General features: G+C 66.7%; 48 protein-coding genes, 1 pseudogene and 2 riboswitches (1 of these 51 running past the window's edge). Of the genes and pseudogenes, 35 read left to right on the top strand and 14 right to left on the bottom strand.

The window, feature by feature from the left end; translation table 11 throughout:
• From C8J47_RS06810 to C8J47_RS06795, 4 genes and pseudogenes are all read left to right on the top strand, one after another.
• Positions 1–1,307: the 3' portion of a TonB-dependent receptor gene (locus tag C8J47_RS06810; protein WP_121885016.1), read on the top strand. It extends 1,576 nt beyond the left edge of the window; the window shows 1,307 of its 2,883 coding nt (coding positions 1,577–2,883); its start codon lies beyond the left edge, outside the window; its stop codon occupies positions 1,305–1,307.
• Positions 1,308–1,397: 90 nt separating this feature from the next.
• A pseudogene (locus tag C8J47_RS06805) lies at positions 1,398–3,215 on the top strand (alpha-amylase family glycosyl hydrolase).
• Positions 3,215–4,849 carry an alpha-glucosidase family protein gene (locus C8J47_RS06800; protein ID WP_121885015.1) on the top strand — a complete coding sequence of 545 codons (1,635 nt, stop codon included), beginning with the start codon at positions 3,215–3,217 and terminating at the stop codon, positions 4,847–4,849. Before C8J47_RS06805 ends, C8J47_RS06800 begins: the two are co-directional and overlap by 1 nt.
• A 2-nt stretch (positions 4,850–4,851) precedes the next feature.
• Positions 4,852–6,930 (top strand): glycoside hydrolase family 97 protein, encoded by a 2,079-nt coding sequence (locus C8J47_RS06795; RefSeq protein ID WP_121885014.1) that lies wholly within the window; start codon positions 4,852–4,854, stop codon positions 6,928–6,930.
• A gap of 49 nt (positions 6,931–6,979) precedes the next feature.
• On the opposite strand, the gene C8J47_RS06790 is transcribed toward C8J47_RS06795, so the two are convergent.
• Positions 6,980–7,606, bottom strand: coding sequence for a glutathione S-transferase family protein (locus tag C8J47_RS06790; RefSeq protein ID WP_121885013.1), 627 nt, complete (start codon positions 7,604–7,606; stop codon positions 6,980–6,982).
• 103 nt (positions 7,607–7,709) lie between these two features.
• On the opposite strand from C8J47_RS06790, the gene C8J47_RS06785 reads away from it, so the two are divergent.
• Entirely contained in the window at positions 7,710–9,125 is a 1,416-nt protein-coding gene (locus C8J47_RS06785) for a dihydrolipoyl dehydrogenase (protein WP_121885012.1), read from the top strand.
• Between the two features lie 193 nt (positions 9,126–9,318).
• Here C8J47_RS06785 and C8J47_RS06780 read toward each other — a convergent pair whose 3' ends face one another.
• The gene (locus C8J47_RS06780; protein ID WP_121885011.1) at positions 9,319–9,519 is read right to left on the bottom strand and encodes a hypothetical protein; all 201 of its coding nucleotides are present in this window, start codon (positions 9,517–9,519) and stop codon (positions 9,319–9,321) included.
• Between the two features lie 108 nt (positions 9,520–9,627).
• Here C8J47_RS06780 and paoA point away from each other — a divergent pair, with 108 nt between their 5' ends.
• From paoA to C8J47_RS06725, 11 genes are all read left to right on the top strand, one after another.
• Positions 9,628–10,272, top strand: a complete 645-nt coding sequence (gene paoA, locus C8J47_RS06775) for an aldehyde dehydrogenase iron-sulfur subunit PaoA (protein ID WP_121885010.1) — start codon at positions 9,628–9,630, stop codon at positions 10,270–10,272.
• A complete protein-coding gene (locus C8J47_RS06770) occupies positions 10,269–11,219 on the top strand; it encodes a xanthine dehydrogenase family protein subunit M (protein ID WP_121885009.1) in 951 nt (316 codons plus the stop codon). Before paoA ends, C8J47_RS06770 begins: the two co-directional genes overlap by 4 nt.
• A 5-nt stretch (positions 11,220–11,224) precedes the next feature.
• Positions 11,225–13,417 carry an aldehyde oxidoreductase molybdenum-binding subunit PaoC gene (gene paoC, locus C8J47_RS06765; protein WP_121885008.1) on the top strand — a complete coding sequence of 731 codons (2,193 nt, stop codon included), beginning with the start codon at positions 11,225–11,227 and terminating at the stop codon, positions 13,415–13,417.
• A gap of 91 nt (positions 13,418–13,508) precedes the next feature.
• Positions 13,509–14,468 carry a nitronate monooxygenase family protein gene (locus C8J47_RS06760; RefSeq protein WP_121885007.1) on the top strand — a complete coding sequence of 320 codons (960 nt, stop codon included), beginning with the start codon at positions 13,509–13,511 and terminating at the stop codon, positions 14,466–14,468.
• Positions 14,469–14,762: 294 nt separating this feature from the next.
• Complete coding sequence (locus C8J47_RS06755) at positions 14,763–17,570, top strand: monovalent cation/H+ antiporter subunit A (RefSeq protein ID WP_121885006.1); 2,808 nt, start codon at positions 14,763–14,765, stop codon at positions 17,568–17,570.
• Positions 17,567–17,923, top strand: a complete 357-nt coding sequence (locus tag C8J47_RS06750) for a Na+/H+ antiporter subunit C (RefSeq protein WP_121885005.1) — start codon at positions 17,567–17,569, stop codon at positions 17,921–17,923. Before C8J47_RS06755 ends, C8J47_RS06750 begins: the two co-directional genes overlap by 4 nt.
• A complete protein-coding gene (locus C8J47_RS06745) occupies positions 17,920–19,446 on the top strand; it encodes a monovalent cation/H+ antiporter subunit D (protein ID WP_121885004.1) in 1,527 nt (508 codons plus the stop codon). Before C8J47_RS06750 ends, C8J47_RS06745 begins: the two co-directional genes overlap by 4 nt.
• Entirely contained in the window at positions 19,443–19,934 is a 492-nt protein-coding gene (locus C8J47_RS06740) for a Na+/H+ antiporter subunit E (protein ID WP_121885003.1), read from the top strand. Before C8J47_RS06745 ends, C8J47_RS06740 begins: the two co-directional genes overlap by 4 nt.
• The gene (locus tag C8J47_RS06735; protein ID WP_121885002.1) at positions 19,931–20,200 is read left to right on the top strand and encodes a K+/H+ antiporter subunit F; all 270 of its coding nucleotides are present in this window, start codon (positions 19,931–19,933) and stop codon (positions 20,198–20,200) included. Before C8J47_RS06740 ends, C8J47_RS06735 begins: the two co-directional genes overlap by 4 nt.
• Positions 20,197–20,625, top strand: a complete 429-nt coding sequence (gene mnhG, locus C8J47_RS06730; RefSeq protein WP_121885001.1) for a monovalent cation/H(+) antiporter subunit G — start codon at positions 20,197–20,199, stop codon at positions 20,623–20,625. Before C8J47_RS06735 ends, mnhG begins: the two co-directional genes overlap by 4 nt.
• Positions 20,626–20,838: 213 nt before the next feature.
• The gene (locus C8J47_RS06725) at positions 20,839–21,492 is read left to right on the top strand and encodes a hypothetical protein (protein WP_259467415.1); all 654 of its coding nucleotides are present in this window, start codon (positions 20,839–20,841) and stop codon (positions 21,490–21,492) included.
• 288 nt (positions 21,493–21,780) lie between these two features.
• Here C8J47_RS06725 and C8J47_RS06715 read toward each other — a convergent pair whose 3' ends face one another.
• Both C8J47_RS06715 and C8J47_RS06710 read right to left on the bottom strand, forming a co-directional pair.
• Entirely contained in the window at positions 21,781–23,769 is a 1,989-nt protein-coding gene (locus C8J47_RS06715) for a PAS domain-containing hybrid sensor histidine kinase/response regulator (RefSeq protein ID WP_121884999.1), read from the bottom strand.
• A complete protein-coding gene (locus C8J47_RS06710) occupies positions 23,762–25,273 on the bottom strand; it encodes an ATPase domain-containing protein (RefSeq protein WP_259467414.1) in 1,512 nt (503 codons plus the stop codon). Before C8J47_RS06710 ends, C8J47_RS06715 begins: the two co-directional genes overlap by 8 nt.
• A gap of 203 nt (positions 25,274–25,476) precedes the next feature.
• Between C8J47_RS06710 and C8J47_RS06705 the strand changes: the two genes are divergently transcribed.
• Positions 25,477–26,811, top strand: coding sequence for an amidohydrolase family protein (locus C8J47_RS06705; RefSeq protein ID WP_121885376.1), 1,335 nt, complete (start codon positions 25,477–25,479; stop codon positions 26,809–26,811).
• Between the two features lie 28 nt (positions 26,812–26,839).
• Here C8J47_RS06705 and C8J47_RS06700 read toward each other — a convergent pair whose 3' ends face one another.
• On the bottom strand, positions 26,840–28,036 hold the full coding sequence (locus C8J47_RS06700) for a multidrug effflux MFS transporter (RefSeq protein ID WP_121885375.1): 1,197 nt from the start codon (positions 28,034–28,036) through the stop codon (positions 26,840–26,842).
• A gap of 196 nt (positions 28,037–28,232) precedes the next feature.
• Between C8J47_RS06700 and C8J47_RS06695 the strand changes: the two genes are divergently transcribed.
• Positions 28,233–30,206, top strand: coding sequence for a bifunctional diguanylate cyclase/phosphodiesterase (locus C8J47_RS06695; RefSeq protein WP_121884997.1), 1,974 nt, complete (start codon positions 28,233–28,235; stop codon positions 30,204–30,206).
• A 13-nt stretch (positions 30,207–30,219) separates the two neighbouring features.
• On the opposite strand, the gene C8J47_RS06690 is transcribed toward C8J47_RS06695, so the two are convergent.
• Positions 30,220–31,146, bottom strand: coding sequence for a crotonase/enoyl-CoA hydratase family protein (locus tag C8J47_RS06690; protein WP_243645556.1), 927 nt, complete (start codon positions 31,144–31,146; stop codon positions 30,220–30,222).
• A gap of 342 nt (positions 31,147–31,488) precedes the next feature.
• Between C8J47_RS06690 and C8J47_RS06685 the strand changes: the two genes are divergently transcribed.
• Together C8J47_RS06685 and C8J47_RS06680 are read left to right on the top strand one after the other, a co-directional pair.
• Entirely contained in the window at positions 31,489–32,607 is a 1,119-nt protein-coding gene (locus C8J47_RS06685) for a Gfo/Idh/MocA family protein (RefSeq protein WP_121885374.1), read from the top strand.
• Positions 32,604–33,074, top strand: coding sequence for a cupin domain-containing protein (locus C8J47_RS06680; protein WP_121884995.1), 471 nt, complete (start codon positions 32,604–32,606; stop codon positions 33,072–33,074). The genes C8J47_RS06685 and C8J47_RS06680 overlap by 4 nt, the downstream gene beginning before the upstream one ends.
• A 2-nt stretch (positions 33,075–33,076) precedes the next feature.
• Here C8J47_RS06680 and C8J47_RS06675 read toward each other — a convergent pair whose 3' ends face one another.
• Positions 33,077–34,138 (bottom strand): SMP-30/gluconolactonase/LRE family protein, encoded by a 1,062-nt coding sequence (locus C8J47_RS06675; RefSeq protein WP_259467413.1) that lies wholly within the window; start codon positions 34,136–34,138, stop codon positions 33,077–33,079.
• A gap of 113 nt (positions 34,139–34,251) precedes the next feature.
• Positions 34,252–35,679 (bottom strand): glycosyltransferase, encoded by a 1,428-nt coding sequence (locus C8J47_RS06670; protein WP_259467412.1) that lies wholly within the window; start codon positions 35,677–35,679, stop codon positions 34,252–34,254.
• Positions 35,680–35,781: 102 nt separating this feature from the next.
• On the opposite strand from C8J47_RS06670, the gene C8J47_RS06665 reads away from it, so the two are divergent.
• Complete coding sequence (locus C8J47_RS06665) at positions 35,782–36,348, top strand: cytochrome b (RefSeq protein ID WP_121884993.1); 567 nt, start codon at positions 35,782–35,784, stop codon at positions 36,346–36,348.
• Between the two features lie 4 nt (positions 36,349–36,352).
• Here C8J47_RS06665 and C8J47_RS06660 read toward each other — a convergent pair whose 3' ends face one another.
• The 4 genes from C8J47_RS06660 to C8J47_RS06645 are packed head-to-tail and all read right to left on the bottom strand — an operon-like array spanning position 36,353 to position 40,822.
• Entirely contained in the window at positions 36,353–36,634 is a 282-nt protein-coding gene (locus C8J47_RS06660) for a DUF3325 domain-containing protein (RefSeq protein WP_121884992.1), read from the bottom strand.
• Positions 36,631–38,223 (bottom strand): PepSY domain-containing protein, encoded by a 1,593-nt coding sequence (locus C8J47_RS06655; protein ID WP_121884991.1) that lies wholly within the window; start codon positions 38,221–38,223, stop codon positions 36,631–36,633. The genes C8J47_RS06660 and C8J47_RS06655 overlap by 4 nt, the downstream gene beginning before the upstream one ends.
• Positions 38,220–38,534, bottom strand: a complete 315-nt coding sequence (locus C8J47_RS06650) for a hypothetical protein (protein WP_259467411.1) — start codon at positions 38,532–38,534, stop codon at positions 38,220–38,222. Before C8J47_RS06650 ends, C8J47_RS06655 begins: the two co-directional genes overlap by 4 nt.
• The gene (locus C8J47_RS06645; RefSeq protein ID WP_121884990.1) at positions 38,531–40,822 is read right to left on the bottom strand and encodes a TonB-dependent siderophore receptor; all 2,292 of its coding nucleotides are present in this window, start codon (positions 40,820–40,822) and stop codon (positions 38,531–38,533) included. The genes C8J47_RS06650 and C8J47_RS06645 overlap by 4 nt, the downstream gene beginning before the upstream one ends.
• Before the next feature lie 175 nt (positions 40,823–40,997).
• Here C8J47_RS06645 and C8J47_RS06640 point away from each other — a divergent pair, with 175 nt between their 5' ends.
• The 7 genes from C8J47_RS06640 (at position 40,998) to cobJ (ending at position 50,820) form a co-directional block, all read left to right on the top strand.
• The gene (locus C8J47_RS06640; protein ID WP_121884989.1) at positions 40,998–42,836 is read left to right on the top strand and encodes a diguanylate cyclase; all 1,839 of its coding nucleotides are present in this window, start codon (positions 40,998–41,000) and stop codon (positions 42,834–42,836) included.
• A 93-nt stretch (positions 42,837–42,929) separates the two neighbouring features.
• Positions 42,930–43,165, top strand: a riboswitch (cobalamin riboswitch).
• Between the two features lie 163 nt (positions 43,166–43,328).
• Complete coding sequence (gene cobW / locus C8J47_RS06635; RefSeq protein WP_121885371.1) at positions 43,329–44,366, top strand: cobalamin biosynthesis protein CobW; 1,038 nt, start codon at positions 43,329–43,331, stop codon at positions 44,364–44,366.
• Between the two features lie 5 nt (positions 44,367–44,371).
• Positions 44,372–47,632 carry a cobaltochelatase subunit CobN gene (gene cobN, locus C8J47_RS06630; RefSeq protein WP_121884988.1) on the top strand — a complete coding sequence of 1,087 codons (3,261 nt, stop codon included), beginning with the start codon at positions 44,372–44,374 and terminating at the stop codon, positions 47,630–47,632.
• A 32-nt stretch (positions 47,633–47,664) separates the two neighbouring features.
• A complete protein-coding gene (locus C8J47_RS06625; protein WP_121885370.1) occupies positions 47,665–48,714 on the top strand; it encodes a cobalamin biosynthesis protein CobG in 1,050 nt (349 codons plus the stop codon).
• On the top strand, positions 48,714–49,343 hold the full coding sequence (locus C8J47_RS06620) for a precorrin-8X methylmutase (protein WP_121884987.1): 630 nt from the start codon (positions 48,714–48,716) through the stop codon (positions 49,341–49,343). Before C8J47_RS06625 ends, C8J47_RS06620 begins: the two co-directional genes overlap by 1 nt.
• Entirely contained in the window at positions 49,340–50,065 is a 726-nt protein-coding gene (cobI, locus tag C8J47_RS06615; RefSeq protein WP_121884986.1) for a precorrin-2 C(20)-methyltransferase, read from the top strand. The genes C8J47_RS06620 and cobI overlap by 4 nt, the downstream gene beginning before the upstream one ends.
• On the top strand, positions 50,062–50,820 hold the full coding sequence (gene cobJ, locus C8J47_RS06610) for a precorrin-3B C(17)-methyltransferase (protein WP_259467410.1): 759 nt from the start codon (positions 50,062–50,064) through the stop codon (positions 50,818–50,820). Before cobI ends, cobJ begins: the two co-directional genes overlap by 4 nt.
• On the opposite strand, the gene C8J47_RS06605 is transcribed toward cobJ, so the two are convergent.
• Positions 50,796–51,545, bottom strand: coding sequence for a cobalt-precorrin-6A reductase (locus tag C8J47_RS06605; protein ID WP_121884984.1), 750 nt, complete (start codon positions 51,543–51,545; stop codon positions 50,796–50,798). The two genes, cobJ and C8J47_RS06605, sit on opposite strands and share 25 nt — an antisense overlap.
• On the opposite strand from C8J47_RS06605, the gene cbiE reads away from it, so the two are divergent.
• From cbiE to cobF, 5 genes are read left to right on the top strand one after another with little or no spacing between them, the layout of a single operon-like run.
• On the top strand, positions 51,544–52,752 hold the full coding sequence (gene cbiE, locus C8J47_RS06600; RefSeq protein WP_121884983.1) for a precorrin-6y C5,15-methyltransferase (decarboxylating) subunit CbiE: 1,209 nt from the start codon (positions 51,544–51,546) through the stop codon (positions 52,750–52,752). The genes C8J47_RS06605 and cbiE overlap by 2 nt on opposite strands.
• Positions 52,734–53,114, top strand: a complete 381-nt coding sequence (locus C8J47_RS06595) for a cobalamin biosynthesis protein (protein WP_121884982.1) — start codon at positions 52,734–52,736, stop codon at positions 53,112–53,114. Before cbiE ends, C8J47_RS06595 begins: the two co-directional genes overlap by 19 nt.
• Positions 53,111–53,896, top strand: a complete 786-nt coding sequence (gene cobM, locus C8J47_RS06590; protein ID WP_121884981.1) for a precorrin-4 C(11)-methyltransferase — start codon at positions 53,111–53,113, stop codon at positions 53,894–53,896. Before C8J47_RS06595 ends, cobM begins: the two co-directional genes overlap by 4 nt.
• Positions 53,893–55,200 (top strand): cobyrinate a,c-diamide synthase, encoded by a 1,308-nt coding sequence (locus C8J47_RS06585; RefSeq protein ID WP_121884980.1) that lies wholly within the window; start codon positions 53,893–53,895, stop codon positions 55,198–55,200. Before cobM ends, C8J47_RS06585 begins: the two co-directional genes overlap by 4 nt.
• Positions 55,197–55,961 carry a precorrin-6A synthase (deacetylating) gene (cobF, locus tag C8J47_RS06580; protein WP_121884979.1) on the top strand — a complete coding sequence of 255 codons (765 nt, stop codon included), beginning with the start codon at positions 55,197–55,199 and terminating at the stop codon, positions 55,959–55,961. The genes C8J47_RS06585 and cobF overlap by 4 nt, the downstream gene beginning before the upstream one ends.
• Here the strand turns inward: cobF and C8J47_RS06575 are convergent.
• The gene (locus tag C8J47_RS06575) at positions 55,950–56,510 is read right to left on the bottom strand and encodes a histidine phosphatase family protein (RefSeq protein WP_121884978.1); all 561 of its coding nucleotides are present in this window, start codon (positions 56,508–56,510) and stop codon (positions 55,950–55,952) included. The two genes, cobF and C8J47_RS06575, sit on opposite strands and share 12 nt — an antisense overlap.
• Positions 56,511–56,575: 65 nt before the next feature.
• Positions 56,576–56,647: riboswitch (cobalamin riboswitch) on the top strand.
• A gap of 53 nt (positions 56,648–56,700) precedes the next feature.
• On the opposite strand from C8J47_RS06575, the gene C8J47_RS06570 reads away from it, so the two are divergent.
• Positions 56,701–56,928, top strand: a complete 228-nt coding sequence (locus tag C8J47_RS06570; RefSeq protein WP_121884977.1) for a CbtB-domain containing protein — start codon at positions 56,701–56,703, stop codon at positions 56,926–56,928.
• Between the two features lie 16 nt (positions 56,929–56,944).
• Positions 56,945–57,670: a CbtA family protein gene (locus C8J47_RS06565; RefSeq protein ID WP_121884976.1), complete on the top strand. Its 726-nt coding sequence runs from the start codon at positions 56,945–56,947 to the stop codon at positions 57,668–57,670.
• Position 57,671 lies beyond the last annotated feature (1 nt).

Here is a 57,671-nt window from a genome sequence, read left to right as displayed (position 1 = left end):
GCCCGATCTCGAGCGTCAAGTTCGGCCTGAACTACACCGATCGCAACAAGTCGCTGACGCCGAACGAGGCGCTCGTGCAGCTGGCGAACGGCGCGTTGGAGCAGACGTTGCCGACGCAGTATCAGCTGAAGCCGACCAACCTGGCGTATCTGGGGCTCGGCCCGATCCTGAGCTACGATCCGACTGCGCTGCTCGATGCCGGCGTGTACCGGCTGTCGTCGAACAACAACAATCTCGACGTCGTCGCCAAGGGCTATTCGATCCAGGAACGGATCATGACCTCGTACCTGCAGGCGAACATCAAGCAGTCGATCGGATCGGCCGAACTGACCGGCAACGCCGGTGTGCAGGGGGTTTTCACCAATCAGAAGTCGTCGGGCAACGTCGTCGCCAACGGCGGGTTGATCCCGGTCACGCGCGGCGCTGAATATATCGACATCCTGCCGAGCGTGAACCTGGCGCTGCGCTTCCCGAGCGATATCGTGATCCGCGCGGCCGCGGCGCGCCAGATGCAGCGTCCGCGCCTCGACGATATGCGCGTCGCACTGGCCTACGGCTATGACGCCGCGCAGGGCATCCTGACCGGCACCGGCGGCAACCCGTATCTGCGTCCGATCCGCTCGAACTCGTACGACGTCACGGTCGAGAAATATTTCGGCAACCGCGGGTATCTGGCGGTACAGGGCTTCTACAAGCAGCTGAAAAGCTTCGTGTATACCATCGCGAACCCCGGCTTCGATTACGCGGGCTATCCGCTGCCGTCGAACGCACCCGGCGCCGTTCCGACGATCGGGACCGCGACCGTTCCCATCAACGGCGTTGGCGGCAACATCTACGGCGTCGAGCTGGCCGGCACACTGCCGATCGGTGAGATCGTCTCCGCGCTCGACGGCTTCGGGCTGACCGGTGGTGGGTCCTACACCAAGACCGAGATCGTCCCGACGCCGGGCGGTCGCGCGGAAGATATCCCGGGCTATTCGCGCTGGGTCGCCAACGGCACCGCCTATTTCGAGAAATGGGGTTTCTCGGCGCGCGGCAGCCTGCGCTATCGGTCGACTTTCGTCGGCGAGCTGTCGGGCTTCGGTGCGAACCTGGTTCGGCGTCGCGCGGCGGGTGAGATGATCATCGACGGCCAGCTCGGCTACGACATCTCCGCGGGCATGCTGAAGGGCGTCTCGCTCTACGTGCAGGGCCAGAACCTGACCAACGAGCCGTTCACGACGATCAACGGCACCAACACGAACGAGATCATCGACTATCAGAAATATGGCCGCCGCTTCCTCGCCGGCGCCACCTTCAAGTTCTGATCCGGCCGATCGTCGCGCGCTTCGCTCGAGTTCGGGTGAAGCGCGCGTCGATCATGGGGCAGTACCGACATCCCCGCAAAAGGACGCTCCATGATCAAGTCGCTGATCCTCTCCGCGCTGCTGTGCGCCACCGCGATACCTGCGGCGGCGCAAAGTGCGAAAACCGACTATCGCGCGCGCCTGCCGCAGGACGAGGTGATCTACTTCGTCCTGCCCGACCGGTTCGAGAACGCCGATCCAAGCAACGATCGCGGTGGGATCGCCGGCGATCGGCTCAAGACCGGCTATGATCCGACCGCGAAGGGCTTCTATCACGGCGGCGACCTGAAGGGGCTGACCAGGCGGCTCGACTATATCCAGCATCTCGGCGCGACCGCCATCTGGCTCGGGCCGATCTTCAAGAACAAGGCGGTGCAGGGTGCGCCGGGCCACGAGTCGGCGGGCTATCACGGCTACTGGATCACCGACTTCACGCAGGTCGACCCGCATCTCGGCACGAACGCCGACATGATCGCGTTCGTCGACGCCGCGCACGCGCGCGGGATGAAGGTGTAGATGGACATCATCATCAACCACACCGCCGACGTGATCCAGTACCGCGAATGCTCGGTCGGCGTGCCCTGCCCGTATCGCGACCGCGCGGCGTATCCGTACCAGCGCAAGGGCGGTCTCGGCGGCAAGGCGATCAACGGCGGGTTCGTCGGCGACGGCGTCGAGACAGCGGCGAACTTCGCCAAGCTCACCGATACGACCTACGCCTACACGCCCTACGTGCCCGCCGCCGAGCGGACGGTGAAGGTGCCGGCATGGCTCAACGACCCGATCTACTACCACAACCGCGGTGACTCGACCTTCACGAACGAGAGCTCGACGATGGGCGACTTCTCGGGTCTCGACGACGTCATGACCGAGAACCCGCGCGTCGTCAGCGGGATGATCGACATCTTCGGATCGTGGATCGACCGGTTCAAGGTCGACGGTTTCCGGATCGATACCGCGCGTCACGTGAACCCCGAATTCTGGGCGCAGTTCATCCCGGCGATGCTGACGCGCGCGCAGGCGAACGGCATCCCCAACTTCCACATCTTCGGCGAGGTCTCCGATCACGAGATCCGCCCCGCGGTCCTCGCGCAGCATACCATCGTCGACAAGCTGCCCGCGGTGCTCGACTTCGCGTTCCGCCAGACGGTGGTGGAGACCGTCGCCGGTACGCGTGGGACCGACGCGTTCGAGGCGTTGCTCGACGGCGACGTGCTCTACGCGAAGGGGGGCGACACTGCGGCGATCCTGCCGACGTTCACCGGCAATCACGACGACGGCCGCTTTGCCACGTTCGTGCGGAAAGCGTTTCCGCAGGCGTCCGACGACGAGGTGCTCAAGCGCGTCCTCCTGTCGAATGCGATGCTGCTGACGCTGCGCGGCGTGCCGACGATCTATTCGGGCGACGAACAGGGTTTCGTCGGCGACGGCAACGACCAGGACGCCCGCGAGGACATGTTCGCGTCGAAGGTCGCGGTCTACAACGACAACCGCCTGCTCGGCACGACCAAGACCACCGCGACCGAAAGCTTCGGCGAGACGAACCCGCTGTTTCGCGAGATCGCGGACCTGTCGAAGGTCCGCATCACGCACCCCGCCCTGACGCGCGGTCGCACGCTGATCCGCAGCCGGAGCGAAACGCCGGGCCTGCTCGCGGTCTCGCGCTTCGATCCGACCACCGGCGCGGAAATCCTGCTGGCGTTCAACACGTCTGCCAAGCCGCTCACGCAGCCGGTGCAGGTCGAGACCGGGTCGACCCGTTTCACCACGCTCGCTGGCACCTGCGCACCCCGCGCGGCCGCCCCCGGCAGTGTCATGATGACGCTGCCTGCGTTCGGCTATGCAGTCTGCGCCGCCGAGGTTCGTTGATGCCTGACACTGCTTTGTTGCCGGCTACCGCCGATCACCACGCCAAGGACCGCCCGTGGTGGAAGGGTGCGACGATCTACCAGATCTATCCGCGTAGTTTCGCGGATTCGAACGACGACGGGATCGGCGACCTGCCCGGCATCACCCGGCATCTCGACTATGTCGCCAGCCTCGGCGTCGACGCGGTATGGCTGTCGCCCTTCTTCACATCGCCGATGAAGGATTTCGGCTACGACGTTGCGAACTACCGCGATGTCGACCCGATCTTTGGCACGCTCGCCGATTTCGACGCGCTGATCGCCCGCGCCCACGCGCTCGGACTCAAGATCATCATCGACCAGGTCTACAGCCACACCTCGGACGAGCACCCCTGGTTCGTCGAGAGCCGCTCGTCGCGCACCAACCCCAAGGCGAACTGGTACGTCTGGGCCGATGCCAAGCCCGATGGCAGCCCGCCGTCGAACTGGCAGTCGGTGTTCGGCGGCCCCGCCTGGACGTGGGACGCGCGCCGCCGGCAATATTACCTGCACAATTTCCTGAAGGAGCAGCCGCAGCTCCACGTCCACGACGCCGACGTGCAGGACGAGATCGTCGACACCGCGAAATTCTGGCTCGATCGCGGCGTCGACGGCTTCCGCCTCGATGCGATCAACTTCACGATGCACGATCCGGCGCTGACGGATAACCCGCCGGCGAGCGACAATAGCCTGAAGACCCGGCCGTTCGACTATCAGGCGCACGTCCACAACCAGAGCCATCCGGACATCCCGCTGTTCCTCGAACGGCTGCGACGGCTGATCGACGGCTACGGCGATCGCTTCACCGTGGCCGAAGTCGGCGGCGCGGACAGCGACCGCGAGATGAAGCTGTTCACGCGGGGCAACACCAGGCTGAACAGCGCGTACGGCTTCGACTTCCTCTACGCGTCCGCGCTCGATCCGAAGACGGTGGCGGACGCGATCCTGCTTTGGCCTGCCGATGCCGATCTCGGCTGGCCAAGCTGGGCGTTCGAGAACCACGACGCGCCGCGCGCCGTCTCGCGTTGGGTCGACATCGGCAACCGCGACGCGTTCGCGCGGATGAAGATGCTGCTGCTCGTCTGCCTGCGCGGAAATATCTTCCTGTATTACGGCGAGGAACTCGGCCTGACGCAGGTCGAGGTGCCGTTCGACCTGCTCCAGGATCCCGAAGCGATCGCCAACTGGCCGCTGACTCTGTCACGCGACGGAGCACGGACGCCGATGCCGTGGATCGCCGACGCGCGCAACGCCGGCTTCTCGGAGGCGACGCCGTGGCTGCCGGTCGGCGGCGATCATGCTGCGCTCGCAGTCGATCGTCAGGAAGGCGACCCGGACTCGCTGCTCCACTTCACGCGTCGCCTGCTCGCGCTGCGTAAGGCAAGCCCGGCGCTCGCGATCGGCGACCTGACTTTGGTCGAGGTCTCCTCCTCCGTGCTCGCGTTCGAACGTCATGCCGATGGCGAGACGATGCTCTGCGTGTTCAACATGACCGCCGACCCCACCGAATGGCGCCCTGCCCAGCCCGACGGCTGGCGCGTGCGCGATACCGTCAACATTGTAGAGGGCTGGACCCTCGGCTCATACGCGGCACTCGTCGCCGAAAGGATCGCTTGATCATGAAGACCCTCCTTCTGCTCTCCGCCGCGCTGATCGCAACGCCAGCCTTTGCGCAGGACGCTGCCCCCGCCCCGACCTCCAACGAGACGATCAAGCCGCAGCCGGCGCCGACGATCCCGAACGCGATCGCGACCTCGCCCGACGGCAGCATCGTCGTCACCGTGGCGACCGACGGCGAGGGCAAGGCGAGCTACAGCATCACCCGCAAGGGCGAGTTGATCGTCAGCCCGTCGCGGCTCGGCTTCCTGTTCACCGACGCGCCGAAGTTCGATCGCCACCTCAAGATCGAGAGCATCGCACGGAACAAGGCGGACTCGACCTGGACGCAGCCCTGGGGCGAGTGGAAGTCGATCCGCGACAACCACACCGAGATGCGCGTCCGCCTGGTCGAGACCGATCGCCTCAAGCGCGCGATCGATGTCGTGTTCCGTCTGCAGGATGACGGCGTCGGCTTCCGCTATGAATTTCCGCAGCAGCCGAACTTCAAGACGATCAACATCGCCGACGAGCTGACCCAGTTCGCGTTCGCCGAGGACGCGACCGCGTGGTGGAAGCCGGCATTCGAATGGAACCGCGAGGAGTATCTCTACAACCGCACGCCGCTGACCGGCGTCGGCACCGCCGCCACGCCGATCACGATGAAGCTCGCAAGCGGGACGCATGTCGCGCTGCACGAGGCGGCGCTGACCGACTATGCCGGGATGAACGTCGCCAAGGTCGAGGGCAACACGCTGAAGGCGGTCCTCACCCCCGGCGCCGGCGCGCCGAAGGTCACACGGACCGGGCCGTTCGCGACGCCGTGGCGGACGCTGATCCTGTCGGACGATGCGCCTGGCCTGTACATGAGCCACCTCGAATTGAACCTCAACGAGCCGAACAAGCTCGGCGACGTCAGCTGGGTGAAGCCGGGCAAGTTCGTCGGGGTGTGGTGGAACATGATCACCGGCAAATGGAGCTGGGCGACCGGGCCGCAGCACGGCGCCACCACCGCGCATGTGAAAAGCTACATCGACTTCGCGAGCGCCAACAAGATCCCGGGCGTACTGGTCGAGGGCTGGAACGTCGGCTGGGACGGCGACTGGTTCGGCGACGGCAATGCGATGCAGTTCGACACACCGACCCCCGATTTCGACGCGAACGTCCTCGCCAAATATGCCAAGGCGAAGGGCGTGTACCTGATCGGGCACAACGAGACCGGCGGCTCGGCGAGCCATTACGACAGCCAGCTCGACCGATCGTTCGGCTATGCGCGCGATCATGGCATCCCGGCGGTCAAGACCGGCTACGTTACCGACGCTGGCCAGATCGAACGCGTCGATCCCGACGGCTCGCAGCACCGCGAATGGCACGAGGGCCAGTGGATGGTGAACCACTATACCCGCGTCGTCACCACCGCTGCGAAGTACAAGGTCGCGATCGACAGCCACGAGCCGGTCAAGGACACCGGCCTGCGCCGCACCTATCCCAACTGGATCGCACGCGAAGGCTCGCGCGGGATGGAATATAACAGCTGGGCCGGCAAAAACCCGCCCGAGCACGAGGCCAACCTCGCCTTCACGCGAATGCTCGAAGGGCCGATGGATTTCACGCCCGGCGTGCTGAGCCTCAAGGGGTCGGACAACAGCGACATCCTGTCGACGATCGCCAAGCAGCTTGCGCTGTACGTCGTGCTGTACTCGCCGGTCGTGATGGCCGCGGATACGCCCGAGAACTACGCGAAGTACCCCGCCGCGTTCCAGTTCATCAAGGACGTGCCGACCGACTGGTCCGACACGCGCGTGCTGAACGGCGAAGTCGGCGACTACGTCACCTTCGCACGGAAGGATCGCAAGTCGAACGACTGGTATCTCGGCAGCGTCACCGACGAGAACCCGCGCACACTGACGGTCACGCTCGATTTCTTAGATGCGGGTAAAAGCTACACCGCGCAGATTTACCGCGACGGTCCGAACGCGGACTACAAGACCGATGCGCGGCATTCGATCACGATCGAGACGAAGACCGTCCGCAAGGGCGACACTTTGACCCTGCCACTCGCCCCTGGTGGTGGCGAAGCGATCCGATTGAAGGCGCGGTGAGCTTAGGTCCCGACATCCCGGCGAACGGCCTGGATGTCGGGGCCGGAGATCAGCGACGGGCGGGCATCAGCGGGCCGCCGATCTCGGTAGCGGCAACGAAGGCCGGGCGGGCACGGAGCCGATCGAGATACGTCTGGACGGCCGGATGCTCGACGAGCAACCCCGTGCTTTCTGCGATCGCCAGCATATAGCACATCTGGATATCCGCGAGCATCAGCTGCTCGCCCATCAGATACGGGCCGTCGCCGACGCCTGCGCCGATATAGTCGAGCGTCTTGGTCACCTCGGGGCCGGTGAACTTGGTCAGGCCGTCGGGCAGGCCGCCCATCCGCTTCCCGAACATCGTCATCATGATCGGCAGCGCGGCCGAGCTTTCGACATATTGCAACCACTCGTCGTGGATCGCGGCCGCATCGCTGTCGATCGGCGGCGAGAAGCGGCGGTCGCCATAACGCGCGTCGATGTACGACAGGATCGGCGCGCTCTCGGCCAGCGTCAGGTCGCCGTCGACCAGCACCGGTGCCTTGCCGAGCGGGTGGATCGCCTTCAGCGCGGCCGGTGCGCGAAAATTCTCGTCACGCTCGTATTTGACGAGGTCGTATTCGATGCCGAGCTCTTCGAGCAACCACAGCACGCGGATCGAGCGCGAGTAGTTCAAATGGTGGAGCGTTAACATAAGCGTCCTTCGACTAGGAATGTGCTGCACTGCGGAACGGCTGGGTGGCATCGAAGGTTTCCTCGGTCGCGGCCCCCGGAATTCTCCGGCAACGGAGAGCCTTATGACCAAGCTGACCTGCGACGTGGCGATCATCGGTGCCGGGACCGCCGGCCTCGCCGCCGAACGCAGCGCGCGTCGCAACGGCGCCAGCACGCTGCTGATCGACGAAGGCTTTGGCGGCACGACCTGCGCGAGCGTGGGATGCATGCCCTCGAAGCTGTTGATCGCGGCGGGAAATGCGATGCATGCGGTCGAGCAGGCGTCGGTGTTCGGGGTCGAGGCGTCGGGCAAGGTCGATGGCGTCGCAGTGATGGCGCGTGTGCGGAAGGAGCGCGATGCATTCGTCGCGGGCGTCGAAAAGTCGATCGACAAACTGCCCGACGAGGTGAAGATCAAGGCGCGAGCGAAATTTGCAGGTGCGACGATCCTGTCGTTGAGCGACGGCCGCGAGGTCCACGCGAAGTCCGTGGTGATCGCGACCGGATCGAGCCCTGCGATCCCCGAGATGTTCGACGCGGTGCGCGACCGCGTGCTGACCAACGAGAGCATCTTCGAACTGACGGATCTGCCCGAGTCGCTCGGTGTTATCGGTGCGGGCGCGCTGGGGCTCGAGCTTGCACAGGCGATGGCGCGGCTTGGCGTCGAGACGATGGTGTTCGATACCGGCGAGACGATCGGCGGACTGAAGGATACGCATGTCGGCGAGGCGTATCATGCGATCCTTTCGCGCGAGATGCCGATCCTGCTCGGCGTCGAGCTGACGGTCGAGCCCGCCGGCGACGGCGTCAAGCTGGCCTGGACCGGGTCCGCGTCGGGCGAACGACGTTTCGACTATCTGCTCGTCGCGACGGGACGGCCGCCTCAGGTCAAGGATATCGGGCTGGAGACGACGGGCCTTGCGCTCGATGACCACGGCATGCCGGATTTTGACCGCGAGACGATGCAATGCGGCACCGCGCCGATCTTCATCGCCGGCGATGCGGATCATGACCGCGCGGTGCTGCACGAAGCGTCGGCGGAGGGAACGATCGCCGGGCGCAACGCGGCAAGCTATCCCGAGGTGACGCCGGGAAAGCGCACCGTGCCGTTCGCGATCACCTTCACGCACCCCAACGTCGCGGTGATCGGCAAGATCGCGGACGATGGTGATGCCGACAGCGTGATCGGTACGGCGTCGTATGATGACCAAGGCCGGGCGAAGGTCGAGGCGTGCAACGCCGGGGTGGTACGCTTCTATGCGGATCGTCGCGATGGCCGGCTGACCGGTGCGACGATGGCAGGGCCGGCCGTCGAGCACAGCGCGCACCTCATGGCGTGGGCAATTCAGAGCGGCTGGACCGCGACCGAGGTGCTCGACCTGCCGATCTATCATCCGACGTTCGAGGAGGGGATGAAGGGCGCGCTACGCTCGATCTGTAGCGAAGTGCATGCCCCCACCCCGCCGGATCGGGATGACGGGTTCACGCCGGGGACGTGAAGCGAACCCGAGAGAAACGCACACGACCCCTAGAAAAGAGTACCACCCCGGCGAAGGCCGGGGCCCAGTTGGGCGGTGTTGCTAACGGTGGATCGCGATCCGTTATTGCCACCTTTCCAATTGGGCCCCGGCCTTCGCCGGGGTGGCGCTATCGAGGTGGCGCATCGCAATAAGAGGTCGGTCGCTTGGCGTCCTATTCCTCCAGATCAAGATACGCGACGACGTCGTTCTCGGTGGTGAGATACAGCCCCGTCTGGACGTCCTCCTCCTGCTGTGCGGCAATCGCGAGCGCTTCCCCGAGCGGCCCATAGAACAGAGTCGTCGCCGCCCCGCCCTCGCCGCTGTCGTCTAGATGATACAGCCGGACCGACACGCCGGAAGAAATTGTCCGCATTTCAATGCCCTACCCAAACCTCCGTGACGCAAAATTCACGGAACCAAATGCCTAGTAGCGCAACTTTGCCGCGCTTCACCCGTTAGGCCAACATATACAGGGGTTTATATGCATCAGGATGAATGTTTTCCGGTGTCACGCCGTGGCGTGATCGCCGGTGGTGTCGCGTCGGCTACGCTCGCAGCGGCACCCGCCGCGCAGGCTCAAACGCAGGGCACCGCGCAATCGGCACCGCCGACCATGCCGGTGACGCTCAACGTCAACGGCCGCACGACCAAGTTGACCGTCGACACGCGCACCACCTTGCTGGACGCACTGCGCGAAAATTTGAAGCTCACCGGCACCAAGAAGGGCTGCGATCATGGCCAATGCGGTGCGTGCACGGTCATCGTCGAGGGTCGCCGGATCAACAGCTGTCTGACGCTCGCCGTCATGCACGAAGGCGAGGAGATCACGACGATCGAGGGTCTCGGCACGCCTGAGAAACTGCACGCGATGCAGGCGGCATTCGTCAAGCATGACGGCTATCAATGCGGCTATTGCACCCCCGGCCAGATCTGCTCGGCCGTCGCGACGCTCGGCGAGATCAAGGCGGGCATCCCCAGCCATGTCACCGGCGACATCGCTGCAAAGCCCGCGGTCACCACCGACGAGCTGCGCGAGCGGATGAGCGGCAACATCTGCCGCTGCGGCGCTTATGCGAACATCATCGACGCGATCCACGATGTCGCGGGTACGGAGCGCAGCGCATGAAGGCCTTCACCTACGAGCGCGCCACTTCGGCCAAGGAAGCAGCCAGCGCCGCGGTCCGCACGCCGGGTGCGAAGTTCATTGCCGGCGGCACCAACCTGCTCGACCTGATGAAGCTCCAGATCGAAACGCCGCAGCACCTGATCGACGTCAACGGCCTCGGTCTCGATAAGATCACGCCGACCGCTGAGGGCGGGCTGCGCGTCGGCGCGCTCGTCCGCAACACCGACCTCGCCGCCGATGCGCGTGTGCGGAAGGATTACGGCGTGCTCAGCCGCGCGCTGGTGTCCGGTGCTTCCGGCCAGTTGCGCAACAAGGCGACGACCGCAGGCAATCTGCTCCAGCGCACGCGATGCCCGTATTTCTACGACACGACCAAGCCATGTAATAAGCGTCAGCCCGGCAGCGGCTGCGCGGCGATCGGCGGGTTCAACCGCAACTTGGCCGTGATGGGCACGAGCGAGGCGTGTATCGCCACGCACCCGAGCGACATGGCCGTCGCGATGCGCGTGCTCGACGCTACCGTCGAAACGGTGAACGCCGCTGGCCAGACACGCGCGATCCCGATTGCGGACTTTCACCGTCTTCCCGGCGCGACGCCGAACATCGAGACGTCGCTCGCGCCCGGCGAACTGATCACGGCTGTGACGCTGCCCAAGCCGATCGGCGGTACGCACATCTACCAGAAGGTGCGTGACCGAGCGTCCTACGCGTTCGCCCTGATCTCGGTTGCTGCAGTGATCCAGCCGGGTGGACGCGGCCGCCTCGCCTTCGGGGGCCTCGCGCATAAGCCGTGGCGTGTCGAAGCCGCCGAGGCGCAGATGCCGAATGGCGCCAAGGCGACCGCAGCGGCGGTCCTCGCCGGCGCTCGCACCACCTCCCAGAACGCGTTCAAGCTGCCGTTGGTCGAACGCACCATCGGCGCCGTGTTCGAAGACGCAAAGGCCTGATCGCCATGAAGTTCGATACCCCCGCCACGGCGAACCCGACCGATCGCATGAAGGTCCTCGGCAAGCCGCTCGACCGCGTCGACGGCAAGCTGAAGACCACCGGCACCGCGCACTACGCCTATGAGCGCAACGATGTCGCGCCGAACGCCGCCTATGGTTACATTGTCGGCGCGGCGATCGCCAAGGGCCGCATCGAGAGCATCGACACCGCCGACGCAAAGGCTGCCCCTGGCGTGCTCGCGGTCGTCACCTATGAAAACGCCGGCAAGCTCGGCAAGGCGAAGAACCACACCGCACGGATGCTCGCCGGCCCCGAAGTCCAGCATTACGACCAGGCCGTGGCTGTCGTCGTCGCCGAGACGTTCGAGCAGGCGCGCGCCGCGACCAAGCTGCTGCGCGTCAACTACGCGCGGGCCAAGGGCAATTTTGACCTCGCCGCCTCTAAAGCGTCGGCGACCAAGCCGAAAAGCGGCAACCCCGACACCGCCGTCGGCGACTTCGCAGGCGCGTTCGCCAAGGCCGCGGTCCAGGTCGACGAGCGCTACACCACGCCCGATCAAAGCCACATGATGATGGAGCCGCATTCCACCACCGCGGCTTGGAAGGACGGCAAGCTCACGCTCTGGACTTCCAACCAGATGATCGCCTGGGCGGTCAGCGACATGAGCGAGACGCTGCTCCTGCCCAAGGAAAACATCCATGTGATGTCGCCCTATGTCGGCGGCGGGTTCGGGTCGAAGCTGTGGGTCCGCAGTGATGCAGTCATGGCGGCGCTCGGTTCGCGCGCGATCGGCGGGCGTCCGGTGAAGCTCGCACTCGCCCGTCCGCAGGTGATGAACAACACGACTCATCGCCCCGCGACGATCCAGCGACTCCGTATCGGCGCGCAGAAGGACGGCAAGATCACCGCGATCGCGCATGAGAGCTGGTCGGGCGATCTTCCCGGTGGTGGTCCCGAGACCGCGCCAAATGCGACGCGCCTCCTCTACGCCGGCGCCAACCGCATGACCGCGACGCGTCTTGCCGTGCTCGATCTCCCCGAGGGCAACGCGATGCGTGCGCCGGGCGAGGCGGTCGGCCTGCTCGCGCTGGAAGCGGCGATGGACGAACTGGCCGAGAAGCTGAAGATGGACCCGGTCCAGTTGCGGATCGTCAACGACACGCAGGTCGATCCGGAAAAGCCCTCGCGGCAATTCTCGCAACGCGACCTAGTCGGCTGTCTGAAGACCGGCGCCGAACGCTTTGGCTGGAACAAGCGCAACGCCGTCCCCGGGCAAGTTCGCGACGGCCGCTGGCTGGTTGGCATGGGCATGGCGTCCGCATTCCGCGACAACGTCACCATGAAGTCGGGTGCGCGCGTCGGGATCGACAAGAAGGGCGTCGTCACCGTCGCCACCGACATGACCGACATCGGCACGGGCAGCTACACGATCATCGGCCAGACGGTTGCCGAGATGATGGGCGTGCCGATGGACAAGGTTGTCGTCCTGCTCGGCGACAGCAGCTTCCCGGCCTCGTCGGGCTCGGGCGGCCAGTGGGGCGGCAACAGCTCGACCGCCGGCGTCTATGCGGCGTGCATGGCACTGCGCGACTCGGTAGCGCGCAAGCTCGGGTTCAACTCGACCGACGTCGTGTTCGAGGACGGGAAGGTGAAGTCGGGCAACCGCAGCGTCTCGCTCGCCGAGGCCGCAGGCGATGCCGGCATCTCCGCCGAGGACACGATCGAGTTCGGCGATCTGACCAAGACCTATGCGCAGGCCACGTTCGGCGCGCATTTTGTCGAAGTTGGCGTCGACCCGGCGACCGGCGAGATCCGCGTCCGCCGGATGAGCGGTGCGTTCGCCGCGGGCCGTATCCTTAACCCAAAATCGGCGCGTAGCCAAGTGATCGGCGCGATGACGATGGGCGTAGGTGCGGCACTCATGGAAGACGCAATCGTCGACACGCGGTTCGGCTATTTCGTCAACCACGACCTCGCCGAATACCACGTGCCCGCGCACGCCGATATTCCGATGCAGGACGTGTTCTTCATGGACGAACTCGACGAGAAGTCCTCGCCGATGAAGGCCAAGGGCATCGGCGAGCTCGGTCTGTGCGGCGTCGGTGCGGCGATCGCCAACGCGGTCTACAACGCATGCGGCGTCCGCATCCGCGAATACCCGCTGACGCTCGACAAGGTCATCGGCAAGATGGCCTGATACCCTGCCCTCCACCCCGCCGCATTGTAGGCGGGGGTGGAGGGCAAAAGCGGCTCTGGCGCGCGCGAATAGGTTGCGCTAGAAAACCCACATGACCGTACCCGCTATTCTAAAAAACCTGCGCCTGCCCGTCATCGGCTCGCCGCTGTTCATCATTTCCGGCCCCGAGCTGGTGATCGCGCAGTGCAAGGCGGGCATCGTCGGCTCGTTCCCCGCGCTCAATGCGCGCCCGCAGGCGATGCTCGACGAGTGGCTGCACCGGATCACCGAGGAACTTAGCGCGCACAACCGCGCGAATCCGGATCGCCCGGCCGCGCCGTTCGCAGTCAACCAGATCGTCCACAAATCCAACGACCGGCTCGAGAGCGACCTTGAGACGTGCGCGAAGTGGCAGGTGCCGATCGTCATCACCTCGCTCGGCGCGCGCGAGGATCTCAACACCGCGGTGCACGGCTGGGGCGGCATCACACTGCACGACGTGATCGACGACCGGTTCGCGCGGAAAGCGATCGAAAAGGGTGCAGACGGCCTAATCGCAGTCGCAGCCGGTGCGGGTGGCCATGCCGGCCGCCTTTCGCCGTTCGCGATCATCCAGGAGATCCGCCAGTGGTTCGACGGTCCGCTCGCGCTGTCGGGCTCGATCGCGACTGGCGACGCGGTGCTGGCGGCACAGGCGATGGGCGCGGACTTCGGCTATATCGGCTCGCCGTTCATCGCGACTACCGAGGCCAATGCGGACCAGGCGTACAAGGACGGCATCGTCGCGGGCAAAGCGTCCGACATCGTCTATTCGAACCTGTTCACCGGCGTGCATGGCAACTACCTCCGCGCCTCGATCGTCGCTGCGGGCATGGACCCGGACGCGCTGCCAGAAGGTGATCTCAAGACGATGGACTTCGGCGGCGGCAACGGATCGAAGCCCAAGGCGTGGCGCGACATCTGGGGCTCGGGCCAAGGCATCGGCGCAGTCACCGAAATCGAAAGCGTTTCCGACCGGGTCGACCGCCTCGAACGCGAATACCGCGCGGCGCGCGTCCGGATCGGTGTCTGAGCTAGACCAACGTGACGGCGTATTCGCGCGATCGTTCGACCATGAGAAGGTCGATCTGAAAACATGGAGCGCCCGGCAGCGATGGCGATGGCGCACCAAGGGCTGATCCGGCCGCTCATGCGAGAGGTAAGATCGTCTGGGGCTCTCGTACGTGGTGGGGCCTTTCGTTAAGGCCATTCGCGAACGTTCCGGTAAACATCGAGACGGAATTCGGAGATTTCAGCCGGGAACGTCGACCCGATCGCCGCATCGTGCGAAGGATGCGTGCATGGTGCAACGAGGTAGACGGTCGCGATGGTCCTGACGACCCTGGTCCTGTTGCCGTTCGTCGCCGCCATGATCTTGGGCCTTTGCGCGCCAGCGGATCGCGTCGCGCAGATGATGATTGCGGGCGGGGCCAGCGCGGTAGGCCTCGGTCTGTTGCTGGTTGCGGCGCCCACCGTTCTGGCCGGGACGCCGTTGATTGCGCATCTGACATGGGTACCGGCGCTGGGCCTCGATGCGAGCCTCTGGCTCGACCCGCTCGGTCTGTTGTTCGCCGGGCTGATCCTCGGCATCGGTCTGCTGGTTGTCGTTTATGCGCAAGGGTATCTCGCCAAGGGCGAGGCCACCGGACGGTTCCTGTCCTTCCTGATGCTGTTCCAAGGCGCGATGATCGGTATCGCACTGTCGGCCAACGTCCTGCTGCTGCTCGTTTTCTGGGAAATGACCAGCCTGTCGTCGTTCCTGCTGATCGGCTTTTGGCGAGATCGACCCGAGGCGCGGCGAGGTGCGCGGATGGCACTGGCGGTGACGGGCGGCGGCGGGCTGGCGCTGATCGCGGGGCTGCTGTTGCTCGGACAGGCGGCAGGATCGTACGAACTGACGACCATTCTCGCGCGTGCGGACATCGTCCAGGCCTCGCCGCTGTATCCGGCGATCCTCATCCTGATACTGCTCGGCGCGTTTACCAAATCGGCGCAGTTCCCGTTCCACTTCTGGCTACCGCACGCGATGGCCGCGCCGACCCCGGTCAGCGCCTATCTGCATTCCGCGACGATGGTGAAGGCGGGCGTCTTCCTGCTGGCCCGGCTGTGGCCGGTGCTGTCGGGGACCGATCTCTGGTTCTATCTCGTCGCATCGACCGGGCTCGTAACGATGCTGTTCGGCGCCGCCGTGGCGCTGTTCCGGTGCGATCTGAAGGCGATCCTGGCTTATTCGACGATCAGCCAATTGGGGCTGATGGTCATGCTGCTCGGGTTCGGCACACCCGCCGCAGCCACCGCGGCGGTCTTCCACATCCTCAACCACGCGGCGTTCAAGGCGGCACTGTTCATGAACGCCGGAATCGTCGATCACCAGACCGGCACGCGCGATATCCGACGGCTTGGTGGCCTCGCTGCGCTGATGCCGATCACCGCCACACTCGGCACGCTCGCTGCCGCGTCGATGGCCGGACTGCCCCCGCTCGGCGGTTTCATCTCGAAGGAGATGATGCTCGATCAGAGCACGTATGCTGTCCTGGCAGGCCAGTCCTGGCTGGTACCGATCCTGGCGACGCTCGCCGCGATCCTGTCGGTCGCGTATTCACTCCGTTACGCGATCGGTCTTTTCTTCGGACGGACGCGCGCTGGTGAAGCGAGCACGCCGCACGATCCGGGTATCGCCATGCTCGCGCCGTCAGTCGTGCTGGTCGTGATCGCGATCGCGCTTGGGCTGATCCCCATGACGATCGCGGGGCCTCTGGTCGCCGCCGCCACCGGTTCGGTCGTCGGCGGCCGCTCGCCCGACCTGCATCTCGCACTATGGCATGGTTTCAATCCGGCCTTCGGTCTGAGCGTGGTCGCGATCGTCGGTGGCGCGCTCGTGCTATGGCGGCGGGCGCCGGTGACCGATTGGCTGGCCACCCGATCCGCGCCCGATGCGAAGCGGATGTTCGACGCGGCGATGGGGTCAGTACTCGACCGCACGCGCCGACTTTCTAGCGTCGTCCATGCCGCGTCGCTCCAGCGCTACCTGTTCGTCCTGTTCGCAATCGCGATCGTGCTGGCGACAGGGGCAAGCCTGACGAGCGGCGGCGTATATACCGGATCGCGTCCACGCATCCCGGCATCGGCCGTTGCGATCGTCGCTTGGCTGGGCCTGATCGTTGCGACTGCAGCGGTCGTCGTCGTGCAGCGCCATCGTTATCTTGCCTTGCTGTTCCTAGGCGTCGTCGGGCTCGTCATCGCGCTGGCGTTCGTCCACCTGTCCGCGCCCGATCTCGCGCTGACGCAGATCGCGGTCGAGGTCGTCACGATCCTGCTCATGCTCCTGGCGCTCACTGTGTTGCCCAAGTCGCCACCCACGCTATCGAGCATTCCTCGGCGAGCCCGGGACGCGCTCCTCGGCGTGATCGCGGGCGTCGCAACCGGCTGGCTGGCCTGGGCGGTGATGACGCGTCCGGCGGTGGCGACGGTGTCGGCGTTCCACTGGGCGAACAGCTATGCGGGTGCCGGCGGCAGGAACGTCGTGAACGTCACGCTGGTCGACTTCCGCGCTTTCGACACGTTGGGCGAGATCATCGTGCTGGGGATCGCCGGGCTCGCGATCTACGCGCTGCTGGAACCGGCGGTGCGTGTGCGGGTACCGCAGTCGAAAATGCCGCATTCTCCCGATCGACATCCGATGATGCTGGCGACGGCCGCCCGCGCGTTGCTGCCGCTGGCGCTGCTGGTAGGCCTGCATATATTCCTGCGCGGCCATAATGCGCCGGGTGGCGGGTTCGTCGCTGCGCTGATCTTTTCGATCGCGATCTTCCTGCAGCACCTAGCGTCCGGGGGCGGTTCGACCGGCGAACGGCGGTCCGGTGTCGACCATGTCTTGATCGCGGTCGGTATCGTGCTCGCCACCGCGACCGGTCTCGGATCGCTCGTCTTCGATGCGCCGTTCCTGTCGAGCAGCTTCGGGTATGTCCATCTACCGCTGATCGGCGAGGTCGAGCTGGCGACCGCCACGCTGTTCGACGCCGGCGTCGCCAGCGTCGTAGTCGGCGCCGTGATGATGATACTGGCGCAACTTAGCCATTTAACCCAGCGTGTCGCGCGCATCGGTGCGGATTCAGAAGGGCAGGCGATACCATGAGCCTCGAATTCCTGATCGCCAGCGCCATCGCCGTGCTGACCGCAGGCGGGGTGTATCTGTCGCTGCGAGGGCGGACGTTCCAGGTCGTGCTCGGGCTGACCTTGCTGTCGCACGCCGTGAACCTCTTCCTGTTCGCGACCGGCCGGCTCGTCGTCGATCGACCGCCTCTGTACGCGAGTGGGGTGACCGATCACGCCGATCCCCTGCCCCAGGCGCTGGTGCTGACCGCGATCGTCATCGCGTTCGGCATGACCGCGCTGGCCGTCATTCTCTCGCTTCGCAGTTTTCTTGAAAGTGGATCGGATCAGGTCGACGGTCTGGCGGACCCCGACGGCGGTGAGGGTGAGCCATGACGCTTGCCGATCAGTTGCTAATAGCGCCCGTGGTGATCCCGGCGGTGCTTGCCCCGCTGACGCTGTTGGCGATGCCCCGTCGGCGGGCTTTGGCGGTCGGTCTGTCGCTGGCCGGCTGTGTAGCCATGCTCGCGGCAGCGGTCGCACTGTTCGGGCTAGTGCAGGACAACGCGATCCGCAGTTACGCGGTCGGCGGCTGGCCGGCGCCGTTCGGGATCGTCCTGGTGCTCGACCGGCTTTCTGCGGCAATGCTGGTGCTGTCGTCGGCATTGGCGCTTATCGTCCTGCTGCATGCGACGCTTACCGCCGCCGATCGGCAGGGTTCGCATTTCCATCCGCTCTTCCATTTCCAGCTGCTCGGGCTGAACGGCGCGTTCCTGACGGGCGATCTCTTCAACCTGTTCGTGTTCTTCGAAGTCCTGCTGATCGCGTCCTACGGCCTGATGCTCCACGGCCACGGCGCGGCGCGGCTGAAGGCGGCGGTCGGCTATGTCGTCGTCAACATCGTCGGTTCCGCGCTGTTCCTGATCGCGCTCGGGGTGCTGTACGGCGTGACCGGGACGCTCAACATGGCTGACCTCGCGCGCCGCATTGCGGTATCGGGAGCAGCGGACGAGGGCTTGCTGCGGATCGCCGGCGTGCTGCTGATGACCGTCTTCGCGCTCAAGGCGGCGATCGTCCCGCTGCATCTCTGGTTGCCGCGGACCTACGTCGCGACGATGCCGGTGGTAGCGGCGCTGTTCGCGATTCTGACGAAGGTCGGGGTCTATGCGATGATCCGGATCGTATCGTTGCTCTTCGGCGAGGGCGCAGGCGCGTTGGCGTGGATGCCGTCGCCCTGGCTCTTCCCCGCCGCCGTGATGACCGCCGTTATCGGCTTTGCCGGGGTGTTCGTGGGGCAGGCGATGCGCGAACAGGCAGCGTTCGCGCTGGTCGGATCGACGGGGACGCTGGTGCTCGCAGTCTCCTGCTGGAGCCAGGCGACGATGGCGGCGGCGCTCTTCTATCTGGTTCACGCGACGCTGGCCGGTGCTGCGCTGTTCCTGGTCGCCGACGTGACCATGCGTCGCCGTGGCCGATATGACGACGCAGCGGTGCCCAGCCCCCGCTTTGCGGGCCAACAGGCGACCGGTCTGCTGTTCCTCGCGTCGTCGATTGCCGCGGTCGGATGGCCGCCGCTGTCGGGCTTCATTGGCAAGCTGTTCATCCTCCAGACTACCGCCACGACCCCCAACTGGATGGTTCTGTGGGCAACAATCCTCGGTACGACGTTGATCGGGGTCGTCGGCTTCGCCCGCACCGGCAGCATCCTCTTCTGGAAAGCGTCGCCAATCGGCACAGACCCGATCGATAGTCCGAACCGATCCAACGCGGACCTGATCGCCCCCACGATCCTGATCGGACTGCTAGCCGCCCTGACCATCGGCGCCGGCTGGGCGACCGCGCAAGCCCAGGCGACCGCCGCGCAGATCTTCGCGCCGCAGCGCTATATCGCCGCCGTCCTCGGCAGCATCCCGCGATGATCCGGTGGCTCCTGCCCCACCCTGCCCTCTCGGCGACGTTGCTGATCGTCTGGCTGCTGCTGGCGAACAGCGTCACTAGCGGCGACCTCGTCCTTGGCGCGATGGTCTCGCTCATCCTGCCAAAGGTCACCGCGCCGTTCTGGCCCGATCGCCCTCGCCTGCGGTTCGGCGGTACGTTGGTCGCGTTTCTCGCGGTCGTGCTGTTCGACATCGTGGCCGCCAATTTCCATATCGCGCGCGTGATCCTGTTCCGGCGCGACCGCGATCTGCGCGCGCGCTGGCTCGTCATCCCGATCGAGCTCACGACGCCCGAGGCGATCACGGTGCTCGCGGCGACGATCAGCCTGACCCCGGGAACGGTCTCGTCCGACGTGTCCGCTGATGGTCGCGCACTGCTGGTCCACGCGCTCGACGTCGAGGACGAAACGGCGGAGATCGCGCGCATCAAGCAGCGGTACGAAGCGCGGTTGCTGAGGATATTCGCATGATCGCAGTCGCGCCTTACATCGCCGCGATCGCCATAGCGCTCGCGCTGCTGTGCAACGGATGGCGACTGTTCCGCGGCCCGGCGATCGGCGATCGTATCCTCGCGCTCGACACGATGGTCATCAACGTCATCGCGCTGATCCTCCTGATCGGCATGATCGGTGGCTCCAGCCCGTATTTCGAGGCGGCGTTGGTGCTCGCGATGGTCGGGTTCGTCAGCACCGTCGCCTATTGCAAGTTCCTCCTTCGCGGGGACATCGTCGAATGATCGATGCTTTCGCCTATCTCGTGGCCGGGCTGACCCTGCTCGGGGCCGCGTTCCTGCTGCTCGGCAGCTGGGGGCTGGTCCGGTTGCCGTCGACGATGGAGCGGCTGCATGGACCGACGATGGCGACGACGCTCGGCGTCGGATCGTTGGTGCTCGCCTCGATGCTGCGGACCCGGCTGCAAACCGGGACGTGGAGCACGCACGAACTGCTGATCGTGTTGTTCCTGTTCATCACCACACCCGTCTCCGCGAACATGATCGCGAAGGTTCATCTCCACCGTCAGCGCATGGCCGACATCATCGAGCCGGCCGGGATCGCTGGGGAGCCGCCAAACCCGGACGAGGGCGATTGGGCGACGTTCGAAGCGCCGAAGCCGAGCATCGCAACGTCGACGGCTGACCTTAAACGGCTATCCGGCGATTGAGCGCTTGGCGTCCGGTCGGTTAAGGGTGTTCCGCGCGCAGCAAAAGCCGCCGCGAAGGAGAGGACAAGCCCGACCATGCCAAGTTTGACGCCGTGGATATCTGTTCCGCTGTTCGCGCTGGCGGCGTGCGGGGCATCCTCCGATCGATCCGACGATTTGCCGCAGAACACGCCTGACGCAGCGCGGAATCAAGCAAGTGACGAAACCGTCGCGGTGCGGCAGTCAACGCCCTCCCCCTCCCCCTCGACGATCGGCAATTCGATCTCGCCCGAGACGTCTTCGCCAAAGGCTCTGACGAAGACGTCGTGTCTTGCCGATATCGGTGCTGCCGCCGCCGCGCGTCGCGTGGCGATCTGTCGCGACGTCTCGCCGGCGACGCACCCGCCCTGCAATGCCGCCAACAGCTGCGCGATGATCGAGGACGAGATCGCGCGCAGTTGTGCGCTGTTCGACGGCAAAGGCGCGCCGATGCAGGGATGCGGGCCTGCGCCTAAGAGTGCGGAGGCGGCGGCAGCGGTGGTTCGGCGGTACTATGCCGCTGTCGACGCGCGCGATTTCGACACTGCGTGGCGGCAATGGGGTAGCGACGGTCGTCCGGGACAGACTTTCGCAGCGTTCGCGGCGGGTTTCGCGCATACCCGCACGACCAAGGTCGTCATCGGCGCGCTCCAACCTGGCGATGCCGGGGCGGGATCGATCTATCAGCCGGTCCCCGTCACGGTCGAGTCCACGCTGGACGACGGGTCTCGCCAGCGTTTTAGCGGCACGTACGTCGTTCGCCGCGTCAACGACGTCGACCGCGCGACGGCCGACCAGTTGCGGTGGCATCTCGACTCCGGTCAGCTCAAGCCGGTTCCACTGGGATAGCGCCAAGGCGCTACGATGGCGCATACGAAGGCGCACGCATGTCCTAACCGCTGAAACACCTGCCGCATCACAGGCGATACGCGTACCGCCCGATAGTCGGACGGCCGTACTATTCGTGGCCCGAAGGCCGCCGGCTGGCGATTTCGATCGCGTCCTGACCCGGCTACGAGGGGCGGCGGACCCGCGGATCGGATGGACGACGGCGGGAGCGATCGCCGATCACGTCACGACTTACGGCTTGGCCGTCCGACCCTTTCCTTCCAGCCGACCAACCCTGACGCGTACCGACTATTCGACCACGCGCAGCCGGCGTCCCTTGGCTGGCGGGACGCGTAGCAACTGGTTGACGCGGTCGGCCAGATCGACCTGGCGGAAGGGCTTCCCCAAGCGCATGACATCGGTCGGAACATCGTCGCCCGCCGCCGCGTATCCGGTAACCAGCAGCGTCGGCAGCCGGATGCCGTTGGCGCGCATTTCGGTGATCAGCTGGCCGCCGGTCATCCCGGGCATCAGATAATCGCTGACGAGCATGTCCACATCGATCCCCGACCGGATCGCCGACAGCGCCTGGCTCGCCGACCCGAACTCGGTCACGACATAGCCCAGATCGCGCAGCATTTCCGCGGTCGCGGATCGGACCAGTTCCTCGTCGTCGACCAGGACGATCTTGGCGGCATGCCGCGCCGGTGCCGGCTCGCCCTGACTATCGGCCGCATCGCTCGCGACTTCGTCGGTCGCCGGCAGCCAGAGCTCGACCGCGGTCCCGACGCCGGGCTCGCTCCTGAGATGCAGGATGCCACCCGATTGCGCAGCCAGACCGTGCACCATCGACAGGCCCAAGCCCGTTCCCTTGCCGACACCCTTGGTCGAGAAGAACGGTTCGGTCGCACGCGCGAGCGTCGCGCGGTCCATGCCGGTGCCGGTATCCTGCGCGGTCAGTCGGATATAGCGACCGGCGTCGAGACCGACGGCGTTGCGGTCGTCGACGACGATCTCCGCGACGGTCAGGATCAACCGACCGCCACCCGGCATCGCATCGCGTGCGTTGATCGCCAGGTTGAGCAGCGCGAGCTCGAGCTGGTTCGGATCGACCCGCGCCGACGACAGATGGCGCGGCACTTCGAGGACCACGGTGATCGTCGGCCCCAGCGAACGCCGGACGAGATCGACGATGCCATCGATCAACGCACCGATATCGACCGCTTTGGGCTGCAGCGCCTGTTTCCGCGCGAACGCGAGCAGCCTCTGCGTCAGCGTCGCCGCGCGTTCGGCGGCCTGCAGCGCGCCGGCGACCATGCGCTGCGTCTTCTCGTCGTCCTTGTGCCGACGGCGGACGAGATCGAGACTGCCGACGATCGGGGTCAGCAGATTGTTGAAATCATGCGCGACGCCGCCGGTTAGCTGGCCGATCGCGTCCATCTTGTGCGCCTGCGCGAGCTGCGCGTCGGCTTCCTTTTTGTCGGTCACGTCCGAGACGACGCCGGTCATCCGCAGCGGCTTGTCGTCGGGACCGTAGGTGACGCGGCCCTTGGCGGCGATCCACTTCTGCGAACCGTCCGCCGCGGTGATCGAGCACTCGATATCCAGCATGCCGGAGTCCAACGCCGCGTCGAAGTCCGCCCGGATACGGGCTCGCTGGGAAACGTCGACAAAGCCGAGAAAATCATCGATGTTCCACGTCGGACGCCGCGTCGGATAGCCGAATATCTCGTCGTGCCGCGCCGTCCGCCTCGCGGTGCCGGTGGTGAAGTCGATATCCCAACTGCCCATGCCGGCGGCGTCGAGCGCGATCGTGAGACTTTCCCGCGCCGCTTCCAGCTCCGCGGTGCGATCGACCACCGCGCGCTCCAGCGTCATCGCCGCATCGCGCACCTCATATTGACGCCGCCGCGCCTTCAGCGACGACCGGATCGCGCCCAGCATCGCCTCGGCATGCAAAGGCCGTTGCAGCAGAACGACATTGCCCAGGTTCGCCAGGCGATCGCTCGCGGCGGTGGTTCGCGGCGCAGGCGCGCCGTTGGCCAGCACCACGAACGGAATGTCAGACCAGGTCGGCTGCGTCGCGACCCACTCCGACAGACCCGACGCATCATGCCCCGCCAGCGCTTCTTCCGTCAGCATGACCGCCCCCGCGCCCCGCCGAATTTCCGCGAGCAACTCCGCCCGGTCCGCACAGACATAGGATTGGATCGTGTTACGGGCGAGCAGGTCCGCGGCAATCGTGGCATCTCGACCGCGTGGCGCCAGAATCAGAACACGGTCTTCCACGTCAGCCATGCTCTTCCAAAGAACCCATCTTGCTGGCCATCAACGTCTTGCCTTCGCCCGAAAAGGTCGGAACGCCGGTCAAGACGCCCTGGAACTCGCGCAATGGCTCGCCGACCTGCAAACCGTTGCTCCCTATCTGAAACTCCCGGATCGTCCGTTCGTGCCGTGCCGTGCGCGTTTTGATGACCGAGATGGCTTGGCGGACCTCGCCCTGTGCCTCGAAATAGCGGAGCTGGACCACGGAATCGGACAGATAGCTCAGATCCACGTCCTGGCGAACGTCGCCCATCATGCCGTGCAGGCCGAGGATCAGCAGGCTGACGACCCCCTCCTGCCCCAGATACGTCAGCATCTCGTGCATCTGCAGCGTCAGGAACTGTTCGTTGGGCATCGATTGCAGATACGCGTTCAGGCTGTCGATCACGACCACGCGCGCGCCATATTCCTCGACCGCGGCGCGGACCGAATCCGCGAACTCGCCCGGCGACATCTCGGCCGGGTCGATCGCCCGGATCTTCAGCTGGCCGGAATCGATGAACGGCTGGATATCGAGGTTGAGCGCGGCGCTGCGCTTCATCAGCGTCGGCAGGCGCTCGTCGAACAGGAAATACGCCGCGTGGTCGCCGCGCTGGAGTGCCGCGACCATGCATTGGACCGACGTCGTCGTCTTGCCGACGCCCGCGGGCCCGGTGAGCAACGTCGCCGTCCCGGGAACCAGCCCGCCACCGAGCAGCGTGTCCAGCGCTTCCGATCCGGTCGACACCGACGCATCATTGTAGGTCCGGCCATGTTCGGCCGCGATCAGCCGCGGGTAGACGCGGAGGCCGCCGCGCTCGATCTCGAAATCATGATAGCCGCCACGATAGCGGACGCCGCGCATCTTCACGATGTGAAGGCGACGACGTTGCGATCCGAACCCTGAGAGCGTCTGTTCGAGCGAGATGACGCCGTGCGCGATGCTGTGGAGCTGGAGATCGCTACCCGATGCGCCCTTGTCGTCGAGGATCAGGACGGTGACCTGCCGCGTCGAGAACAGATGCTTCAACGCCAGGATCTGCCGCCGATACCGGACCGGGCTCTGCGCGAGCAACCGCAGTTCGGACAGGCTGTCGATGACGACCCGCGCAGGCTTGAACGCATCGACCTTGGTCATGATGTCGCGAATCGTCTCGCCGAGTTCGACCTCGCTCGGGTGGAGCAAGGTCTGCTCCTGATCCTCGCCCAGGCCGTCGGCGGGCACCATCTCGAACAGCTCGAGCTGATCCAGCGACCAGCCATGCGTCGCCGCGACGGCACGCAGTTCGACCTCGGTTTCGGCCAGCGTGATGTAGAGCCCAGTCTCGCCGACCTTGGCCCCGGTCAGCAGGAAGTCGAGCCCCAAGGTCGTCTTGCCGGTTCCCGGCGTCCCCTGGACCAGGTACATGCGCTGGGGGGTCAGGCCACCGCCCAGAATGTCGTCGAGCCCGGCTATACCGGTCGATACGATCGCGGTGGTCTGCGGATCGGTTGGCAATATGGCATCCTAAATCGAGTATCTCCCAACGATGCTAGCGCGTTAGGGTTGACGAACCATAGCCGCCCCCGGTCGGTTGGCAATCCTGCCGCCAACCCGATTTGATCAAGATCAGCGCGTATTCGGCGTTAGGAAAATACTGGTTGCAAGGACTTGCCGAAGCCGAGCACTTGAACGAGCATGCCCCGCTCAGGGGGAATTCGATGTTCAAAGCATGTGTGATCGCGCTCGCAGCCACCGTATCCGCGTCGGCGCTGGCCCAGAATTCAGCGTCCGGGACCCAGGCTTCACCGTCGAAGACAACGTATATCCAGGCAGGCGCGTTGCTCGATCTGCCCGGCCAGCCGCCGCGCGGCAACACCACCGTCATCGTCCGTGACGGCAAGGTCGCCGAATTGCGCGACGGGTTCGTACCGCCCGAACAGGGCGCGACGCTGATCGACCTGCGCAATGCGTTCGTGCTGCCGGGGCTGGTCGACATGCACGTCCATCTCTGGGGGATCGGCGGAGATCCGATGCGCGCGCGGCTCGAGGCGATGACGCGCGACCGGTTCGACGACGAGATGACCGCGGTCGCGAACGCGCGGACCACGCTGAACGCGGGGTTCACCTCGGTGCGCGATCTCGGCGGCGATCCCCGCGGCATCCGCGCGCTGCGCGATGCGATCGACGCCGGTACGGTCGACGGGCCGACGATCACCAATGCCGGCGAGATGATCTCGGTGACCGGCGGGCATGGCGACGGCAGCAACGGGCTGGCCGAAGACTTTGCCGAAGCGGTGCATGCCAAGGAAATCAACCTGTGCGACGGTCCCGACGAATGCCGACGTGCGGTCCGCGCACAGGTTGCACTGGGGGCACGCGTCATCAAGTTCGCCGCCACCGGCGGCGTGCTGTCGAATGTCAGCGGCGGACTTGGCCGGGCGATGACTCCCGACGAGATGCGGGCGATCATCGAGACCGCGCATGGTCTGGGTCGCAAGGTCGCGGCGCATAGCCATGCGGCGGACGGGACGAAGGCGGCGCTCGAGGCCGGGGTCGACTCGATCGAGCACGGTACGTTCCTCGACGACGAGACGATCCGGCTGTTCAAGACCAAGGGCGCCTATCTCGTGCCGACCGAGATCGCACCCGTTGCCGCACTCGCGCAGGCGCGGGGTGGCGCCCTGCCCCCCGCGACGATCGTCAAGGCCGAGGCCGCCGCGGCCGCGATGGCCGCAAGTCACCGTCGCGCCTATGCCGCCGGGGTGAAGGTCGCGTTCGGGACCGACACAGGCGTCTCGAAGCACGGCGACAACGCGACCGAGTTCGCCTTGCTGGTGCGCAACGGCCTCACCCCGACGCAGGCGATCGTCGCGGCGACGGTGAGCGCGGCGGACCTGCTCGGGCGCGACGACATCGGCACGCTCGCGCCGGGAAAGACCGCGGACATCATCGCCGTGACGGGTTCGCCGCTACAGGACGTCACCCGTCTGGAGCATGTCGATTTCGTCATGCACCGCGGCCAAGTCGTCAAAGGCGCGCCGAAGAGCCTCTGACCCGCCGACGGCAACTTTGTGCAAATCCTTACGCGCTGTGATGCGCGTGGAACAGCTTGCCGCCCTCGACGACGTAGACCACGCCGAGCACCGCGACGCCGATCGCCAGATAGCCGATCGCCAGCGGATAGGTCGTGCCGTCATAGGACTGGCCGATCAGCGATCCGACGATCACCGCGCCGACGCTGGTGATGAAGCCCTGGATCGAGGACGCCGTGCCGGCGATCGCGCCGACCGGCTCCATCGCCATCGACCCGAAGTTCGCGCCGCACAGACCGATGCAGGTCATGCTCAACGCCTGGAACACCATGTAGCTCGGCAGGGTTTCAAGGCCCGATGCGATCAATGCGATATGGCAGACCGACAGCACGATCAGACCGATCACCGCGCTCTGCGAGATCAGCCGGGTGCCCAGCCGCTCGACCAGGCGGCTGTTGGCGAACGATGCGCAGCCCATCGAGAACGCGCAGATGGCGAACAGGATCGTGAACCGCGCGCCGGCGTGGAACTCGTCGACGAAGATCTGTTGCGCGGACGAGACGAACGCGATGATGCCGCCGAACGTCATCGACGCCGCGACCGCGTATCCGGCGGAAAACCGGTTGGTCAGCGTCAGCGTGTAGCCGTTGCGGAGCGCTGCGAGCGACAGCGGCGTGCGGTTCTCGACCGGCAGCGATTCGCGCAGCCGCGTGAACGACCATGCCAGGACGAGCGCGGCGAAACCGGCGAGCGCATAGAAGATGAAGCGCCACGGACCGAACGCGAGCAGCATCTGGCCGAGGCTCGGCGCCATGATCGGCACGAGGAAGAAGATCATCTGCGCCACCGACAGCGTCCGCGCCATCTGTCGCCCGGCATAGCGATCCCGCACGATCGCGACCGCCAGCACGCGGGTCGATGCCGACATCAGCCCCTGCAGGACGCGCGCGCCGAGCAGCGCCGCGAAGGTCTGCGATCCGGCCGCGAAGATGCTCGCCAGCACGAAGCCCGCCAGCGTGACGAGCAGGATAGGACGGCGTCCGTAGCGATCTGCCAGCGGGCCGTAGACGAGCTGCCCGGTCCCGAACCCCAGCATGTACGCGGTAATGATCCACTGCCGGTGGTTGGCCGTCGCGATGCTCAATTGATGCCCGATATCCGCCAGCGCGGGCAGCATCAGGTCGACGCCGAGCGCGTTCACGGCCATCAGCGCGGCAATAAAGGCAACGAACTCGCGTGGTTGCATCGACGGGTCAGCGGTCTTGACGTTCATGACCTGCGCCTACGGGGATCACGCGCGGAATGCCACGACAGATCGAACGATGCCGGCAATACGGCCTCGTAACTGTCGTGCGCGGCGTACAAATAAAAAATATCTTTTTCAGTCGCTCAGCGCGTGTTTGTTCGTTTCTTTTACACCTTCTTCTCCCATGTAGGCCGTCATGATCGGTCTGATTACCCGCCTCAGGCAGTTGCGCCATTCCGATCAGACGATCGCGGCCTACGTCCAGGAGACCCTGGTCGAGTCGCTCTACGCATCGCCGCAATCGCTGGTGATCGGCGCGGTGACGAGCAGCGCGATCACGATGATCGTCGCGCTGGTCAGCGGCAACGCCTGGATGACGGGGTGCGCGATAGCGATCGCGGCGGTTGCCGGCTCGCGGATCGTCGATGCGCTGCGCCTGAGCCGACGGAGTGCGAAGCGCCAGCCCTCCAAGAAGGCCGCACTGGGCCCTTGGGGCCGACGCCAGGAGCGGCTCTATCGATCCGGCGCGATCGGCTATTCGTCGCTGCTCGGCACGTTCGGACTGCTGACGCTGGTCAACACCAATGACGGCGTGCTGCAGCTGCTCGCGGTGACGACGACGATCGGCTACGCGGCGGGGATCGCGGGACGCAATGCCGGGCGGCCGTGGATCGCGCTGTCGCAGCTCAGCTTCGCGTCGGTGCCGCTCGCGATCGGTCTGCTCGTATCGCTCGAGCCGCTCAAGATCGTCCTGGCCATCGTGATCCTGCTGTTCGTCGTCGCGATGATGGATATCACGCTGCAAACCTACGGCGTCATTCTAAAGGCGACCGTGGCGTCGCGCGAGAAGGCGGCGCTCGCCGAACATCATGCCGCCATCGCGCGCCGCGACGACCTGACCGGAGTCGCCAATCGCACCGCGTTCCGCGAGCAGTTCGAAGCGCGGCTGCAGCGGGTGTCGGCCGAGGAGCATCAACTCGCGATCAACTGGCTCGATCTCGATCGCTTCAAGGAGATCAACGACTCGTTCGGCCATCTGGCGGGCAACGCGCTGCTCGCGGAGATCGCGCGGCGGCTCGATCAGGCGTTCGGCCAGGACGGCGTCGTCGCGCGACTGGGCGGCGACGAATTCGCCGTCGTGTGCACGGTGAAGACCGAAGCGGACGCGATGACGATCGGCCAGACCATCCTGGCGCTCGTCGAGAAGCCGGTTTTGCACGAAGGCCGCCTGCTCCAGGTGAACGCATCGATCGGTATCGCGATCGCGCCCGCGGACGGGAGCGATGCCGATACGCTTTTGAAGAACGCCGATCTGGCACTGTATCGCGCCAAGGACAGCGGTCGTGGCCAGATGTGCTTCTACGAACCGCTGATGGACGAGAAGATCTCGCGCACGCGGGACCTCGCCGCCGAGATGCAGGGCGCGCTGGAACGCGGCGAGTTTCATCTGGTGTTCCAGCCGATCTTCGATCTCGCCGGCGAACACGTGCTGTCCTGCGAGGCCTTGCTGCGCTGGACCAACCGGCAGCATGGTGCGATCTCACCGGCGGAATTCATCCCGATCGCCGAGGATACCGGGCTGATCGTGTCGATCGGCGGATGGGTGATCCGCGAGGCGTGCCGGATCGCCAGCGCGTGGCCGCAAGCGGTGAAGATCGCGGTCAACCTGTCGCCGATCCAGCTTCGGTCGGCCAATCTCACTACCGTGATCATGAATGCGCTCGCGTCCACCGGGTTCGAAGCGGAGCGGCTCGAGCTCGAGGTGACCGAGTCGGTGCTGCTCGAGGATATCGAAGCGTCGCTGGCGGCGCTCGATGCGATCAACCGCCTGCACGTGCGGACGACGCTCGACGATTTCGGCACCGGCTATTCCTCGCTCAGCTATCTCACGAAATTCCCGTTCCAGACGCTGAAGATCGATCGCTCGTTCATCACCGATCTCGAGCAAAGCCCGGCCTCGGTGGCGATCGTCCAGACCGTGATCGATCTCGCCGCGAAGCTGGGCATGCGGACGGTTGCCGAGGGCGTCGAGACGCAGGCGCAACTCAACCAGCTCCGCCGGACGCGGTGCGATGCGGTGCAGGGATATCTGCTGGCGCGGCCGATGCCGGCAAGCATGGTCGCGACCATGCTTGCCGGCAATGCCCAGAAAGCGCAGGCGCGCTCCTGAGATCCCCGAGGTCCTAGATCGCCGCCTTGGTCAGCAACCGGGTCTGCGCGCCGACCAGACGCCGCATCAGTTTGAGATCGAACTCGCTCAGCCGCAGCGCCGCGTCGGCCCAGAGATCGACGACCGCCTCGAGCTCGGCGAGTGCCAGCGGATTGACCGAGCGCGACGCCTCGTAAATCGCGCAATGGCCGCTGTGGCGACGGCGGTTCTGGCGGATATAGTGCTCGACCTCGGCGCGACCCTTGCCGGGATCGGCCAGCGCATGGACGATGCCGAGATCGTACAGTTCCTCGGCGCTGTAGGTCCGCCCGCTCAGGATCATCTGCTCGGCCCGCGCAGACCCCAGCCGCCGCGACAGGAAGCAATGCGCGCCCATACCGGGGAACAGCCCGAAATTGGTTTCCGGCAGGCCGAAGTTCGTGCCCCGCTCGGCGATGACGACGTTGAACGACAGTAACGCTTCGAAACCACCGCCGAGCGCGTCGCCCTCGACCAGCCCGATCGTGATGATCGAATGGTCGAGGCTGAGCATGTTGCGGTGCAGGATGCGGACGCAGGCGCGGCCATAGCGGACCAGCGCCTGCCGATCGCCACGACGGATATGCTCCGCGAAGAGATCGAGATCGCCGCCGAGCGAGAACACGCCGGGGAAACGCGAGCCGAGCACGAGATAGCGGATCGGCATCATCTCCGACGAGCATGCCTCCGCGATATCGTTCTGCCACTGATTGAACTCGGCCAGCAGCCCGGGATTGAAGCTCGGACGGACCTTTTGCCGCATGTACGTCCACAAGGTATCGAGTTCGGGATCGAACGCGACCTCCAGATCCGCGAAAGCGAACGGTTGGCGAGTCAAAAGCGACGCCGGCAGCTCGATCGGCCTGTGATGATGGCCTTGGCTCCGGCTTGAGGACATGACGGGTGAGTATTCGACAGTCATCGCGACTTCCTTCTTTACGCGCAGCGGCCTGCTGCCCGAGAAGATTAGGCGGAGTTCGCGTCAGATGCGGGGTGCGTAATGCACGAGTCGGCACGGTACGTCTCGCCGCGCCATAGTCGGCCGAGGCGCCGGCTTCGCACCGGATCCTACCTGCGCACGCTAGGTGCTTGTTTCGCGCCGGGAATCGACCGTCGGCGTAATTTTGGTCAGATATCGATGTGGTCCGTTTATCGGCGGGAAATACCGTCTGGCTGCCCGCGGGTGAAACCATTCCTGTTCGGACCGACCTTGCGCCGGGTCGTTTTCGGCTCCAGACCTGTGCGCAGGACGGGGATGATCGACATGGATATTGCACGACGCGACCTGATGATTTCGGCGGCGGCGCTGACGCTCACCTCTCGCGCGTTCGGCGCGGGACCGGGCGATCGGCCGCTCGGTTATGCGATCGTCGGACTGGGCTCCTACGGTCTCGACGTCATCATCCCGCAATTCGCGAACTGCGCGCACAGCCGGCTCGCCGCGGTGGTCAGCGGCGATCCCGCCAAGGCCAAGCGAGTCGCCGCCGACCACGGACTGCCGGCGCGGTCGATCTATTCCTACGAAACCTTCGATACGATCCGGAATAATCCGGATGTCGACATCGTCTATGTCTGCCTGCCAAATTCCATGCACGCGGAATACACGATCCGCGCGGCGAAGGCCGGCAAGCACGTCATGTGCGAGAAGCCGATGGCGATATCGGTCGCCGAGTGCGAGGCGATGATCGCGGCATGCAAGACCGCGAACCGCAAGCTGATGATCGGCTATCGCTGCCATTTCGAGCCGACCAATCTCGAAGCGATGCGGCTGGCGCGCGCGGGAGCGGCGGGCAAGATCCGCTACGTGCGGTCCGAGCACGGCTTCGTCCAGCGCGATCCGTCGAAATGGCGATTGAAGCGTGCCTTGTCGGGCGGCGGCTCGTTGATGGACATGGGCATCTACAGCCTGCAGGCGGCGCGCTACATGACCGGCGAGGAACCGATCGCGGTGACCGCGCGCGAATCGACCGACCGCCGCGACCCGCGCTTTACCGAGGTCGAGGACATCATCGACTGGACGCTCGAATTTCCCTCGGGGGCGATGGCCGGCTGCCAGTCGATGTACAGCGCCAACCAGAACCATATCCTGTTGATGGGCGACGCCGGCCGCATCGAACTCGAACCCGCGACCCGCTACGAGGGCAATCATATGTGGCAGGGCAAGGATGGCCGCGAACGCGCGGTCATGCCACCGCCCGGCCCCGGCAAGACGCAGTTCGCAGGGCAACTCGACCATCTCGTCCAGAGCATCCGCACCGGGCGCGAACCGATCGTCTCCGGCGAGGAAGGCTTGCGCGACATGCGGATCGTCGAGGCGATCTATCGCTCGGTCCGCGAAGGCCGGACGATCCGGCTCGATGGCGCACGGAAAGGTCACGCATGAAACTGCCGTTCGTAGTCGCCGCGCTGATCGCGGCCTCGTCGGCGGGAGCGCAGACGGTCGATCCGCCGAGCTTCGCATCGGACGCCGACGTGAAGGCGCAGGTCGCCGCGATGGGCGCCGCGATGAAGCCGGGACAGGGATTTGCGTGGCAACCGCTCGTCCGCGACGGTGATAGCAACGCCGCGCTCGAATATTGGAAAAAGCCGGGCCGCCCCGCCGTGCACCCCGATCAGGCGGAATACGCGATCGTCGTTTCCGGCGCGGGTACGCTGATCTCGGGGGGCACGCTCGCCGACGCCGTGGTCGTCGAACCCGATCTGACCGAAGGCGCGCGGATCGTCGGCGGCAAGACGCGCACGCTCGGGCCCGGCGACGTCATGCTCATTCCCGCCGGCGTGCCGCACTGGTTCGGGATCACCGGCGACCGACTGGTGCTGCTCGGCATGAAGCTGCCGCAGCGGCGCTGACCTCAGGCCGGCCGGCCGCGATCCTGCCAGCCGGCGCGCAGCGGCACGCGGAGCACGCGGTCGTTCGCGGTCAGGAACAGCGCACGGCCGCGCTCGCCGAACGCGCAGTTCGCGATCGGCCCACCGTTGGATATCAGTCCGAGCGGCTCTGCGTCGGGCGACAGGAACATCATCCCACCCGGCACCGAACAGACCAAGGTGCCGTCACGCGCGACCTTCATCCCGTCGGGCAGCCCCGGTGCGCCACCTACGCGCATCGGCTTGGCATCGAGCAACACGCGCGACCGCCGCGGCAGCCCGGTCTTGTCGAGGTCGTAGACCATGATCCGCGGCGCAACATCGTCCGAGACCGAAACATAGAGCCGCGTCTCGTCGAGTGACAGGGCGATACCGTTCGGCCGCGTCAACGTGCCGTCGATCAGGTCGACCGCCCCGCCCGGTGTCCAGCGATAGACGCCGTTGACGGGCATCTCCTTCAGGGAGGACGCATCGCCGTCGGTCAGCCCGTAGGGCGGATCGGTGAAATAGATCGTGCCGTCGCGCGCGACGTGCAGGTCGTTCGGGCTGTTGAACCGCTTGCCTTGGTAGCGATCGATCAGCACCTCGCGGCGCCGCGTGACGAGATCGAACCGGTCGATCGATCGTCCGCCGCTGTTTGCGATCAGCAGCCTGCCCTGATGGTCGAGCGCCAGTCCGTTTGCGCCGGGTTCGCGCACCAGTTTCGGATCGGTCCCGGCCGTCCCGGACGGCGACAGGAACGGTGTCGCGACCCCGCCCGTCTGCCATCGACGAATGATGTTCGCCGGTGGATCGGTGAACAGGAGATACCGGCCGTCATCGACCCATAGCGGGCCCTCCGCCCAGCGTATCCCGCTCGCGACGACCGAGATACGAGCGTCCGGCGCGACCATCCGGTCGAACGCTGGCGACAGGCGCTGGATGTGCGCAACGTCGGCCGCCGCCGCGCGCCGTGGCAACGCAGTAAGCGCGAGCGCGCCGAGCATCACGGTCCGCCGATCCGGTTTCAGCGACGCCCCCGTCACGCCGTTATCCTTGTGATCCAACGAACGCTCCCCAACCCTACCGACGCTTCATGACAGCCGCGACGTCTGCAGGACAATAGCGGCAAAATCCTCCTTGTCCTGGTAGGCGAGGATGAAATCATTCGATCGAAAGTCTACGACGCCCGATGTTCCAGTGCGGTGCGCGTCTGTCGTCCCCAGCTCTGTCCGCCACGCAGGAACGCCACCCAGCCATAGATCGCGCCGACGTGACGCAGCAGCTGGAAGGTGAACGGCTCGGCGATCGCGGCGATGATCGCCGGGCCGAGGCCAAGACCTTCGCGCTGCCCGGTCCAGCGCTTGTAGATGCCGAGCGACCAGAGGTGGAAGCTGAGGTCGATCACGATCTTGACGATCATCACGATCAAGATCGGCAGGGCGAGCGCGAAGCGTCCGGTGATCACCAGTCCGATCAGGATCGCGAACGCGGCCAGCCCGTAGATCGGCTGCACCGTGTCCAGCGCCTTGACCGGCAACATCCGCGTGCCGAGCCGGCCATAGGCGCGGTTGCCGACCATGTCGCGGTTCCAGTGCTGCGTCTGGAGGAACCCGCCGAACCAGCGCTGGCGCTGTTTGAGGAACGCCGGGATGCTCGCCGGGGCATCGGTTCGCGCCAGCGCGCCACCGACCACGCGCACCCGCCAGTCGAGCCCGGTGTCATGCGCATGGCGGTGAAGCCGGTGGATCAGCTCGTAATCCTCGACCATGCAGTCGGGATCGAATCCACCGACCGCGATCACCGCATCCCGCCGGAACGCCGCGAACGCACCCGAGATCAGCAACAGGCCGTTCATCCGCATCCACGCGTCGCGCGACAGGAAGTTGCGGACATATTCGTAGGACTGGAACCACTCGAACAGCCGCCCGCCGAGGCTCGGTCCGCAGATCGGTGCGAGCACGCCGGTCGCCGCCACGAGTTCGGGTTCCGCAGCGAAGGCGGCGCGCATCGCCGCGATCGCGCCTGGTTCGAGCAGCGTATCGGCATCGACGGTCAGGACGATCGCGGTATCGATCCGCAGCAGCGCGTCGTTAAGCGCACGGGCCTTGCCACCATGCGGCAGCCGCAGCCATGCGAGTCGCGTACCGCCGAGATCGACCGCTGCGACGTCGCCCAGCGCGGGTACCGCCAGCGCGTAGAGTTCCCGCATCACCGCGGGGGTGGCATCGGTCGATCCATCATCGGCGATCATGATCGTCTCGGGCGGATGCGCCTGCGCCAGCAACCGGTCGATCGTCAGGCGGATGACGCTAGCCTCGTTGTGCGCCGCGACGATCACGCCGAAACCCGGCGCAGGCAGGCCGTTCGGCTCGGGTGGCGGCGCATGAGCGAGATCGCGGATCTGCCACGCGGTGAACACCAGCAGCGCGGTATCGTAGAGGATATAGGCGATCCCGACCGACCACACCGCTAGCCCCTGGCGCAGGAACGCCTGGAGCACGAGCGCCAGGAAGACCAGCGGCACCGCAAAACCGATCAGGCGGCTGACGATCGGGATCGGTCGCGGCGACAGGCGCGGCGATTGCGCGGTGAATATGGTGGTCATCGATAGCATCGCGGCGCGCGTACCGCGTCAAGGATGAATGGGCTATTGCGGAAATCGCCCCCGCAGACGAAGGGCCGGCAACAACGAGCGAGGCAAGAGCGGATGGTCAGGAAATACACCGGGGTCGCGATCGCGCTCCATTGGCTGGTCGCCCTCGGCATCGTCCTCAATGTCGGGCTTGCCTGGGTCTGGCCGTATCTGGCCGACGATCATGTCCGCCCCGTGATCGACCTGCACAAGTCGGTCGGCATCACCGTGCTCGGTCTCGCGATCATGCGGCTGCTGTGGCGGGCGACGCACCGTCCGCCGGCGCTGCCGACCCGCTACCAGCGCTGGGAGATCACGGTATCGCACGTCACGCACTGGCTGCTCTATGCGATCATCTTCGCGATGCCGTTGTCGGGGTGGATCATGGATTCGGCGTGGAAGGATGCCGCGACTCATCCGATGTATCTCTACGGCCTCATCCAGTGGCCGCGGATTGCGTTCGGGTCGATCGACCCTGCGACGCGCGAGACGCTGCATGCGGTGTTCGGCGCCGCGCATGCCTGGCTCGCCTATGTCCTCTACGCGCTGGTCGGTTTGCACATCGCGGGGGCGCTCAAGCATGAATGGATCGACGGCCACCGCGAACTGCGCCGGATCGTCCCCGGCGCCGGACGCGACTGAACGCTCAGGCTCGACTCCGCGGATCCGGGACGAGGTTGAGAACCAGAAAAGCGATCGCGGCACCCGCCATGATCGCCGCGACCCACAGGATCGGCCCGAACATCCATCCGCGCGCCAGTATCGCCGGTAGGAACGCGGCGCCGAGACCAAGCCAACCGACCCACCGCAGCGCCCTGCGCCGTCCTGCTGTCGGACCGGCCCCGAACCGGCGGCGATGATGCGCATCGGTCGACAGGCCGAGCGACAGGAACGCGGCGATCGACAGGATCAACGGCAGGGCGATCATTCGGCAGGCTCCAGCACGCGCGCCTCGGCGCTACGGGGTTTGCGGACGCGCTTTGCACTCGGGCGATGGCGCGCGACGCGGTGCGCGACTGCGAGGAACGATATCCCGAATACGCCCATCGTCGCGTCGATACCCGCGATGACGAGGTCGCCGCGTGCCAGCATGGCGACGATGCCGCGATCGGTGGCGACGATGTCGTAGAACGGGAGCACGACCAGCAACACGCCCGTCGCGGCGAACAGCAGCGACCAGACAAAGCGGGGTTTCGCGACGAACGCCAGGACCGCAGACATCGCCCAGACGAGGAAGAGTATGTTCACCTCCCACTCGGCGCGGCCACCGAGATCGACCGGCAGCACGCGGTTGGCCCAGAAGAACGCCGCGACGCCGAGCGGAAAGCCGCCGATCACCGCGACGTTGAGACGCTCGACCAACCGGAAGCCGACATGCGGTCGCGTCGGATCGGGCAATCGCTCGCGCCGCTTCACGGTCCACAGGACGAGACCGCTCGCGACCATCAGCGTACCTGCGACCCCGCACAGGAAATACAGCCAGCGCCCGCCATAGCCGGCGAACCGTCCGGCATGCAGCCCGATCATCACCCCGGCCGTCTCGGCTGCCGCACCGGGCATCGGCGAACGCCAGACCAGCCGACCCGACACGCCGTCATAGGCGAGGCGTGGCGTGCGCGAGGACAGCATCGACCCGAAGCTCTGGCTCACCGTCACGCGCGCCGCGACATCGCCCGGATCGCTGACCTCGATGAAGCTCGCGGGTGCGCCCAGGCGGCGTTCGGCATCGGCGGCGATCCGTCGCAGGTCGATCAGCGGCGCAGGCCGGCCGGTCCGCTCGACCGCCACCGCGCTCGGGAACAACGCCGCCGCGACCACGCGTTCGTCGGTATAGTTGGCGACGACCGCCCAGGGCATCAGCAGCGCCATCAGCGTGACGAGCCCGGTATAGGTGATCATCAGATGGAACGGCAGCGCCAGCACCGCGGTCGCATTATGCCCGTCGAGCCACGATCGCTGGCCCTTGGCGCGGCGCAGCGTGAAGAAGTCCTTGAAGATCTTCTTGTGCGTGACGATCCCGCTCAGGATCGCGACGAGCATCATCATCGTCGCGAACCCGACGATCCACCGCGCCCAGATCACCGGCATGTAATGAAGGTCGAAATGGAACCGGTAGAAGAACTCGCCGCCGCGCGTGTCACGGGCGTGCGCGATCTGCCCGTCGGCGCCGATCAGCGCCTGGGTATCGCGCCGGCCGCGACCGCGGCGCCGTCCCGCTGGCTCGCCGGGCTTGGGCTGCGGCACCCAGAAGAGTTGCGCGCCGGGCATCCGGTCGGTCACGATCGGGATGAACCAGCTCTTCGCATCCGGCGCGCTCTTCGCTAGGAACGCCTGCGATCCCGCCAGCACGCGCATCGGCTGTTCGATCCGCGCGAGTTCGGGCCGCGTCCACCGGTTGAGCCCCTCGCGCCAGAACGCGAGCGAGCCCGCGACGAAGACGAGGAACAGGATCCACCCGAGCAGCATCCCCGACCAGGTGTGCAGGAACGCCTGCGATTGGCGAAAGCCCTTGCTCACAGCCGACCCGTCGCATCGATCGAGACCCACGCGATCGCCGCCGCGATCCCTGCGGCAACCCCCAGCGTCCACAGCGCGCGCCAGCCGCTTCGTGCCGCAAAGGCCCACATCGCCGCCACCGCGCACAGCGCGAGCGCGATCAGCGTCGCCGTCACGGTCGCCTCGGTCCGCTCACCCGGCAGGATGCGCGCGAGCGCCATCGCCCACATGCTCGCGGTCGCATAGCCGAGCGGCACCGCGGCGACGACCCGCAGGCCGATGTCGCCCCGTCGGGCCCAGCGGGCGCGGGCGTGCAGGTCGCCTGCGGTCACTGGAAGGTGTACCGCAGCGTCGCGAACGCGGTGCGCGGACTGCCGTAGTAATTGCCGCGCCCGGTCGAGCTGATCCGCGCGTAGTAATCCCGATCGAGCACGTTGTTGACGTTCACCGAGACGCCCAGCCGCGGGGTCAGCGCATAGCCTGCGCGCAGATCGAGCACCGCATAGCTGCCCTGGCGGACGATGCTCGACCGGGTGCGGACCGTGCCGTCGGTATTGAACACCGCCCCCGTGCCGCCGAACGTGCTGCCAAACCAGGTCAGGCCACCGCCCAGACTGACGCCGGCGAGCGGTCCGGCGACCGGCGCATAGTTGGTGAACATCTTCGCCATGTGCTTCGGGACGATCGGCACCAGGCTGATCCCCTCGAACAGCGGGTTGGCGTCCTCGAGATACTTGGTCCGCGTGTAGCTGTAGCCACCATTGATCCGCCAGCCCGGGACGATCTCGCCGCTGACCTCGGTCTCGATCCCCCTCGCGCGCACCTTGCCGATCTGGAGCACGCTCGTCGGCAGGTCGGGATCGTTGTACAGCCGGTTCGACTGCGTGATCTGATACGCCGCCGCCGACAGCAACAGCCGGTCGTGCATCAGCGACAGCTTGGTCCCCGCCTCGAACTGCTTGCCGGTCAGCGGTTCGATCTGCCGTCCATCGGGCCGTGTCCGACCGACCGGCGCCGCCTGCGGCGTAAAGCTGTCCGCGTAGCTCCCATAGATGTTGAGCGCCGGCGTCAGGTCCCAGACGATACCGGCATAGGGCGTAAACCGATTGTCGAAACCGTAGCGCGAGGCCGCGGGCAGCGCACCGGTCGGGGTCAGCAGCGTGGTCACGGTGGTATCCCACCAGGTCAGACGCCCGCCGCCGACCAGCGTCAGCCCCGCGACCGGGCTCAGCCGCATCTGACCGTACAGGCCGTATTGTTCGACGTCGGTCGCGGAGCCGCCATAGACCTGGAGCACGCAATTGGCCGGTGCGGGTGTGATCGCGGTACCGCTGGTGGGACAGGTCGCCCCAGTACCCTGAACCGGATAATAAGGCAGCGGACCGTAGGGATCGAGCGGCGGCTCGAGCGGGGATACCGGGTTGTACACGTCGATCCGCGCATAGTTCGACAGCCGCGTCGCGAACGACGTTCCCGAACTCGCCTGATAATCGCCACCGAGGATCAGCGTCTGGTCGCGCCCGAACAGCGGGAAGCTGCCGATCCCGTTGAAGTCGAACGACCGGGTCCGCTGCTTGCTGTCGCCGCGATAGGCGATGTGGTTGGTGCTGCCGTTGGTCGCGGTGACCGGCTGGTTGCCGATATAGCTGTAGATGTCGATGCGATCGACATCGGTGAACAGCCCGGTCGCACGCAAGGTCCAGCGGTCGCTGACCTTGTGCGTGAGCTCGGCGAACCCGGTCCAGCTCTTGCTCTCGAACCGGTTCCAGTCCGCGCCGAGATAGGTCGACCGATCGATGTCGAGCAATGCCCCGTCGCTGCCGTCGGCGCCGCCCGCGATGCCGGGCAGTCCCGACTGGACCGCCGGGCGGAACCGATCGTAGTTCCCACCGACCGTCAGCGTCGTGCGCTCGCCGATCTCGATCGATCCGACCGCGAATGCGCCCAGCCGGTTGCGGTGCGCGGTGTCGAAGAACTGGTCCTGATCCTGCAGCATCGCGCCGACGCGAATGCCGGCCTTCGAACCGACCGGCGTCGAGACGTCGAGTTCGAACCGGGCGTTGTCGTAACTGCCATAGCCCGCGCTCGCCTGGACCCGCAGCGCATCGAGCGGACGCTTGCGCACCAGGTTGATGCTGCCGGCCGGGTTGCCCGATCCGCTGAACAGTCCGGCAGGGCCGCGCAACACCTCGAGCCGGTCGTAGAAGAATAGGTCGGGGACGACCGCGGGAAAGTTCAGCGAAAACGTCGGCACGCCGTCGATCAGATAGTTGTTGATGACGAAGCCGCGCGACAGGAACGACGGGTCCTCGCTGCCGACGCCGTTGACGGTGATCCCGTTGGTCGCGGTCAGCGCGTCTTCGAGCGTGAACAGGTTTTGCGCCTCGATCTGATCGCGTTCGATCACCGTGACGGTATTGGGCGTATCCTTGAGCGGCGTGACGGTCTTGCCGACCTCCCGGCCATAGCTCTTGCCGACCACGAGGATCTCGTCCGACTTCTGCTCCCCCTCACCCCTGCGGTCGTCGGTGACGTCCGATCGCGCCGGTGTGGCGATCGTCGCGTGTCCAGGCTCTCCAACCAGCGTCGCGCCAGCCAGCAAAATGCTCATCAAACTCATACTGAACCCCCTTGTTACGGGGGCGACTAGCGGAGACGCTTTTGCGAGTCACTATCAATCTAACATAAATGTCATGTTTCTTGAGAGCGTTTTGGGGTGGAATTCAACTCGTAATGGCAGGCGATCGTCGCCGGCTATTAACGAAGCGCTAGGTATGTCGTTGTAAATTCGGCGCATGCGGTTGGTCGCGATAACGAACTGGGCTTATGGCGTCACCGTCGCGCTGACGCTCGCCTCGGGTACGACGATGCTGCTCGCGTCGTCGGCGCAGCAGCGCGAGCGCGCCGCGGTGGATCAACGCTATGCGCTCGACCGCGCGACGGCGACGATCGAAGACGATGCGTTGGCGCTGAGCGAGTTGGCCCGACAGTTCGCGATCAACGGCGACGACGCGGACCTGCTCGCCTATCGACGCGCGCAGGCCGACCTCGCGCCGATCGAGACGCGCACACGGCATATCCGCGACGCCGGTGCGGCAAGCGACGAACTCCGCAGCCTGCACGACGCGCTCGGCTGGGTCGACGCGTTGCAGGCGCAACAGGCGCAAGCGATCCTCGCGCGGCGCAAGAACGATCGAAACACCGCCGTCCGGATCCTGTTCGCGCCCGAGTACGAACGTGAACTCGACCGCTCGCGCGCCGCCGTCGAACGCTTCCAATACCGCCTCGACCAGCGCACCGGCGACGAGCTGCGCGCGGCCGAACGCACCGCGCGGATTTGGCGATCGGCGTCGGAAGCGATGCTCGCGATCACCGGCCTGCTCTTTCTCTTCGTCCTGTATTTCGTGTTTCGGCGTCGCGTGCTGCACCCGGTGGTCAAGCTGAGCGACGTGATCGGCCGGCTCGCCGCGCAGGATTACGATGCCGAGCCGCCACCCTATGAGCGGATCGACGAGATCGGCGACATGGCACAGGCGCTGCGCGTATTCCGGGAAAACGGCATCGAACGGCAGCGGCTCGAACAGGAACGCGATGCCGATCGGGCAGCGCGCGACCTGCTGTCGCGCATGACGCAGCGGATGCAGGGCTGCGACACCGTCGTCGAGCTTCAGGCGGTCGTCGGTCGGTTCGTGCCCGAACTCGCGCCGCAACTGGCCGGGCGTCTTTATCTGCTCGATCCGGTCCGCAACGCGCTGGTCGAAGCATGTTCGTGGCTGGACCCGGTTCATTCGTCCCCCGAGTTTTCGCCCTTGTCCTGCTGGGGTGTGCGCCGGGGTGCCCCCCATCGTCCGGCGGGCGCGGTGTTCGACGTGCCGTGCGATCATCTGGTCGGCGAGGTCGTCCCGAACAGTCTGTGCCTGCCGCTGACCGGCCAGCACGGCCTGTTGGGCCTGCTCTACTTCGAACGCCGCGCGGGTTTCGCCGACGACGGGCTGAGCGACGTCTATCTTCAAATGCTCGCCGAGAATATCGGCCTGGCGCTGGACAATCTGCGGCTCCGCGAGGCGCTGCGGTCGCTCGCGATGGCCGACGCGCTCACCACCCTGCCCAACCGGCGCCAACTCGACGAAGTCCTCGCGCGCGAGGTGAGCAAGGCGGAGCGCACCGGGACGTCGCTGTGCTGCGCGATGATCGACATCGATCATTTCAAGCGATTCAACGACGAACATGGCCACGACGCCGGCGACGCAGTGCTGCGCGCGGTCGGCACGTTGCTGAAGGACATAGTCCGCGACGATCTGGTCTTTCGATTTGGCGGCGAGGAGTTTCTGATGCTGCTGCCCGACACCAGGCCGGACATCGCCGCGGTGCGCGCGGACGAGATCAGAGAGCGCATCGGCGCGCTGCGCGTGCGGTACGACGGCAAGGATCTGGGGCGGATCACGACGTCGATCGGGCTGGCCTGTGCGCCGCTGCATACGGACTGGGCGTCGATCGTCCAGACCGCCGACGCCGCCTTGCTGCGCGCCAAGCAGGCAGGCCGCGACCGCGTTCTGTCCGCGATCGCGCGAAAGAACCGCGCCGATCTCATTTCCGCCATGCAGACGCGGATCGCGACATCCTCGACACCGTGAGGCGACCATCACGCGCCTCCCGCTTTGCCCACGATCGCGAATTGGCAATCCGGCAGGCTTGCGCTAAGCGACGGGCGAGGACCGGCTGAGCCGGACCTCGTTGATCGCGCCGGTGCCTCGCGAGAGGCTTGAATGGGAATGCGGTGCGGGGTTTGTCCCCTACTCCGCGGCTGTCCCTGCAACTGTAAGCGGTGAGCGAGAATGCCACGTATCCTGCGCCAAGCGGGATACAGCCACTGGACGCTGCGCCTGTCGCGCACGCTGGGAAGGCCGCGTATTCGAGCGACGACCCGTGAGCCAGGAGACCTGCCGGCGATGGGTCGCTCTTGCCATGGTCCAGGGGATGGCCGCGGCACGGTTCTCCGTCTGAGCGACGAACCTATGCGGCTGGGGCTGCATCGGTGCGTGGCATGGGCATTCGCGCCCGTCCATCGTCGCGCGCCGGTGATCATGCAGTTCCCGCCCGTCGTCGCACGGCGCGAGGAGACTGCAATGCCCGATCTATCGAAGATCCCCGTTACCATCGTCACCGGCTTTCTCGGTGCCGGCAAGACCACCCTGATCAGCCATCTGATCCGCAACGCCGGCGGGCGTCGCCTCGCGGTGATCGTCAACGAATTCGGCACGCTCGGCGTCGACGGCGATATCCTCAAGGGCTGCGCGATCCCCGATTGTCCGGCGGAGAATGTCGTCGAGCTCGCCAATGGCTGCATCTGCTGCACCGTCGCCGACGATTTCATCCCGACCGTCGAGACGCTGCTCGCGCTCGATCCGCGCCCCGACCACATCCTGATCGAGACGTCCGGCCTCGCGCTGCCCAAGCCGCTGCTGAAGGCGTTCGACTGGCCCGCGATCCGGTCGCGGATCACCGTCGACGGGGTGATCGCGCTCGCGGATGCCGAAGCCGTCGCCGCAGGCCGGTTCGCGCCCGATCTCGCCGCGATCGACGCGCAGCGCGCCGCCGATCCGAGCATCGATCATGAAACGCCCTTGTCCGAAGTGTTCGAGGACCAGCTCGCCTGTGCCGACCTGATCCTGCTCACCAAATGCGACCTTGCCGGCGCGGACGGCATCGCGGCGGCGCGCGCGGTGATCGCCGCCGAGACCGTACGGCCTCTGCCGATCGTCGAACTGGTCGATGGCGTCGTCGATCCCCGCGTCGTGCTCGGGCTCGGCGCCGCGGCCGAAGACGACATCGCCGCACGTCCCTCGCATCACGACGGCGAGGACGATCACGAGCACGACGATTTCGACAGCATCGTCGTCGAATGGGATAGTGTCGAAGATCCAGCGGCGCTGACGACGCGGATCGAGACGCTGGCGGCGGGCGGCGAGATCCTCCGCGTGAAGGGCTATGCCGCGGTCGCCGGCAAGCCGATGCGGTTGCTCGTGCAGGCGGTCGGCGCCCGCGTCCGGGCACATTACGATCGACCCTGGCGTGCCGACGAGCCGCGCCGTACTCGACTGGTCGTCATCGCCGAGCGCGGCCGGCTCGATCCGGATGCGATCGGAGCAGCGCTGGGAGCCTGATCCCGATGCACGTCGTCTTTCGCGAGACCCACGGTCTGGAAGAAAGCGCTGTTCCCCAGGATCTGGGGCAGAGCGCTGCCGACCTCGTCGTGCTCTCGTTTTCCGACAGCGATCTCGCCGCGTTCGGCACGGGCTGGCGCGCCGCGATCGCAGCGGGCGACGCGATGCCGAGCGTGCGGCTCGCCAGTCTGGCCGAGCTGACGCATCCGCTGTCGGTCGACACCTATATCGAGCAGACGCTGGCCGGCGCAAAAGCGATCCTGATCCGACTGATCGGCGGCACCGCCTATTGGTCCTACGGTCTGCAGCAGGTCGAAGCACTCGCGCGGCGGCGCGGGATTGCCTTGGCCGTCCTGCCCGCGGACGGCCGGTACGACCGCCGGCTGGACGCCGCGTCCACGGTTCCGCCGGCGGTATTGCGGCAATTGTCGGCGCTCTGCGATATCGGCGGTGCCGACGCGTCGCGCGAGGCGCTGGCGCAGTTCGCCTTGGCCGCGGGGTTGCGGGCCGAACCGAAGACGGGTTCGCAAGCCCTCGCCGCAGTCGGCGGGTGGCTGCCGGATACCGGCGTCGCGTGTCCGGCGGCATCGCTCATGACCGCATCGCGGCCGCACATCCTGCTGATCTTCTATCGATCGTATCTGGCGGCGGCGGATCTCGATCCGATCGCCGCGTTGCACACGGCTTTCACGTCTCGCGGGTACGATGTCCTGGGGCTGTTCGTACCGTCATTGAAGGACGGCGACGCGAGCGGCTGGCTACGCCGCTGGGTGGTCGCGCTGGCGCCCGTCGCGATCGTCAACGCGACGGCGTTCTCGGGGCGCGGCAGCGACGACACGACACCGCTCGACGGTGCGGATGTTCCCGTCTTCCAGGTCGCGCTGGCGATATCGGACCGGACCGCGTGGGTCGATGCGCCGCGCGGTCTGTCGCCCGCCGACCTCGCGATGCACGTCGTCCTGCCCGAGGTCGACGGACGGATCTTCGCGGGCGTTGCCAGCTTCAAGGAAGCGGCTTCGCCCGACCCCGATCTGCAATATGCCCGCCGCGAACACCGCGCCGATGCCGAGCGCATCGCCGCGATCGCCGCGCGGATCGATGGCTGGATCGCACTGGCCGCCAAGCCTCCGACCGAGCGAAACCTGGCGATCATCCTGTCGACCTACCCCGGCAAGGCGCACCAGATGGCGCATGCCGTGGGTCTGGACGCGATCGCCTCGGTCGAGGCGATGCTGGAGGATCTGAAGGCCGCAGGATACGCGATCGACTCCCAGCACGACATCGCGTCCGCGCTCGGGTCGCCCCCCATCGCGTGGCCAGTCTCGGCCTATCGCACGGCGCTGACCACCCTGCCCGCCTCGCTGCGAACCGAGCTGTCCGCCGCCTGGGGCGAACCCGAAGACGATCCCGCGGTCCAGGCCGGTGCGTTCCGGTTCGCGGCGCTGTCGGCTGGCACCGCGCTGGTGGCACTCCAGCCCGAACGGGGGCGATCCGCCGTCCGAACCGAAGAATATCACGACCTCTCCCGCTGTCCGCGCCACGGCTATGTCGCCTTCTATCTCTGGTTGCGGTCACGCGGCACCGATGCGCTGGTCCATGTCGGCGCGCACGGCACGCTCGAATGGCTGCCCGGCAAGGCGGTCGCGCTGTCGGATGCCTGCTGGCCCGAAGCGCTGACCGGTGCGATGCCGGTGGTCTATCCATTCATCGTCAACGATCCCGGTGAGGCGGCACAAGCGAAACGACGGATCGGCGCGGTCACGCTCGGCCACGTCCCGCCGCCGATGATCGGCACGAAGAGCGGCACGGGGATGGATCGGCTCGAAGCCTTGCTCGACGAGTTTTCCACCGCTGACGGGCTCGATCCGGCACGACGGAACCGGTTGCAGGCGGACATTCGCGACGAGGCGAACGCGCTCGGGCTCGAGGACACGCTGGCGCTGGATCAGGCGGCATCCGCGGCGGACGTCGTCACGCGGATCGATACGTTCGTCTGCGACGTGAAGGACAGCCGGTTCGGCGACGGACTGCATGTGTTCGGGCGTGGCGCTCATGGCGAGGCGGAGCGTGACGGGCTGCTCGCGGCGCTTGCCGGGCGCCGTGTCCCGTCCGGGCCTGCGGGGTCGCCATGGCGCGGCCGCGCGGATGTGCTGCCGACCGGGCGCAACCTTTATGCGATCGATCCGCGTGCGGTACCGTCGCGGTCCGCGCATGCGCAGGGCGTGCTGCTCGCCGAGGAACTGATCCGCCGCCATCTCCAGGATCAGGGCGAGTATCCGAAGGGACTCGTCGTCGATCTGTGGGGATCCGCGACGATGCGTACCGCGGGTGAGGAGTTCGCGATGGCGCTTCACTTGCTCGGCGCCGAACCGGTCTGGGACATGGCGTCGCAGCGCGTCACCGGGGTCGAGATCCTGCCGCTGATGCGGCTCGACCGGCCGAGGATCGACGTGACGTTGCGCGTGTCGGGGCTCTTCCGCGACGCGTTCTCCACGCTCTGCACGATGTTCGGCCAAGCCATCCGCGCACTGGCCGCCCGCGATGAACCCGCGGATCTCAACCCGTTCGTCGCAGCGCCGGCCAGCCCGAGGGTCTATGGCCCCGCCCCCGGACGCTACGGGGTCGGCATGGACGATGCCGGCGAAACCTATATGCCCGAGGCGCGCCTTGCCGCCGGCGAAGCGTGGCTGGCGGCATCGGCCTACGCACTCGACGACGGCGAGCGGGCCGACCCCGCCGGGATCCGCGACCGCGTCGCTGCCGCCGACAGCTTCGTCCATATCCAGGACCTGCCCGAAACCGACCTGCTGCTGGCTGCCGACTATGCCGCGCACGAAGCCGGGTTCGCGGCGGCAAAGACGCTCTCGGGCGGTGACGCTGCGCTCTACCATCTCGACGCCACCGATCCCGCCCGGCCGCGCGCACGATCACTGCGCGAGGAGATCGCCCGCGTGGTTCGCGCCCGCGCCGCGCACCCGGACTGGGTCGCCGGGATGATGCGACACGGTTTCCGCGGTGCGGCGGAGATTGCGGCGACGCTCGATCACCTCGGCGCGTTCGCGCATCTGGCGGATGCCGTCTCGCCGCAATCGATCGACCTGTATTACGATGCGACCTTGGCGCGCGACGACGTGCGCGCGTTCATGGCGAACGCCAATCCGCAGGCGCTCGCGGCACTGGAGGCGCGGTTTGCCGCGCTCCATGCGTCGGGCCTGTGGACGACGCGCCGCAACTCGATCCTCGCGCAACTGGATATCGACGCGTGATCCGCGGCTGGTGCCCGACCGCGTGGCGTCCGATGGCCGCGGGTGACGGAATGATCGTCCGCGTCCGCCCGAAACTCGGCCGGCTGACCTGCCAGCAGGTGATCGGGCTGTGCGACGCCGCCATCGCCTATGGCAACGGCCAGATCGACGCCACCAATCGCGCCAACCTCCAGATCCGCGGTGTCGACGCCTGGGAACCACTGATCGAAGAGCTGTGCGATCTGGGCCTAGTCGACCGCGACCCGGTCGCCGAGGCCCGGCGCGCCATCCTGGTCGCGCCGGACTGGCGCACCGGCGACGACACGCACCGGATCGCGAGCGAGCTGATGCAGCGGCTGTCCGAACTGCCCGATCTGCCCGGCAAAGTCGGCTTTGCGATCGATGCCGGCGATACGCCCGTGCTGCACGCCGACCCCGCCGACTTCCGGATCGAGCGCGGTACCGATGGCGACCTGATCCTGCGCGCCGAAGGTCGCGAAACAGGGGCGCGGATCGCAGGCGGCGAGGTCGACGCGCTGATCGAGCTGGCGCACTGGTTCGTCGACACCGGCGGCGGCGATGTCGGGCGGATGGCGCGCCATGCTGCCCCCCTACCGATGATCGCAACCGTTCGGCCACGGGCGCCGATCGCAGAGACCGCCGATCAGGCCGGAACCGCGCATGGGCTGCCGTTCGGTCGGATCGACGCAGGAGCGCTCGCCGCGTTCATGCGCACGAGCGGCGCAACCGCGATCCGCGTGACGCCTTGGCGAACGCTCATCGTCGAAGGCGGAGCACCAGGCGTCATGCTCGGCCGCGAAGACCCCGCGACGGTCCGCGTCGATGCGTGCGTCGGCGCCCCGGCGTGCCCGCAGGCGAGCGTCGCAACCCGCGACCTCGCGATCCGCCTCGCGCCGCATGTCGCCGGTCGGCTCCACGTCTCGGGCTGCGCCAAGGGATGCGCGCGGTCCGCCCCCGCCGATGTAGTCCTGACCGGCCGTGGCGGTCGGTTCGACCTCGGCTTCGTCGCGCGCGCCGGCGACCCGCCTGCGCTCGCAGGTCTCGATGCCCCTGCCGTCCTCGCCCATTTCGGAGCCGCCTGATGCCGCATATCTACGAGACCGACGGCGCGGCGATCTATCGTCAATCGTTCGCGACGATCCGCGCCGAAGCCGATCTGGCGCGGTTTTCCCCGGAGGAGGAACCGGTCGCCGTCCGGATGATCCACGCCTGTGGCCTGGTCGGACTGGCCCAGCACATCCGGTTCTCGCGCACGTTCGCGGCCGACGCCCGTGCCGCGTTGCGCGCCGGTGCGCCGATCCTGTGCGACGCGCGGATGGTCACAGAGGGGATTACGCGCGGCCGGCTTCCCGCGGCGAACCCGGTGCTCTGCACGCTCAATGCTGCCGAAACGCCCGACCTCGCGCGCGCCATGGGCAACACGCGGTCTGCGGCGGCGCTGGAACTGTGGCGACCGCATCTGGCCGGCGCGCTGGTGGCGATCGGCAACGCGCCGACCGCGTTGTTCCACTTGCTCAACATGCTCGAAGACCCCGATTGCCCGCGTCCCGCTGCGATCATCGGCTGCCCGGTCGGCTTCGTCGGTGCGGTCGAATCGAAGGCCGCGCTCTGGGGCGTGCAACCCGTGCCCTGCGTCGTCGTCGACGGCCGGATGGGCGGCAGCGCGATCACGGTCGCGGCGATCAACGCGCTCGCAAGCTACGCCGAATGACGATCGGGACGATCCACGGCGTCGGTCTGGGCCCCGGCGCGCAGGACCTGATGAGCGTCCGCGCCGATCGCCTGGTGCGCGGCGCACGGCATATCGCGTTCTTCCGCAAGGCAGGCAAACCCGGCCAAGCGCGCCGCATCGTCGACGGCATGCTGCGTGCCGATGCGATCGAATACGCGATGGAATACCCGGTCACGACAGAGATCCCAATCTCCGACCCTCGCTACAACGACTGGCTTTCGACATTTTACGCCGAGTGCACGCGACATCTCGCGGCGCTCGCGCACGCCGGCGAAGACGTCGTCGTGCTGTGCGAAGGCGATCCCTTTTTCTACGGCTCGTTCATGCACCTGCATTCGCGCCTCTCTGACATCGCGCCGGTCTGCGTCGTGCCGGGGATCACCGGCATGTCGGGCGCCTGGACCGCGAGCGACACGCCGATCACCTGGGGCGAGGACGTCCTGACCGTGCTGACCGCGACCTTGCCGGAGGACGAATTGACTCGCCGCATTCGCGATACCGATGCGCTCGTCGTGATGAAGATCGGCCGGCACCTCGCCAAGCTGCGCCGGGCTCTTGTCGCGGCGGGCCGCGAGGAGTCCGCATGGCTGGTCGAATATGCGGCGATGCCAGACCAGCGCGTCACGCGACTGGCCGATGCGACCGACATCGCGCCATATTTCGCGATCGTGCTGATCCACGGCCAGGGACGCAGGCCGTGACGCCACCCGCAGGATGGCTCGCGATCGCCGGGCTCGGGCCGGGCGACGCCGCGCTGGTCACGCCGGAAGTGACCCAGGCGCTTGCTGAAGCCACCGACGTCATCGGCTACATCCCCTATGTCGCACGCGTCGCTCCTCGCCCCGGGCTGACGCTGCACGCATCCAACAACCGCGTCGAACTCGATCGCGCCGCGCACGCGCTGTCCCTGGCGACCGCAGGACACCGGGTCGTCGTCGTCTCCTCCGGCGATCCGGGCGTGTTCGCGATGGCGGCGGCGGTGTTCGAAGCGGTCGAGAACGGGCCCTCGGACTGGCGCGCCCTCGATATCCGCGTGCTCCCGGGAATCACCGCCATGCTTGCCGCCAGCGCGCGCGTCGGTGCGCCGCTCGGCCATGATTTCTGTGCGATCAACCTGTCCGACAATCTCAAGCCGCAGGCGCTGATCGAGCGTCGGATACGGCTGGCGGCGGACGCCGATTTCGCGATCGCGTTCTACAACCCCCGCTCGAAGGCGAGACCCGACGGGTTCGGCACCGCCTTGGCGATCCTGCGCGAGACCTGCGCGGATGCGCGCCCGGTCCTGTTCGCCCGCGCAGTGTCGACGCCCGACGAAGACCTGCGGATCGTCGCGCTGCCCGATGCGCGGCCCGAGATGGCGGACATGCGGACGGTCGTCATTATCGGGTCGAGCACGACGCGGATGATCGCGCGCGCCGGGACGCCGTTTCTCTACACGCCGAGGTCGGCGTCGTGATCCAGCCAGCGAAGCACGCCCGCGACATCGTAGACTTCGGTTCGCGCAGGGATGGCGGGACGATCGATCATGACCACCGGCAGCCCGAGCGTCCGTGCCGCAACCAGCTTGGCCATCGCGCCCGAACCACCGGCATTCTTGCATACCAGCAGATCGATCGCGTGCTCGCGCAGCAGGGTCAGGTCGCACTCGACGGTAAACGGTCCGCGATCGATGACGAGATGATGATCGGGCAGTCCGATTGCACGCTCCGCGCGGTCGACGAAGCGCAGCAGATAGCGGTGCTGCGGCTGTGCTGCGAACGCCTCGACATGCATGCGCCCAAGCGCCAGCATGACGCGTCGCGACGGCCCTGCCAGCGCCGCGACGGCTGCGTCGATATCGCCGACGCGGTGCCAGTCGTCGCCGTCTTCGGGAGTCCAGGCCGGTCGCGTAAACGCAATATGCAGGACACCTGCCAAGGCCGCCGCCGCGAGAGCATGCCGGCTCATCTGCGCCGCGAACGGATGCGTCGCGTCGACCAGATGTGTGATGCCCGTTTCACGAAGATAGGTCGCGAGGCCGTCGACACCCCCGAACCCGCCGATCCGCACGGGCACCGGCTGTGGCTTCGGGTTCGCGACACGACCGGCATAGCTCAGCACAGCGGCGATACCGCGTTCCGCCAGCGCGGAAGCAAGCGCGCTGGCTTCGGTGGTGCCGCCGAGAATGAGGATGGACGGCATGGGTGAGTCTCGCACTGTTCAGTGGCTGACGATCGTCGGGATCAACGAGGATGGACCGGCGGGGTTGTCGCCGGCAAGTCGCACCGCGATCGAACGCGCCGATCTGGTGACCGGTGCGACGCGGCATCTCGCGCTGCTACCCGATCTTCGCTGCGATGTCGCACCCTGGCCGATCCCGTTCGACGACGGCATCGCGCGCTTGCTCGAACAGCGCGGGCGGCGCGTCGTCCTGCTCGTCTCGGGCGATCCGTTCTGGTTCGGTGCGGGGACGACCATCACACGGCATCTCGCGCGCGACGAATGGGTGGCGCATCCGGCGGTCTCCACGTTCGCGCTCGCCGCCGCGCGGCTGGGTTGGCCGATCGACGATACCGCCTGCCTGGGACTCCATGCCGCACCGTTGACGCGGCTGCGTCCGATCCTCGCGCCGGGGCGACAGGCGATCGTCCTGGTGCGCGATGGTACCGCAGTAAGTCAGCTCGCACGCTATCTCGACGAGCTGGGTTTCGGCGCCAGCATGCTGTGGATACTCGAAGCGCTCGGCGGCCCGTCCGAGCGCATCCGCCGCAGCACCGCTGCCACGCTCGACTTCGCCGATATCGCGCATCCCGTGGCCGTCGGTGTGACGGTAGCGGGCGACGGCGCGGTGGTGCCCAGTGCCGCCGGCCGTCCGGATCATTGGTTCGACCATGACGGACAGATCACGAAACGGGCGGTGCGCGCGCTGACGCTCTCCGCGCTCGCACCGAGGCCGGCCGAGACCTTGTGGGACATCGGCGCCGGGTCGGGTTCGATCGGCATCGAGTGGCTCTTGTCGCACACGTCGACGAGCGCGGTCGCGTTCGAGGCGGATCCGGTTCGCGCCGACCGGGTCCGCGCCAATGCGACAAAATTGGGAGCCGACCGACTCCGCGTTATCAACGGCCGTGCGCCCGAAGTCCTCGAAGGGCTTCCCTCGCCCGATGTCGTGTTCGTTGGCGGTGGATTGTCGAACGCCTTGCTCGACCGGTTATGCGCGACGCTCGATGCCGGCACGCGTCTGGTCGCAAATGCCGTGACGCTCGAATCCGAAATCCTGCTGACCCAATGGCACGCGACCAAGGGTGGCACGCTCCAGCGGATCGAGCTGTCGGACGCCGCCCCACTTGGCACGCGACGCGGGTGGCGCGCGCATTACCCCGTCGTGCAATGGAGCGTCGCGCTGTGATCGTCGCCGGTTTCGGCTTTCGTGCCGCCGCCGATGTAGCGGCGTGCAAGGCCGCGCTCGCGCTCGCGCAGAGTGGCCATCCTGCGGTGACGGCGCTTGCCGCGCCCCATGACAAGATAGCACTGCTTGCCTCGCTCGCCACTGCGCTCGACCTGCCGCTGATCGCCGTGACGCCGGAAATGCTGCGCAGCATAACCACGCCAACGAGCTCCCGATTCAGCCTCGAAACACGCGGCACCGGCAGTGTCGCGGAAGCCGCAGCGCTGAGCGCGGCAGGTCCCGACGCACGGCTTCTGACCCGCCGCCACGTCTCTCCCAACCGGATGGCGACCTGTGCCATCGCCCAAGGACCTGCTGCATGACCGTTCATTTCATCGGTGCCGGCCCCGGTGCGCCCGATCTGCTGACGTTGCGCGGACGCGATCTGATCGCGGCGTCGCCGGTGTGCCTCTACGCCGGATCGCTGGTGCCCGCGGCGCTGCTCGAGCATTGCCCGTCCGGTGCGCGGATCATCAACACCGCGCCGCTGTCGCTCGATCAGATCGTCGCGGCGATCGCCGACGCGCACGCCGCGGGCCACGACATCGCTCGACTGCATTCGGGCGACCTGTCGATCTGGTCGGCGATGGGCGAGCAACTCCGTCGGCTGCGTGCGCTCGACATCCCATTCACCGTGACGCCCGGCGTGCCCGCGTTCGCCGCGGCGGCGGCGGCGCTCGAAGCCGAACTGACGCTTCCCGGTCTGACGCAGTCGGTCGTGCTGACACGCACGCCCGGACGCGCGAGCGCGATGCCGCCCGCCGAGGACCTTGCCGCGTTCGCCGCCACCGGATCGACCCTGGCGATCCATCTGTCGATCCATAACCTTGCCCAGGTGGTGGCCGCGGTAACGCCCGCGTACGGGAGCGACTGTCCGGCGGCGATCGTCTGGCGGGCGAGCTGGCCGGATCAACGCATCGTCCGGGCGACGCTGGCGACGATCGTCGAGGCTGCGGCCGATGGCCCCGATCGGACGGCGTTGATCCTCGTCGGGCGCGTTCTCGCCGCCGCGAATTTCGACGAGAGCAGCCTGTATGCGACAGGGTATGACCGTCGCTTCCGACCGCAGGATGCGACGTCGCGGTTTGCGGAGGGCTCTGTATGATCCCCGGTTTGATGATCGCCGCGCCCGCCTCGGGAACCGGCAAGACCACGGTCATGCTCGGCCTGCTCCGCGCGCTGCGCGACGACGGGTTGGCCGTGCAGCCGTTCAAGAGCGGCCCCGACTATATCGATCCCGCATTCCACCGCGCGGCCAGCGGGCGGGCCTCGTTCAACCTCGACAGCTGGGCGATGAGCGGCATGATGCTCGACGGCCTTGCCGCGCAGGCGAGCGACGCCGATTTCGTGCTAGCGGAAGGCTCGATGGGGCTGTTCGACGGCGTCGCGAAACCCGGCGCCACCGGCAACGGTGCCAGCGCGGACATCGCGCGGCGGATGGGCTGGCCGGTGGTGCTGGTGATCGACGTATCGGGTCAGGCGCAGTCGGCCGCGGCGACGGCGCTCGGCTTTGCGCGCTACGATCCCGAGCTTCCGATCGCCGGCGTGATCCTGAACCGGGTCGCGAGCCCGCGGCATGAACGGCTGGCGCGCAGCGGCATGGCGGCGGTCGGCATCCACGTGTTCGGCGCGCTGCCACGGCGCGGCGACCTGAAACTGCCCGAGCGGCATCTAGGGCTGGTCCAGGCGTCGGAACATGCCGATCTCGAGACCCGGATCGCCGACTACGCCGCATTTCTGCGCGAGCATGTCGATCTCGCCGCGATCCGCGCCGCGGCATCGGCAACGCCGCACGCCGAGTCCGAACCGCATAGCTTCAGGCCGCCGGCCCAGCGGATCGCGCTGGCACAGGATGCCGCGTTCTCATTCGCGTATCCGCACATGCTGGCCGGATGGCGGAGTGCGGGCGCTGAAATCCTACCCTTCTCACCGCTCGCCGATGAAGCCCCCGCGCCGCACGCCGATCTCGTCTGGTTGCCCGGCGGCTATCCCGAACTGCACGCCGGTCGTCTCGCCGAGGCGCGCACTTTCCACGCGGCGCTGGCCGAGCACGCGCGCACGCGGCCCGTGCACGGCGAGTGCGGCGGCTACATGGCGCTCGGCGAGGCGCTGATCGATGCCGACGGCACGCGCCACCGCATGGCGGGACTGCTCGGTCTGGTCACGAGTTATGAGAAGCGCCGCATGCATCTGGGCTATCGCCGTGCGACTCTGCTCGCACCGATGGCCGGGGTCATGGCGGGCAGCGATCTGCGCGGTCACGAATTCCATTATTCGACGATCCTCGACCAACCGGATCAGCCACTCGCCGAAGTGACGGATGCCGAGGGCACGCTGGTGGCCGAAAGCGGATCGTATCGCGACCGCGTATCGGGCACCTTCTTCCACCTGATCGCGCACGGCCGATGAGCGCGATCGACCTGCATCTGATCGGGATCGGGACGGGCAATCTCGATCACCTCACGCGTGCGGCGGAGGCTGCTATGAACGCCGCCGACGTCATCCTCCTGCCGCGCAAGGGCGATGCGAAGTCCGACCTGATCGATCTGCGCCGGACGATCTGCGCCACGGTCCTGACCGGTAGCACGCGGGTCGTGGAGTTCGACCTCCCCGTGCGCGGCACCGCGGGAGCCTATCTCGCCGAGGTCGACGACTGGCACGATGCGATCGCCGAATGCTGGGCGGATGCGGTCGCGCGACATCTTCCCGAGGGCGGACGGCTGGCGTTGCTCGTCTGGGGTGACCCGTCGCTGTACGACAGCAGCCTGAGGATCGCCGAGCGCTTGCGCCACGCCGGCATTTCGCTGCGGGTCCATGTCGTTCCTGGGATCACCAGCCTGCAGGCGCTGACCGCGGCGCACGCGATACCACTCAACAGCCTCGGCGCGCCGGTGCTCGTCACGACCGGACGACGGCTGCGCGACGAGGGTTGGCCGGCGGGGATCGATACGCTGGCGGTGATGCTGGATGGCGGCTGTGCGTTCGAGACCATCGCTGCGCCGGACATCGACATATGGTGGGGAGCCTATCTCGGCATGCCGCACGAAGCACTGGTCGCAGGGCCACTGACCGAGGTGGCAGTAAAGATCGCCTCCGATCGTGCCGCGCTACGCGCCGAGCATGGCTGGATCATGGACACCTACCTGCTCCGCCGCCGGTCAGCCGCGTAGTGCCTGAAGACGCCAGACGCGGTTGAACGACAGGATCGTCTGCGACAGCGGGGCGATATCGATCCGCAGCGTCGCCGCGACCGGTATCGACAGCGCCGTTGCAATGGTCGCGCGGATCACGCTCGCGTGCGTGATCGCCACGATAGGCTGGTCGATCCGCTCCAGGCTGCGGAGCCAGGGTTCGACGCGTTGCGCGACGGCGGCAAGCGTTTCGCCGTTCGGCGCACCATCTTCGGGCGCCATAAGCCACGCCGCCAGAGCCTCCGGCGCGAGCGTATGAACCGCCTCGAACGACAGCCCGGTCCAGGCACCGTGGTCGATGTCGCGCAACACCTCGCTCGGCGTAGCGGCCAGTCCCAGGGCGATCGCAGTCTCGCGCGCCGCGGTGTTGGGACTGGTCCAGACACTCGCCGGCTTCGGACCGTCCAGCTTTGCCGCCCCCGCCTTGGCCCTTCCCCCCTCGTCGAGCGGTTCCGCCGGATCGGGGAAACCACCCGCGCGCATCGAGCGCGTGCCGCCAGCGCAGATCAGGACGAGACGGGTCGCCATCCAAAACTCCAAATCGGTTGACGCCCCTGCCCCGTCGCTCCACAGCAGAGCGATCGGAGCCGGGCGGGAAGCCGGTGCGATACCGGCGCGGTCGCGCCACTGTGATCGACGGACTCCATCCTGTCGAGAGCCAGACCCCGCCCGACGCCTCAACGTTCGCCGGGCGCGAAATCCCGGTAGGAGACTGATCATGGCCGCACGCGCGCTTTCCCCGCACGACCCGTACATCGCGATCGGGACGACCCCCGGCATTCCGCTCGACGAGATCGCCCCCTGGGCGGTACTCGGCAGCATCATCGCGCTGATCATGCTGTATTTCGTCAGCACCGAACAGGGCGCGTTCGCACTGTTCCAAGGCATGTACGTGCATGAATACGTCCATGACGGGCGCCATCTGCTGGGCTTCCCCTGCCACTGAGCCGGGGCCCCAGACCATGATGAAACACATGCTGTGGCGCGGGATGCTGTCGGGCATCCTCGGCGCGCTGATCGCCGCGACCTTCGCGCTAGTCTTCGCCGAACCCAAGATCGACGCCGCGATAGCCTTCGAAGCGGCACACGCCGCACACGCCATGCCCGGCATGGACGAGGAACTCGTCAGCCGAACGATCCAGAAGACCGCAGGGCTCTACACCGCGATGCTGATGTACGGGACCGCGCTCGGCGGCCTGTTCGCAATCGTCTTCGCGGTTCTCTACGGTCGCGTCGTGCAGATCGGGCCACGCAGCCTGTCGCTGCTGCTCGCGCTCGCGACGGTCGTCGTGATCGTCCTCGTGCCCGCGCTCAAATACCCGCCGACGCCGCCGGCGGTGGGTCTTCACGAGACGGTCAGACTGAGAACCGTCGCCTATTTCGGGATGCTCGGCTTTTCGGTGCTGGCCGCGGTCGCGGGCGTCTGGATACGGCGGCGCCTGAGCGGGCGATCGTCCGCAATCGATGCCATCCTAGCCGGTGTGGTCGGCTATGTCGCGCTAGTCGCAGCACTGCAATTGCTCCTGCCGACGATCGACGAGGTCCCCGCGACGTTCCCCGCAACTCTGCTGTGGCAATTCCGGATCGCGTCGATCGCCACGCAGACGGTGTTGTTCGTCGTCATCGGGATCGCCTTCGGCTGGCAGATCGACCGTACCTTACGTGAACGGCACGCGGTCGAGCGGTAGG

The sequence above is a fragment of the Sphingomonas sp. PP-F2F-G114-C0414 genome (assembly GCF_003688595.1).
In the GTDB taxonomy this organism is placed as follows: Bacteria; Pseudomonadota; Alphaproteobacteria; order Sphingomonadales; family Sphingomonadaceae; genus Sphingomonas.
This window is presented reverse-complemented; position numbering and strand designations above follow the sequence as displayed.

Bases quoted from the DNA above. Each gene is read 5' to 3' on its own strand.
- C8J47_RS06800 (WP_121885015.1), top strand. From the start codon at position 3,215: ATGCCTGACACTGCTTTGTTGCCGGCTACCGCCGATCACCACGCCAAG.
- C8J47_RS06795 (WP_121885014.1), top strand. From the start codon at position 4,852: ATGAAGACCCTCCTTCTGCTCTCCGCCGCGCTGATCGCAACGCCAGCC.
- C8J47_RS06790 (WP_121885013.1), bottom strand. From the start codon at position 7,606: ATGTTAACGCTCCACCATTTGAACTACTCGCGCTCGATCCGCGTGCTG.
- C8J47_RS06785 (WP_121885012.1), top strand. From the start codon at position 7,710: ATGACCAAGCTGACCTGCGACGTGGCGATCATCGGTGCCGGGACCGCC.
- C8J47_RS06780 (WP_121885011.1), bottom strand. From the start codon at position 9,519: ATGCGGACAATTTCTTCCGGCGTGTCGGTCCGGCTGTATCATCTAGAC.
- paoA (WP_121885010.1), top strand. From the start codon at position 9,628: ATGCATCAGGATGAATGTTTTCCGGTGTCACGCCGTGGCGTGATCGCC.
- C8J47_RS06770 (WP_121885009.1), top strand. From the start codon at position 10,269: ATGAAGGCCTTCACCTACGAGCGCGCCACTTCGGCCAAGGAAGCAGCC.
- paoC (WP_121885008.1), top strand. From the start codon at position 11,225: ATGAAGTTCGATACCCCCGCCACGGCGAACCCGACCGATCGCATGAAG.
- C8J47_RS06760 (WP_121885007.1), top strand. From the start codon at position 13,509: ATGACCGTACCCGCTATTCTAAAAAACCTGCGCCTGCCCGTCATCGGC.
- C8J47_RS06755 (WP_121885006.1), top strand. From the start codon at position 14,763: ATGGTCCTGACGACCCTGGTCCTGTTGCCGTTCGTCGCCGCCATGATC.
- C8J47_RS06750 (WP_121885005.1), top strand. From the start codon at position 17,567: ATGAGCCTCGAATTCCTGATCGCCAGCGCCATCGCCGTGCTGACCGCA.
- C8J47_RS06745 (WP_121885004.1), top strand. From the start codon at position 17,920: ATGACGCTTGCCGATCAGTTGCTAATAGCGCCCGTGGTGATCCCGGCG.
- C8J47_RS06740 (WP_121885003.1), top strand. From the start codon at position 19,443: ATGATCCGGTGGCTCCTGCCCCACCCTGCCCTCTCGGCGACGTTGCTG.
- C8J47_RS06735 (WP_121885002.1), top strand. From the start codon at position 19,931: ATGATCGCAGTCGCGCCTTACATCGCCGCGATCGCCATAGCGCTCGCG.
- mnhG (WP_121885001.1), top strand. From the start codon at position 20,197: ATGATCGATGCTTTCGCCTATCTCGTGGCCGGGCTGACCCTGCTCGGG.
- C8J47_RS06715 (WP_121884999.1), bottom strand. From the start codon at position 23,769: ATGGCTGACGTGGAAGACCGTGTTCTGATTCTGGCGCCACGCGGTCGA.
- C8J47_RS06705 (WP_121885376.1), top strand. From the start codon at position 25,477: ATGTTCAAAGCATGTGTGATCGCGCTCGCAGCCACCGTATCCGCGTCG.
- C8J47_RS06700 (WP_121885375.1), bottom strand. From the start codon at position 28,036: ATGCAACCACGCGAGTTCGTTGCCTTTATTGCCGCGCTGATGGCCGTG.
- C8J47_RS06695 (WP_121884997.1), top strand. From the start codon at position 28,233: ATGATCGGTCTGATTACCCGCCTCAGGCAGTTGCGCCATTCCGATCAG.
- C8J47_RS06690 (WP_243645556.1), bottom strand. From the start codon at position 31,146: ATGACTGTCGAATACTCACCCGTCATGTCCTCAAGCCGGAGCCAAGGC.
- C8J47_RS06685 (WP_121885374.1), top strand. From the start codon at position 31,489: ATGGATATTGCACGACGCGACCTGATGATTTCGGCGGCGGCGCTGACG.
- C8J47_RS06680 (WP_121884995.1), top strand. From the start codon at position 32,604: ATGAAACTGCCGTTCGTAGTCGCCGCGCTGATCGCGGCCTCGTCGGCG.
- C8J47_RS06670 (WP_259467412.1), bottom strand. From the start codon at position 35,679: ATGACCACCATATTCACCGCGCAATCGCCGCGCCTGTCGCCGCGACCG.
- C8J47_RS06665 (WP_121884993.1), top strand. From the start codon at position 35,782: ATGGTCAGGAAATACACCGGGGTCGCGATCGCGCTCCATTGGCTGGTC.
- C8J47_RS06660 (WP_121884992.1), bottom strand. From the start codon at position 36,634: ATGATCGCCCTGCCGTTGATCCTGTCGATCGCCGCGTTCCTGTCGCTC.
- C8J47_RS06645 (WP_121884990.1), bottom strand. From the start codon at position 40,822: ATGAGTTTGATGAGCATTTTGCTGGCTGGCGCGACGCTGGTTGGAGAG.
- C8J47_RS06640 (WP_121884989.1), top strand. From the start codon at position 40,998: ATGCGGTTGGTCGCGATAACGAACTGGGCTTATGGCGTCACCGTCGCG.
- cobW (WP_121885371.1), top strand. From the start codon at position 43,329: ATGCCCGATCTATCGAAGATCCCCGTTACCATCGTCACCGGCTTTCTC.
- cobN (WP_121884988.1), top strand. From the start codon at position 44,372: ATGCACGTCGTCTTTCGCGAGACCCACGGTCTGGAAGAAAGCGCTGTT.
- C8J47_RS06625 (WP_121885370.1), top strand. From the start codon at position 47,665: ATGGCCGCGGGTGACGGAATGATCGTCCGCGTCCGCCCGAAACTCGGC.
- C8J47_RS06620 (WP_121884987.1), top strand. From the start codon at position 48,714: ATGCCGCATATCTACGAGACCGACGGCGCGGCGATCTATCGTCAATCG.
- cobI (WP_121884986.1), top strand. From the start codon at position 49,340: ATGACGATCGGGACGATCCACGGCGTCGGTCTGGGCCCCGGCGCGCAG.
- cbiE (WP_121884983.1), top strand. From the start codon at position 51,544: ATGGGTGAGTCTCGCACTGTTCAGTGGCTGACGATCGTCGGGATCAAC.
- C8J47_RS06605 (WP_121884984.1), bottom strand. From the start codon at position 51,545: ATGCCGTCCATCCTCATTCTCGGCGGCACCACCGAAGCCAGCGCGCTT.
- C8J47_RS06595 (WP_121884982.1), top strand. From the start codon at position 52,734: ATGGAGCGTCGCGCTGTGATCGTCGCCGGTTTCGGCTTTCGTGCCGCC.
- cobM (WP_121884981.1), top strand. From the start codon at position 53,111: ATGACCGTTCATTTCATCGGTGCCGGCCCCGGTGCGCCCGATCTGCTG.
- C8J47_RS06585 (WP_121884980.1), top strand. From the start codon at position 53,893: ATGATCCCCGGTTTGATGATCGCCGCGCCCGCCTCGGGAACCGGCAAG.
- cobF (WP_121884979.1), top strand. From the start codon at position 55,197: ATGAGCGCGATCGACCTGCATCTGATCGGGATCGGGACGGGCAATCTC.
- C8J47_RS06575 (WP_121884978.1), bottom strand. From the start codon at position 56,510: ATGGCGACCCGTCTCGTCCTGATCTGCGCTGGCGGCACGCGCTCGATG.
- C8J47_RS06570 (WP_121884977.1), top strand. From the start codon at position 56,701: ATGGCCGCACGCGCGCTTTCCCCGCACGACCCGTACATCGCGATCGGG.
- C8J47_RS06565 (WP_121884976.1), top strand. From the start codon at position 56,945: ATGATGAAACACATGCTGTGGCGCGGGATGCTGTCGGGCATCCTCGGC.